Consider the following 56,261-nt stretch of genomic DNA (forward strand, 5'->3'; position numbering starts at 1 on the left):
ATGCTCGTAATCGAATGCAAGACGCGCTGTCAGATCGGGTGTAAGATGGGACTTCAGCTGGATGCGCAGTCCCTGGCTCTTATCATCCGAACTGCCGTCCCGATTGTATCCGTCGCGATTGTTCACAATCCCGGAGATCCGGATCGCACCGTTTTCGCCGATAGGTAAGTTAACCGCACCTTCTGTGGAAAATGCGTTGTAATTGCCGTACTGAATTGAGCCATAACCGGAGAACTCGCCGATTTTCGGCTGAGTCGGCAAAATGTTGATCGCACCCGCCGTTGCGTTTCGACCGTAAAGCGTGCCTTGGGGGCCCTTAAGGACCTCCACTCGATCGGTATCGAAAAACGTTGTCGACGTGGCGGTCAAACGCCCGATGTAGATGCCATCATAATTGAACGCGACGGCAGGATCACTTGTAATTTGAACCGAGAAATTGCCGACGCCGCGGATGAAGGAGGTTGCCGACGGGCCAACATTAGCAATCGTTAGCGCCGGCACCAGGCTGTTGAGCCGATCAGGCTGAGTGATGCCGTTGTTCACCAGATCTGCCCCGCTAACCACATTTATGGCTATTGCGGCACGCTGCGAGCTTTCCGACTGCCGCTGCGCCGTCACGATAATGTCGCCAAGGCCCGTGCCGTTCAGCGTTTGCGAATCCGCGCTCACATCCGAAGAGCTTTTCGGGCTTTCGTTAGGTTTCGACTGTGCCGTCCCCCCCGCATTCACTGGCGACTGGGACGATCTATCCTGAGCCAGCGCGACTCCTGAGACCGTGCTAAGAAGGACGGCCGTGCCGGACAATAAGAAACCTCGCATAATCATCCCCTATTATGCCTCATTCTAGGAGGCCTTTTTGTTCTGCATCTGCAACCCTGACCGACGTGATCGGATGACACCTAAATACGACTACTCGCAAAGCAGCGATGCTATCATCGCCGCGTTAGGTCTCCCAAAAGCGTATCGATAGATAGCGGAAACGCGGTATTGATATCAGGCGAGCATCGGCAATTGCGCTTCCCGATCGTTTTCCAGATTGCACTCGAGACTCTCGCCTGCTGACTAGACGGCGTTAGGTTGGATTCGCACCGCTCAAGAAATGCTTAAACGTTCGATGTCTTCGCTAGATTTTGCGCGACGATTGCCGACCCGCCTCTCGGGTTTGTCCGCAATCGCACTTTCCCCTCGGCCTCGCGCGGCTAGACAAGCCTGAGATCTGGCAATGCTCACATTGCTGTCTCGACGGAGAGCGATGCAACCCGCCCGCTCCTCGACGATACGATCCGAGGCGTCGCCATTACGCTATCAGCCGCCGTTTTTTGGCATCGTGCCACACCGTTGCAAGAGACGTAGTGCCACGCGGAACAAACTGTGTGACAGTACCTTTTTATCAAGCTGCGCAATATTATGGTCCGCCGGAACTCCCGAAATAGGGCATATCTTTTGGAAGTACCGCGGCCCACATCGTCCGCACAGCCGGTAAATACCTCGGGACACTTCGTCCTGACCCGAGCGCTTCCGAAAAATACCAGCAACCAAGCCTTCGGGCGAAGGCCTGACTGTGGTCGACGATCGGGAGGAACGAGCGGCCCAACACAATGTTCTTCGAATGGGAAACTTTTCCATGATTGATTTTCTTCTCAACGAACTGAAATCGCGTAACGCGCCGGCCTATGTATATCGGTTCGGCGGCGGCGTTTCGGACGGGGGCAAGGGCGATCGCAATCTGCTCGGCGGCAAGGGCGCGAACCTGGCGGAGATGGCGTCGATCGGCCTGCCGGTCCCGCCCGGTTTCACCATCTCGACCGATTTCTGCGCGGTCTATTATGACGAAGGCGGCCAGTTCCCCGCCGATCTGAAGGTCGAGGTCGCTACCGGCATCGCGCATATCGAAGGCATTACCGGCAAAAAATTCGGCGATGCGGCCGATCCGGTGCTCGTCTCGGTCCGCAGCGGCGCACGCGCCTCGATGCCGGGGATGATGGACACCGTCCTCAACCTCGGCCTCAACGACCGAACGGTCGAGGGCCTCGCCGCCACGTCGGGCGACGCGCGGTTCGCGTGGGATAGCTATCGCCGCTTCATCCAGATGTATGCCGACGTCGTGCTCGAACTCGACCATGACGCGTTCGAGGAAGCGCTCGAGATCGCCAAGGAAGACCGCGGCTACTTCCTCGATACCGATCTCAGCGCCGACGACCTGCGCGAGTTGGTGACCGAATATAAGGGCCTGGTCGAACAGCAATGGGGCAAGCCCTTCCCGCAGGACGTCCATGACCAATTGTGGGGCGCGGTCGGCGCGGTGTTCGGCTCGTGGCAGTCCGAGCGCGCGAAAGTGTATCGCCGCCTCAACGATATCCCCGCTAGCTGGGGCACCGCGGTCAACATCCAGGCGATGGTGTTCGGCAATATGGGCGAGACCTCGGCGACCGGCGTCGCGTTCACACGCGATCCGGCCAAGGGCGACCGCGCCTTACTATGGCGAGTTCCTGATCAATGCGCAGGGCGAGGACGTCGTCGCCGGCATCCGCACTCCGCAATATCTCACGACCGCGGCGCGCACCGCGGCCAATGCCAAGCCGCTGTCGATGGAAGAAGCGATGCCGGTGGTGTTCGCCGAACTCGCCAAGGTGTTCGACTTGCTCGAGACGCATTACCGCGACATGCAGGACATCGAATTCACCGTGCAGCAGGGCAAGCTCTGGATGCTCCAGACCCGCTCGGGCAAGCGCACCGCCAAGGCCGCGCTGAAGATCGCGGTCGATATGGCCGAGGAAGGCCTCATCACGCGCGAGGAAGCGGTCGCGCGGATCGACCCGATGGCGCTCGACCAGTTGCTCCATCCGACGCTCGACCCCAAGGCGCCGCGCGACGTGCTGACCAAGGGCTTGCCGGCATCACCCGGTGCTGCCTCGGGCTTTGCCGTGTTCGACAGCGACACCGCCGAGAAGCGCGCCACGGCGGGTGATTCGGTGATCCTGATCCGCACCGAGACCAGCCCCGAGGACATTCACGGCATGCACGCGGCGCGCGGTATCCTGACCGCGCGCGGCGGGATGACCAGCCACGCCGCGGTGGTGGCGCGCGGCATGGGGCGGCCGTGCGTCTCGGGCGCGGGGTCGATCTCGATCGACGCCAGGGCCGGCGTGATGCGCGTGGGCGATCGCGAGATCCGCGCGGGCGATCTCGTCACGATCGACGGCACCACCGGCGAAGTGATGGCCGGCGAAGTGCCGACCGTGCAGCCAGAATTGTCGGGCGATTTCGCGGCATTGATGGTGTGGGCCGACGGCGTGCGTCGCCTGAAGGTGCGCGCCAATGCCGAGACGCCGCTCGACGCCAAGGTCGCGCGCGAGTTCGGCGCCGAGGGCATCGGTCTCTGCCGTACCGAGCACATGTTCTTCGATGCCGAGCGCATCACCAACGTCCGCCAGATGATCCTCGCCGAGGACGAAGCCGGTCGCCGCACCGCGCTCGACAAACTCCTGCCCGAACAGCGCAGCGATTTCGTGCAATTGTTCGAGGTGATGGCCGGCCTGCCGGTGACGATCCGCTTGCTCGATCCGCCGCTGCACGAATTCCTGCCGCACGAGGAAGCCGAGTTTGCCGAGGTGGCGACCGCCGCGGGGGTCGATGTCGAGGTGTTCAAGCGCCGCGCAGCCGAGCTGCACGAGTTCAACCCGATGCTCGGCCATCGCGGTTGCCGGCTCGGCGTGACCTATCCCGAAATCTACGAGATGCAGGCGCGCGCGATCTTCGAGGCGGCGATCGAGGTCGCGGTCAAATCGGGCGCCGCACCGATCCCCGAGGTGATGATCCCGTTGGTCGGCACGGCACGCGAGCTCGAGCTGATGAAGATCGTGGTCGACAAAGCGGCGGAAGCGGTGTTCGCCGACAAGGGCAGCCGGATCGAATATCTCGTCGGGACGATGATCGAGCTGCCGCGTGCCTGCCTGATGGCGGGCGAAATCGCCGAGACGGCGGAGTTCTTCTCGTTCGGCACCAACGACCTCACGCAGACCACGCTCGGCGTCAGCCGCGACGATGCGGCACGCTTCCTAACGACGTATGTCGAGCGCGGCATTTACGCGCGAGACCCATTTGTGAGCCTCGACGTGGAAGGCGTCGGCCAACTGATCGGCCTCGCCGCCGAGCGGAGTCGCGCGACGCGACCGACGATTAAGCTCGGCATTTGCGGCGAGCATGGTGGCGATCCCGCGACCATTTCCTTCTGCGAGAGCATCGGGATCGACTATGTCTCTACAAGTCCTTTCAGAATCCCCGCCGCTCGCCTTGCTGCGGCGCAGGCCGTGCTCAGTCGTGGTGAATGAAAAGTCTGAAACCTGTTTTGCACAATTGTCGCACCGTCATTGACTGACTGGCGGAATTGAATCACGCGGCTAACGCACAAAGACAATCGTCGAGCGGTACGAGCCTGTGGTGGCGAAACGCCACAACCATGGCCTCCTCCCCCGCCGTGAGGACGGTGGAATGAAAGGCTTTCGGCCCCATCGCGGCATCGGCGGTATGCGCCCGCTTGCGCCACTTCTGCGCTGTCGTTGGACTGATCCTGGGACGCCGGGCGAGCGCCCTCACGCTCTCTTCACTCCGCTGTATTGCTCGACGGATTGTTTCAGTCGTCGTGGCGCTGCCGTGTAGAACCTGGCCATAGCTCCTCCCGTCGTCCGTGTTGGTCAATCGTACCACCACACTGCGAGATCAAACATCTAAGCACGACCGGCGCGACCGCTACCGACGTCGTGCAAGAACGGATTAGGCATCGCCCGATGCACGCTCTTCAACTATCTCGAGCGGTACGACCTCGACCGTCGGGTTGGCCGCGACAAGAAGGGAATAGACCGGCGTCTCGAGGACGGCGGCGATCACAGTGATGTCGCGGAAAGTGATTCCGACGAGGCGACCGTCTAAGATCCGATCGACGCGATCTGCGGGAAGCGCGCTGCGCTCCGCAAGCTCTTTGTTCGAAAGACCCTTGTCGCCGAGCAACGCGTTAACGCGATCTGCAAAACGGGATCGCAACTCTAATTGCACCGTCACACAATTCCTCGGTTCCCTCGCCAGGGGCGGTTCCGGTTGAGCGGGGAATGACATCCTGCTCATACCGCTAACGAAGAACGAACAAGCGACATGTCGAGGGGGCCGGGTTCATCCCAGCTGCCCTCCGGTCTGATCGCCATCATCGGGTCGATCCCGAATCGGATTTCCAGCGGATCCGCAGTCAGTTCCGCGACTATCTCGACATATTCAACATCGGAGAACCAGAAAGGCTGGCGTGCCGGGATGACATCAAAACCCAGCCGTTGCCAAAATCCCACGAGATCCGCTCGTGAATGTCCGTAAATCCGGCGAAAACCCTTACGCGCGCAGTGCGCCAGCGCCGCCTCGACCAACGGGCGCGAGAGGCGTCGGCTTCGGTATTCGCGGCGGATGGCAAGGCGCTCAAGCTTCGCAAAATCACCAAAATAGCGGATGCGGATGCACGCAGCCGGGTCATCACCGACATAAGCCAGAAGCTGCGTCGCACAAAAATCGTTGCCGTCGAACTCCTCTTCGTACGGGCATGCCTGTTCAGCTTGAAAAGTGGCGGAACGGACGGAGAAGACCTTGGCCATGTCCTCGATCGAGCGCGCGACCCGGACGCACACGCGCCCCCGACGTGCCCGTTCGATGTTTCGGGCGATGTCGATCGGTACTGCATTTTCCGGGCACGCCGCGACCAAGTGGGCGGAGGCGCCGGGGAACATCTCCCGGGCCGGCCGGAATCTGACCGCACGCTGGATGCTCGCTGAGGCATCTGTCGCTCCGTAAGAAAATACGGCGCATCCTTCCGGGCAAAGCTCACGGAAGAGCCGGGCGATGGGCTCGAACATACGGATTAGCAGCCCAGGCGCGACAATCAGCCAGATAGCGATAGCCGACGGCTTTTCGCCTGCCGAGCAGATCCAGGCCGGGTCGGGCTTACTGCCATCATATCGGCCGGTCGTCAGCGCCCACGCTCCGTACGCATTAAGGGGCAGGTAAGCGAATATGCCCGCGGTCCCGGCTTGGCCGGGCACGGTTACGGATCGGACGATCTCAGGGTTCTTCTCGAGCATCCGGGCGACTTGAACGCGGTCCGCCAGAGGAAGCAGCTCGCGCGCGTCATCGATCATTTTCATGGTGCTGCCCGCAGGGATGCGCTGCAGCCGGACTTGCCGACCATGATTACGCGCGATGAGCGTATCCATGCGCTCATTGAAGCAACTATCCCAGAAAGAGGTCGGTTGGGAGCCTATCGGATTGCCAACTTGCTGAAACATTATACCTCCCAGGTGCGTCACGCGAACGGCGTCGTTGCGGAGGTAATATTGCGAAGACACCCAGACGGCAGGCTCACAAAGGTTGAACCTCGTGTTCCAGGGGGGAACACCGACGATCGGGTCGATTTCGCCGATCTACAGTGGGACGACGTGAGGCTGTTCCGCGCCATCCAGCGCTTGGGCAGCATGCGGAAAGTGGCGTCAGATCAAGGGGTTGTGGTGAATACGATTCGTCGGAGGATAGAGCGCGTCGAGACAAGGCTTGGCCTGGATCTGGCACGTCGTAGCGCTAACGGGATCGTGCTAACCAAAGAGGGAGAAAAGCTTCTTCGAATCGGCCAGGCAATGAGCGACGCCGCGGAGTGGGATGCTTCGGATGGCACCAAAGACGTTCTCGTGAAGCCGGGACAGATCACGATAGCGTGCACGGAGGGTATCGGAACGCTGTGGCTGACACCGAGGATGTCGCGGCTCCGTGCGGTCCTCCCCGACATGACCATAGGCTTGGATATCGATTACAACCTTGCTCGTGATCGAACGCATGAAGCCGACATCTGGCTGACATACGAACAGCCAGCAGAAGCCGACCTCATTACAGCGAAATTGGCTACCATTCATTTCGCCGTATACGCGAGCAAGAGCTATATCCAGCGCTACGGCGTGCCTTCAAGCGTGGACTCGCTTAAGGACCATCGGATCGTTGAGCATGTCGGTCCTGGCGTACGCTCGGAGCAACTCGACTTTCTGATCGGCACGGAACGCCCTCAAGGCCTCGTTGCGATGCGTACCAACTCCTCGCTATCTCAGCTTTGGTCGATCGTGGAGGGTATCGGTATTGGCGCACTGCCTACTTTTGTTAGCGAAATCACAACCGCTGCGGTTCCAGTTCCGCCAGAGCTCAGGATACGACGAGAACTTCGTCTCGTGTATCGGTCCAAGGCAAAACCCTCTCCAGCCATCCTCGCGACAGTGCGCTGGATTCGCGAATGTTTCGATCGCGCGATCCACCCTTGCTTCGCCGATACCTTTATAGATCCAAGAGATTTCTCCCGGGATTCCAGCGACACGAACATCGTAAACCTCTTCCCGAATACGTTCGCCGAGATCAATTAGCCCGGATTATTCATCGGGAGCCCAAATCGGTGGTGGCGATCGTGGTCTAAGTCTCTGGTTTGGAGTAGAGAAAGGGTGCTTACGCCATCCCTCTGCTCCAGACAGAAAGTGCCACGACCGCCATGGCTGACGATAGCGGGTTCTCCTTTACCTTCCCAGCCATTCGTGGTCGAAAAATCACCGCCGCGTTCGACGGCGGTCGGCTGACGTCGGACGGCGGCGTGCTACTGCTCGCACAGGCCGAGCGGCGGTTGGGGATCGCGGATCGGCTCGCCGCCTGCATCGCTGATCCGCGCGATCAGGGTCGGGTGATCCACCGGGTCGCCGACATCTTGCGCGCCCGCATGCTGGCGATCTCGTGTGGGTATGAAGACGCCGACGATCTCGACACCCTGCGGCATGATCCAGGGTTCAAGCTGGCGCTCGGCAAACTGCCGGGTGATCCGTTCGGGCTGGCCAGCCAGCCGACGATGAGCCGGTGGGAGAACGCGCCGACTACGCGCGAGTTGATCCGTCTGACCGGCACGCTGGTCGACCTCTATTGCGCGAGCTACCCCGTGCCGCCTGCGGCGGTGACGCTCGACATCGACGATACCGTCGACGTCGTACACGGCGCGCAGCAGCTCTCCTTCTGGAACGGGCACTACGGCGAGCGTTGCTTCCTGCCGATCCATGTCTACGACACCGCTACCGGGCGGCCGGTTGCGATGCTGCTGCGCACCGGCAAAACGCCGTCGGGCAAGGAAGTCGCCGGCCATGTTCGCCGGCTCGTGCGACGTATCCGTCGCCACTGGCCCGATACCCGGATCACGCTGCGCGGCGATGGTCATTACGGTCGGCCAGAGCCGATGGCCTGGTGCGAGGCGAACGGCATCGACTACATCTTCGGGCTGCCCGGCAACCGCACGCTCCACGCCGATCCCGTCATCGTCCGGGAAGGCGATGCCTGCGCGACCGACCGGGCATTGCAGGGACTGGTCGAACTACGGCGTTACGCAGAGACGCGCTACGCTGCGAAAACCTGGGGGAATACCGAACGTCGCGTCGTTGCTCGCATCGAGGCGAGCAGCCTCGGCCTCGACATCCGCCTCGTTGTCACCTCGCTTGCCGAGGGCAGCGCTGAACGGATCTATGACACGCTCTACTGCGCTCGCGGCCAGGCGGAAAACCTGATCAAGCTGCATAAAACGCAGCTGAAGAGCGACCGAACCTCCTGCTGCTCGGCCAACGCCAATCAGATGCGGCTCATCCTTCACACCGCCGCCTACTGGCTGATGTGGGCCGTGCGGCACGCTATGCCCGCAACCGCCACGCTCCGCACCGCCGAGTTCGCGACCATCCGCCTGCGGCTGCTCAAGGTCGCCGCGCGCGTCGTCGAAACCGCCAGCCGCATCCGCATCGCCTTCGCCAGCGCATACCCCGATGCCGCACTGTTCCGATCCATCGCGCTCAATCTGCGCACCGCGGGCCCATGATCGATGCGGCAGTGGCCGCCTAACGAACCCCGCCCATCAACTCCGCCCCAACCTGTGAAACCGCGATGAGACAGGCGCTTCGGACCCATGCGCCCTGCCTGCGGCTATACGACGCCTGCGCTAACCCATCGGCTGAGAAACGCTGCCGGTGAATAGATCAGGTTAGCGACCGCCCAGGGAATGATTCCGCCGTCGAACTGGATTGGGCTTTCACTTTCGATTTATCAGGTCTTCGACTTACGCATCGTCAGGGCGGAACAGATCCCAAACCTCCATATCCACCGCAGCCGCCAGTTTAACGATCAGGTCCAGAGAGGGATTTGCGCGACCTCTCTCGATCGTCGACAGATACCCGATCGTAATTTCCGTGCGCTTGAAAATGTCGGTCTGTGTCAACCCGAGCGCTTTCCGACGTGCCTTCAGACGCGCGCCAAACCGCTGCGCGGCAGGCTGGATGATCTCCTCTAGGTGGAGCCTCGTCGTCATTTAGAAATGTCTCGCGCCGCTCGATCACGGCCACGGGTCCGTGTCCATTTTGTTACAGTATACCTCGGCGCGGCTAATTAATGAAAGCTCAGAATCGCCAAACGACGCTCGTGATGGACGACCGCCGGCGGTTCAATATTACGGCCACCGCTGCGCGCCTGCGAGACGACGTTGCACTATTTGTTGCCCGTGCGACCCAGCCTTTGCGGCTTCGACATCACGCCTACCTTCAGGCCGATCACCTAGGGTCGGAGATAGTACGGGAGGGGTGAGTGTGCGTCCCGACGCGACGAATTTCGAACTATCTGAGACGGATCCACGACGATCTGCCCGAAAGCACGAGTCCGGTCCAAATAGCAAAATGGACGCGGGGAACGATGTGCTCGAAAGCACGAGCATTTCCACGGCGATCTGCCCGATAGCACGAGCATAACAACACGCCACCTCCGTTCCCTGCCCGTAACAATCGTCAAGCGCGACATCTCTCGATCCGGCCCTCGGGGTGATGGGATGCGGCGCGCCGCCGGTTGGTAACGCACACCCAGCCGGTGCCATCGACGTGTGAGGGAGACGCCGTGCTGACATGAAAAACCCGGCGCAAGGCCGGGCTTTTCCGAGGTGCTCACTAGGAGCGAGGTGACAATCACTTCCTAGCGAAAACACCCAACCTCCACAAGCGGAACGCGCATTTTGCGCGGCGATGCTGTGTGTCCGCACGGGCTCCAAAAGGGGAGTTACCGACCGATGACCTATGCCTATCATCCAGGGGCGGGATTTCGCCGCTTCGACGGTGCGGCGGCGGAGGCCGAGCAGCTCGCACAGGCCTTTCAAGGCCTGCCCGAAGGCCATGGGCCCGGCCAGGCACTTGCCGCCTTCAAGCGGGCAGCCGCGTATCTCGCCATTCCTCCGAGCGTAGTGCAACTCGTTGACGTGCTTTTCGCCTGGACGAAGCCGGAGGACTGGCGGTCCGCCTCGACGCCAATCGTCTGGCCGCGCAACGATAAGCTCGCGCGCAAATTGGGGTTGAAGGTGAGGCAAGTGCAGAACCTACTCGACCGCGCTATCGCGCTCCGGCTCATAAGCCACAAGGACAGCCCCAACGGGCATCGCGGGGGCGCTAGAGCGGCGGATGGCACGATCAAGTGGGCTTACGGCATCGTATTGGCTCCGATTGGGACCCGACTTGAGGAGTTCAGGGCAATTGCGGCGCGCGGCGCGCGCGAAGACGAAGAGATCGATGGATTGAAGCGCCGGCTGACGGCCGCCCGTCGGCGTACGGCAAGCCTTGCCCAGGCCGCGCTGGATGACATGGTACTTAACACTGGCGCCGATGAGGAGCTTGCGTTGGCGCAGAGCGCGGCGCGGCAGATGCGAAATGTTCGCGATATAGCGTTATTAACTGGCTGCGTAGAGCAGATCGAGCAGCGCGGTCGGGCATTGGAGAGTAAGGTCGCTGCCATACTCCTCGAGCGCGAAGCGCTCAATCAGCTTGTTGAAATACCAAATAGTGCACCCACGGATGTGCATGATTGCACGCACTCTACAACTACAATTCAACCCCGAACTGCTAAAGCAGTTACAAGTAACGGCTCGGCGAAAAGCAGTAGCGGGGATTACGATGTGGGATCAGCGCTTCCGCAATCAGAGGTTGAGGAGGATCTGGAGAAGCACGGCGTCGATCCGGATTTTATCGAATCCGTGACGCCTGAACTGTGCAGTTCCCTTGGCCTTGGTCGCCGCGGCTGGGGAGAGCTAATCCACTTGGCTGAGCAACTCGCTGACCAGAACCATATCCATCGCCACGCCTGGCACGAAGCCTGCAGAATTATGGGGCACCGGGGCGCTGCCGCCTCGGTTATTGCGACCGTTCGCAAATATCAGGTCGGTGAGGTGCAGAGGCCCGGTGCCTATCTCCGCGGCATGACCGGGCGCGCCGCCAAGGGCGAGCTCAACCTCGGGCGCACCTTCCACGGCCTGAAGGATCTTCGCAAGGCGGGAGCCATGCGCACGATGCAGGCCGGGGGTGACCCAAGGCCTTTTGGTGATCTTGCTCGGCGCGCCATCAGTCAGTTCGTGCTTTCGGGCAGATCGTCATGATCGGCCAGTATCACGTGCCCCGCCGACGCGGCCGAGACGATCTGCCCGAAAGCACGAGCCCTTCCGTTCTGCCCTGCGGGCAGGCACGCTGAGGTGCGACGGATTAATGCGGCGAAGCCCCACATGACTCGTGCTTTCGGGCAGATCATCGTCGTTAGGCGATGCGCGGCATGCGAAACGAAGCTAGTATCGCGTGATAAGAATCAGGCGCCAAGGGATCGGCATGAGCAAGCAAGCCATCGTCACACGCCAGGGCAATTTGTTCGAGCCCGACAGCCCGCTTCACGGCAAGGTTCGCGGTGAGCGGAGCGTTATGGACTTTCCTTTCTTCGCGCTTTCCAAGGTGCCGGTTGAGAAAGAACTTGAGTTCAAGATCGGCAAGCTGAGCATCCAAATCAGACCGAGCGCGACCGGGATCGCCACGATGTACGACAAGGAGATCATCCTCTACGTCGCGTCGCTGATGGCCCAAGCGATCAGTCGGGGCGAGGAAGTTGACCAGAACTTTACCTTCACCGCGCATGATTTTTTCCGCATTACCGGGGTCCCCCGCCCCTCGAAGCGCGATTATGATCGTTTCACCGACGCCTTGGAACGCCTGCAGGGCACACAGATCAAGACCAACATCCAGACCGGCGCCAAGATTGAGAAGGGTTGGTTTTCATGGCTGTCGGAAGCGACGGCTGAATATGCAGTCCTTCCCAATGGAGAACAGCAACTGAGAGTCGTTAAGGTGCGGCTTTGTCCATGGCTGCATCGCGCCATCCAGCTCGACGGCCATATTTATCACTATCATCACGATTACTTCCGGCTCGGCACGATCGAGCGCCGTCTCTATGAGATTGCGCACTGCCACTGCGAAGGAGAAGAAATCGAGTTGCCAATTGAGCTTCTGTCGCGAAAGGTCGGTTCGACCGCGGAAGCTTCGAAATTCAAGCAGCATTTGAAAGCGGTGCAAGCCCGTGATGACCTCCCCGAGTATAAGCTATCGCTCAAGGAAGTCGCGCAAAGCGAACCTCGTCTCGACACGCGGGGACGCCGGGTGACCAAACTCGACACAGTTGTGGTGCTGACACCGCGTAATCGTGTACCGGTCTCTCACCTTGAGATCCAGGCGGCATGATACTGCGCGGGGACAGCCAATCTTCGCCTAGCGCTGGTTCCGCAGTTCGATAGCCAGCACTATCTGCGTCTGAAGAAAACCTGTTGGTGACGACCCGGCGTTCATTGAACGACCGAACCGCATAAATAGGCACGTCATACAAAGGTGCAACTGTCGGTCGACCCACGAGGTCCGGAGTGTCCCGGGGGCAGCATGCGGCTTTCGTCTTGCTCAGATGTCTCTCTTCATTCTCGTGTGTGCGCGATTTTCCGGTTCCCGCTTGATGACGCTGAGCGTCTTGACGCGGGATCAATCGAGCGTTCAAATTAATGCTGTCCATATTTGTCTAATAAGATAATAATGACGGAATGTGGGATCGACACCGCACGACACAGATTACGGCGCGCCCTTGCAGAGGCTGGCCCGCCCTACCCTGCCGATCTGCGATCCTCGCGTGAGGGGCCCCGCGCGATCCTGGGGGGCGCCGCAATTCTCGCAGCCATTGTCCTGTGGCACCGTTCTCCAAGCGATCACCGCACCTCAAACACGAACCCTTTCGGTTGCACTGCGCGCTGAGACGGTTCGATCTGCGATGCGGTCGCCGGCCTGTCTAAGGTTGCACACGACCCGATCTTGACGGGAAACCGCGCGAACCCTCTTCCCCCGGCCGAGACACCCGGCGCGATCGACCCCGCGATCACTCAGGCTAACATCGACGACACGATTTGCCGCCCAGGCTACGCCCGGGCGGCCCGTCCCAGCTATGCGGTCACCGGCCAACTGAAGCGGCGTATGATGGACGCGCAGCACCCCGGCGAGGCGACCGCCGATTTCGAGCTGGATCACTTGATCCCGATTTCGATTGGCGGCGCGCCGCTCGACATGCGCGACCTGTGGCTTCAACCGCGGCAAGCCCAGGCCAATGCCGGCGACAAGAACGTCCTCGCCTATGTGCTGTGGCGCTTAGTCTGCACGCATCAGGTGCCGCTCAAAATCGCCCAGCACGACATCAGCCACGACTGGACGAGGGCATATCAGCCCTACGCGACGCCTGAGAATATCCAGAAATATCACTTCCGACACACCGAACAGGACCGCGACTAGCGATCCCCGGCCGCGCGCATTCAGCATTTCACTTCAGCCAAGGAGACTATGATGCCCCAGAATATCGCAGAGTTCCGGATCATTGGCCGGATCGGCAAGATCACATCGCGCGAGAAGGTGAAATACGTCAGCGTGGCCGCCAATTATAACCGGCGTGACGGTGAGGAATGGAAAACCGACACCCACTGGAACAGCGTCGTGTGCTTCTCCAACGTCGCCTCCCAGGTCGATAGTGCCGCCAAAGGCGACCTGGTTCATATCACGGGCCGCGCCCGCGAAAGCCAGCATGGCGAAGCGAACGACACGTCATATCGGACGGAGCTGATAGCCGATACATTTCGGTCCTGACCAAAGCCGAGACCGAGGAGAGTTGATGGAACGCGGGGGCGGCCTTCGGCACAGCTCTATCGGTGCTACGCCCCGACCGAGCCCGCACGCGGTCTCGGCCCATTCGGGTCAGGATCCTCGCCTAGCCGGGAAGATGCGCATCGTGCGCGCCCTCCCGGCTCTCGCACGAAATTTATCCGCACCGTGACGCACGTTATGCGCCCCGAACTGCTTCTCGCCTCGCTGGTCGCCGTCGTCCTGGCCGCGATCGCCAAAGCAGTTTCACGCACGCCCCGCGTACGCGCCAAGGCCTTGCTCACCGAACGGGAGCGCGTTGCCCGAGGGATCAACGAGCGCGTCCTGCCCCATTCCCGCGTCCATGTGCAGGTCTCGATGGCCGCGCTCTTGCAGCCCAAGGGCGGCTTTGGTCGCAGCGAGGCGACGCGCACCCGTTGTACGTTCTCACAAAAGATCGTTGAGTTCGTGATCGAAGACCGTTCATCCGGCGCCATCCTTGCGCTGGTAGAGCTGGACGATCGCAGCCACGACGCCTCCCGCGATCGGCAGCGTGACCCGATGATCGCTTCGGCCGGCGATCGCACAATCCGCATGTCCGCTGGAAGGCTCAGCATGGACGATATGGCCGCACGGCTTCAGTCGCTCCACCCAACCGCAGCGAGACCGAGGATTAGGGCATGACAGCACAGATCGAAGCTGAATGGCTCGCCCATCGTCTCTCGACGATGCGGCGACTCAAAAAGCCGACGCTCCCGCAGTCGATCATTCTAGAGCTTGCCGAGTTGGCAGAGCTGATGCCGACCGACAGGAGGCGTCTGTGGGGAGAACTGCTCATTCGTGTCGCGGCAGTATGACATGGGTGCGGCGATCGCCTCAAGGATGCGCGGTTCCCCCAATTTGGCTCACGCAAATCGGCTCCCCCACGCCCCGCTGGCGCGGCCGCTTACGCGGTCCCTGACCCGATCGCCCGGAGCCCATGTCTCGGCACTCCCGCACAAATTCGTGCGACTAACGGGAGAACGCTATGCAGGTTGATCTGTATCAAACACTCAAATCCATCAACGTTCCAGACGATCAGGCAAAGCTGGTGGTAGCCAGCATCGAGGAGTATATCGACGACATGGTTGGAGACGCGACAAAGCCGCTTCAAGAGAAGATCGACGGCCTGCAACGGTCGCTCGAGACGCACATGAAGACCCAGACCTGGGTCATCAGCATCGTCGGCTTCACCATCGTGGCCCTGACCGCGATCGGAACGCTGGTGTAGATCCTGCGACACTGACGCAAAGGGGGGCTTTACGCCCCCTTTTTTTGCTCACAGTCCGATGTTGGTGGCACCATGCCTGCCCACCCCCTACCGCGGGTCGCGGCCGTCAGCCTGACGGTCGCAAGGAGGTGATTCATATAGACACTGCAACTGTAATAGCACTGGTACTCGGCACCGCGACGCTCGTCGTCGCGATCATCAGCCTGATGGTGAAAATCATCGATCTGACGCGCCACTAGGCCGAGTTGGGGACTCCCGGCGCTGGAACGCCGGGCGTCCTTAAACAATTTGAGCCCCGAACGCTGGAACGTCCGGAGCTCAGGATGTGATTTATAGACTCAGACTGTAGTAGCCCGACCCATATACGCTGCAATCCTTACCGCTTCAAGAACCCGATCGATCAGCCCCGCGCAGTCCGCACAGGCGGCAGCTCCTCGAACGCCGTCACCAGTTCCGGATCACGCAGCAGCGTCGTCCACTTACCCCCATAGGTCCGCGAGGCCAGATAGAAGGTCGCGCTGACGCATTCGACCATCCGGCACCGCTCCAGTTTGTCGATCAGCGAGTAGCCAGGGCCATGCCGCGCCACGATGTCGTGGAGGTCAGCCCGCATCAACGTCCCGCAGCCACAGCAGCGCGTCCGGACCAGGGCGTTCATGCGCAGCATCTCGCCGGCGCTCTCCATCCAGCGGGGCCACAGGGCAACAATGTTGGCAGCCGTATCCATAACCTAACGATACGCCGCGATCGGCGCGGTCGTCCAGCATAAGCCTTGCGGAAATGATCTCACCCATGGTCGCCAATCAGAGGGTGTTCAGGCTCTCAGTCCTCGCCGGGGCGTCCGCCCGCGCAAGCCCGCAAGCGGGCTTCTCCACTCCGTTTCGACCCTACGGGTGCGCTTAACCGCAACGCTCCGCACCGCCGAGTTCGCGACCATCCGCCTGCGGCTGCTCAAGGTCGCCGCGCGCGTCGTCGAAACCACCAGCCGCATCCGCATCGCCTTCGCAAGCGCCTGTTTCGATGCCGCGCTGTTCCGATCCATCGCGCTCAATCTGCGCACCGCGGGCCCATGATCGATGCGGCAGTGGCCGCCAAACGAACCCCGCCCATCAACTCCGCCCCAAACTGTAAACCCGCGATGAGACAGGCGCTTCGGACCCATGCGCCTTGCCCGCGGCTACCCGACCCCTGCGCTGACCCATCGGTTGAGAAACGCTGCTGGTGAATAGATCAGGCTAGGGTGCGAAACTCACCAAAGGAAATGTCTTCGTTTGCTGCCCGCCCAGGCCAATCGCCGGGATCGCCGATCAGCAACAGCGGCGACACGGAGGCTATGCGTCCTTTGAGCGCTAGCTCCATCCCTTGCTGGATCAGGCTGTAGGCGTTCGCGGGCGCCGGCTGCGCACGTGCCCAGTATTCCGCTCTATTCGTCGCGTCGTCGTCGACCCCATACTACAAGGCCTCGTCATAATCGGCGAGCGACTGCAGGGCGATTTGCCACGCAAGGTAGATCTGGTTGAGGCCAGCAGCCTGGAAATTGGCCGGGTTGGGAATGACCACGATCATCGCTGGCAGCTTATCGGAGCGGCCCCTAATCCACCACCATCATTCTAGCGAGAATGACAATTATCATTAGAATGATTTGCCAGTCTACGTCCGTTTTGCCGTTCTTGACGATTATCCGGATCTTCCCTATTTACCGGATCATCGGACCCGCGAGGGTTCGTGTGCTCCGAAAGCGTGAAACCGCAGAAACTCGCAAACGCATCAGATCCTGAACCATCCGATCCCAACGACACGCAGATATCGAAACGCTCGAAACCGCTCACGCATCAGATCCTGAAACCGATCCTCACACTGAACCTAAAACCGCATTGGAGCATCAGCTCATGTCGAAAAGCATGGAAGTCGTCCCCTCGGGCGAACTGCAGAAGCAGTTCGGCCGCTACTCCGATGAGGCGATGATCCGCCCGGTGGGAGTTAGCCGGAACGGCCGCGTGCGCTTCGTCATGGTTCCCGTCGATGAATATGAGCGCCTGCGCCGTCGTGAGCGTGTTGCAGGTCGCGTGGAGGATCTTGATGACGAAACCCTCGAAGCCATCCGTGCCGTCGAACCAGGGCGCGGGTCTGAAGCGGCCGAAGAAAGGCTCAACGCTTCCTGAGCCTGGCGAGGTTCTGAACTACAGCTACCTGTGGGAATACGAGTTCGCCAACGGTCGTGATGAAGGCGTCAAGGATCGGCCGGTTGCAGTTGTGTTGGTGACGCAGGCGAAGGATGGGATCGATCAGGTTCACGTCGTGCCGATGACTAGCAAGGCCCCTGCCCGCAACCAGTTGGCGATTGAAGTGCCTGAAGCCATCCGGCGTGATCTCGGACTGTCGGGAGACCGATCGTGGATCGTCATCACTGAATGGAACCGGTTCTCCTGGCCCGGGTACGACATTCGCCCCGTTCCGGGACGAGAGCCATCGGTGAACTACGGCTATCTGCCAGCGAGCTTCTTTCGTAAAGTGCGCGACGCCATCGTTGCCGCAGGGATCGGGCGACCGGTCGACCGAGACGGCCCAGGGTGACTGGCGGGGGGCACCGCTACCTTCGCCTTGCCTTCGACCACTCCCAAACGTCGGCAGAAGCCCCTACCCTTGCGAGGTGGCACTGCAGCGGCCTCCGCAAACCGTAGGCCCCGCGGTCTTATGTCGCAGGTTCCGCCAAGATCTTCCGTAATGGATGGGTTCCGGACACGACAAACAGCCGATCCAACAGCCGTGCCCTGTCGTGTCCGTATGTCTAGTCCGGAAGGCGCCGTAACCGAGCCCTTCGGTCAGTGGCCTCGCTCCTCAGCGAGATCGAGAAACTTTTCGAGAGCCTCCCAATACGCGATCCGTTCCCGGTCGCAGTAATCGATCAACCGCTCCATCACGCGAACGGGGCCTTTAATGCTGATTTGGTGCTGGGGCTCGCCTTGCATTGCGGTGCGTCGACGTCGCGGCAACGTGGCGGGCACCGATGGCTTGATGAAGCCATGATCTCGGCCGATCGTGTCGATAGTAGCGCTCTCCGACCGATCTTGCGACGCCGTCTGCGGCCGAGGCGCGTTTGGCTTTATATCCGACAAGTCACCAAGGCCGAGGTCAATCTTGCTCATGCTGCGTGCTCCTGAGCCTGCTGCTGATTTCTAATTTCTTGAGTAACTTCAGCCACGAAAGCTGCGGCGTTGTGCCGCGCCTTATCTGTGCCAGCGGCCTCGTCGGTAAGTTCCCAAAGAGAGCGATAGTGGGTGAACATTGCCCTGAACGCAGCCCTGTCATTCAAGGCAATGCGAAACGTGGGGATGTCTGCGTCGCGGAATTGCGTCCGGATTTCCCGTTCGTCGCGCGTGGCTATCGCCGGGTTCACTCGAGTGAAAAGCATCCGATAGGGTATCGTACGGCGAAGCGCCCTGCCCTCGTCGATGACAAGTTTGATCGCCCGACTAGCCTGACGGGCGTCGACGGGGGACGCTTGAAGGGGAATGATGACGAGGTCGGTTCTCGAAATGGCGCGAGACATCGCTAAATTCGCCGTGCCTTCGAGATCGACGATAACGAACTGGCTTCGTGTCGCGGTGTCCTCGATCGCATCCAATATTTCGTTGTCCGAAGGCAGCTCACGACATGAGAACGCTCCGGACCCGGCATTTTTGGACCAGTTATAAAGCGTTCGGTTTGGATCGCCGTCGATGACGGTCACGCTGGCGCCGGCTTGAGTGAGTCCGCTCGCGAGGATCAGTGCCGACGTGCTTTTGCCGACACCGCCTTTTGGGCTCGCGAAGCTTATGATGGGCATAAAGAACCTCTCAGATTTGTCATTCGCTGGCCGCCTGAGCCAGCTTCCTAAAATGCATGGGTTGCCTTCGGTACCCACCGCCGCACTTGCAATTAGTAGCATCGGCTTCGGTCGGCAAGACAACGCTACGGTTCTCTATGGTACCAAACCTCTTGCGTCCCATCAGTATACTACCAACACCATTGGACCGCATTGGTACCAACGCCACCGGACCGCACTGGTACCCACGCCACCGGACCGCATTGGTACCAACGCCACCGGACCGCATTGGGACCAACGCCATTGGACCGCATTGGTACCATCGCCAACCAATGTCAACGCAGTCAAAGTGTATGGCTGGGTAGCAATTCCATGGCTTGCCAACCGAGTGGTACCATCATGTACTAAGTTAGCGCTTAAAAGAATCTAGGTGAATCAACGAGATAGGCGCAAGACAGGATGATAATTTTGCACCGATAGACGCCGGCAGGCCAGTCTAGGTCGGTCTTTCGGACGAAAATCGGGTGTCAAATTCCGCCATCTCACGATCGAAGTTCTGCAAGATCGAGTTGATGTCTGCGGGTGGGATATCCAGTGTGGGACGGGATCGTGGTCGTCCTTTAGGCGGAGCGATAAAGCCGAGCGCGATCGCCAAATCAGGAACGACATATGTCCGCCAGGAGCGTCGGCCACTTACCTCCAGTATCAGTGCTAGCGATGCAGCTCGGTTAAGAAGTTTCCCTGCGCCAGAGAGTGAAAGTTTGAGGTGTCGCGCCACACTCTCCGGCGATTGGACAGGCGCCTGCATCAGTAACGCGACCAGTCGCTTTAAGGCAGTCGGGCGAGCCTCATTAGCCAGAGCCGTTATGGCGAGCACGTGCCCATCTTCGATGGCGATTAGTGCCTTTCGGCCTTTCAGCGCTGCGGCTTCCAAGCCGCGCAAAATACGACGTGAAGATGGCCCGTGGTCCCGGGGAGCGAAGAGGAGTCGACGATCACCCTCAACCAGGCAGGGTAGGGGGCGCTCCGTCAGGCCGAGCCGATGAAGAAAGACCGGCAACGATAGCCAGGCATCGATCGAGCGCTCGGCCTTCAGATAACCTGCTTGAAGAGCAAGCGCGCGTACCAGCATCGGCACAGGCCGGCCCGACTGCTCCGAGGTAGGGCTAAAGGGGAGGTCCTCCGCCCAATGCCGGCCAACGGCAACAAGCCGAGCGTGCCACGGAGCGAAGTGCGCAAAGCTATCATCAAGCGTGTGACGGCGGGGTCGATGGGGAATGGAAACACCCGATCCCCAAGAAAATACATCAACTTCGTCAATCTCGGTGCCGGCTAGCTGCAGTGCCCGCGTATAGCCCACCCAAGCCGCACGGAGGCCCCATGCTTTTGCGGCGGAACTGGCGGAAACATGAGCATCCAACCGCCCAATTGCCACGCTCGCTCGCTCGATCAAAACGGCAATCGGCTCAACGTCGTCCCCGGGATCAGATGATTTTTGATCTAGCATATGACCCCGATAGTAGCCCAAACTTCGACCTTCCGTCTATGTTGCCCAGGTGATCGGACGTGATAATAAAAGGTTATCGCGACCCTAGCGTTTTCGGGCTGGCTGAGGTATCCGTAAACGATGGCTGCAAATCCGTCGTTCCAGGTCCGCAAAAGCTCTGATCACCCCTTGGACGTCATCGTGGATGAGGTGACCGCGCTCGCGCCGCAACGCCGATTGGTCGATCCGCAAATCGTAGAGGCCGCAGCCCGCGCTTGGTCGAGGAATACAATCCGAGCCTTCCTGTCCGACCTACGCCTGTGGGACCTCTGGTGCCGACGGTCCCATGTGCAGACCGGAACTGCGACCGCGCAGACTGTCGCTGGCTACGTCCGGGCTCTCTCTGGCGAAGATGTCAGCACCGAGGCGGCACGCGCTACTGAAGCGCGCTCGGCCGCGACGATCGCGCGCTACCTGGTCCATATCGGCTGGGCCTACCGCATGGCGGGACGCGAGGACCCGACCGCGGCGCCCCTGGTTCGCCTCGAGCTTAAAGCCGCGCGCAAGGCCGTAGGGGTACGGCAGACCCAGGCGCGGGCAATCCGCTTCAAGGGTGACGTGACAGATCTCGATGGGCCTGCGGCCGGCGTGTCACTCACCGCGCTGATCAAAGCCTGTCGGAAGGATATGCTCGGTGCGCGGGATGAGGCGCTTCTCCGGGTCGCTTACGATACTGGCTGTCGCCGCTCCGAGCTGGTTGCGATCGACCTCACCCATATCGACGGGCCCGATGGGGAGGGGGCGGGCACCCTGCTAATCTCGAAGAGCAAGACCGACCGAGAAGGGCAGGGGGCCCACGCCTATCTATCGCCCGCAACAATGCGAGCGATCGATCGCTGGCGCGACAAGGGCGGGATCGACAAGGGTCCGCTGTTCCGGCGGGTGGAAACCTATTTTGACGGTGCTGTGCGGTCGGTAGGTCAAAGTGCGCTGCACCCCGGCACGATCGGAATCATCTACAAACGTCTTGTCCGCCAGGCGTTCGAAAAGAAGCTGCTCGGTGCCATGGGCGAAAAAGAGGTTGAACGCTGGGTCGCAGCGGTCTCCAGCCACTCGATCCGGGTCGGCGTCGCGCAGGACAATTTTGCGGCCGGTGAAAGCCTGCCGGCGATAATGCAGGCCTATCGCTGGCGTGATCCGAATACCGTAATGCGCTACGGCGCCAAGCTTGCGGCCAAGAGCGGCTCCAGCGCCAGATTGGCCAAGCGGTTCGCAGCCGACTGAGTTGAATGCGCACGGTCGCCTCCCGTATCGATCCGACCGCAGGCGACCCCTTTGGGTGACGGCAAGGTGAGACTTTCTTGTCGTTCGCGTCAGCGGGCGCGGTGGACGTTCCAGCCAGGAGCCGATCCAACCCGCATTTCTAAGACGCCGCGGTACCTTATCTGGACATATCTAGACGGTAGCAGCCTACCGGCTGGAAAAGCCCAGGTCGAGACATCGGGGCTCGCAGCCAGCGTCGCTAGCGGAACAACGTCAAAAGAGGTAAATCGGCGCGATGGCTGACGAACCAAAATTGTACCGAGCGCGTGCAGACGCCGCGCGTGCAGAGGCGGAGATCGCCACTTTACCTAACGTTCGCATCCGGGCGCTTGGATCGGCCGCGCGGTGGGACGAAATGGCCCAGCGTGCTGAACGTGTTCAAAGCCTCGCTGCGGAACGATATACGCACTCAGGAACTGAGCGAGCGCGATAGATCCGTCTGTCCTATTTCTGCCTTTGAGCGCGGCTTAGCTGTCTGATAATAGCGAACGGGCTGACCCACGTACCTGTGACGTTAAGGGTGATCTTTACTGAGGTCTCGCTACATCCGCGCTTGGAAGGAAATTCGCATTGACTGACGAAACTACAAACACCGTTGAACTGGCTACCGAATTGACGATGGCATGGCTGTCGAATCCAAACACGCGCACCTCGGCAGAGGACGTCCCGGCATTCTTGAAGTCAATGCACGATGCCGTGATCGGCCTCTCGACTGCATCGGTCGAAGCTCCGACCGAAGACGCCGCTCCTGAATTTACCGCCGCGGTTACTGCGCGGAAGTCGTTGGCCAATCCCGATGTCATTATCTCGATGATCGACGGCAAGCCCTACAAGACGCTGACGCGGCATCTCTCGTCCAACGGTTTGACGCCTGCTGAATATCGCGCGCGTTATGGTTTGAAGGGCGATTATCCGATGACAGCGCCGTCCTACTCGGCAATGCGTCGGGAGATGGCGAAAAAGATCGGTCTCGGCCGAAAGCCAGGACAGAAATATCCTGCAAAAACCGGGACTACCGCTTCGGAACCGAAGCGCGGCCGGCCGGCGAAGGTGGTCGAGTCCGCTTGAAACGACAGGCGGTGAGTATGCTTGCCATGTTCACCGCCGTTCGATCCAGCACACCGAACGGACGACGGTTCGTCATTGGTCGGAAAAGAGGTCGTCATCGATGTTGCAAAAGGGGTCCCTTTCGCAACGCCAATTAACGGCTCGATCTGGTGGTACGGTCAGACTGCTTTACCTTTAGCCGCCTTGCGCAGGACACGAAGAAATCCTGGCAAATCCGACAAGAATCTGGCTTTGTCGAAACAGGCGGATGCGCCGTGTTTCAGTGCCTCGCCGGCTTCTACGCTATCGATCTTGGTAGCGGACGAGACTACGACGATCGGTGCGTGCGATTGGCTTGCAAGCTCGTCGAGAAACGCAAGACCGCCGGTTCCTGGCATTGCCAGATCAAGCGTGACGACGTCGTGGGATATGTGATGCATCATCGTCCGTGCTTCATCCACAGACGATGCGATACCGGCCACATCGAACTCTGGGTTTTTAAGCAAGACCTGCTCCATCATCGCTCGAATGGTAACAGAGTCATCAATTATCAGGACTGCCGTTTTTGACATATCACTCTCATTAAGCCGGTGCCGGACCGGCCTTGCCGGTAATCCAATCTCTAGCGAGCACCATAGAAGTGAAAACTTTGGCGCTTTTATCAGCTTCCTGTTTAGCCTCCAGTTTGGCCAACCCAGTCGCTGTTACTACAGCCGTTCGATCGGCATGAAGGTGACCTAGTCCCAATACCATCGATCGCAAAGCCTCCGCTACTTTAGGAGGTTGCGGTCCGCTTGATCGGACATCGATGATGAATAATGTCGGCGAACCGCAGAGATGGAGCTTAACCAACTCGCGGCGAAGATCAGCCTCGTAAGAAATTACTGTGCTCAACGACCAAACCCCCGTCCGGGTAGCTGTCAGCAAAGAAATATTGGTTTCAAGTCTAAACTCGAACACGCGCACTCTCCTGTAACCGGACCGTTTTTTGGTTTCTCTGTCGCCACGCCGTCATGACCGGTTGTGGTGCTGGTGGAAAATACGCTAACCCAAGCCATTGTAAAGCGCTGGGAGCACGAGGAGGTGATCGACCCCATGCAGGCTCGCCTCGACTGCCGGCCCGATGCCATGCGGGTCACTGCGTACCCTAATGTCCGATCTCCCAAGGTCTCTATTCCCCGATTTCGGCTGCAAAGCTGCCAGACCGCTGTCCACCAAACCCGGTCGTTCCGTATCCATCCGGCGAAGGCCGCGCAGCCAAGCTATCTTACATAAGCTGCGAGCGTCGTTCATCGAGCATTTCGTTGAGGCGATCGAGGCCCCAACGAGTGAACGCGGTGACGGACTCGGCTGTTTCGTCGAGGCTGTCGATGATGCTGAGGCAGCCGTCCTCGGGTGACATTTGTTCGGCCAGTTCCTCAATGAGATCGAGATCAACACAGAGTCGGAGTGCGGCGTAGCGACTGGTGAACACCATGGACGGGGCGGCCATCAGGCGGCTTTTGCGACCTGGTTCGAGGGTGACCAGTTCCAGGGAAGGAGTTCGTCGAGCCGGGCGGCGGGATGATCGGCGATACGGGCGAGGACGTCGGCGAGCCATGCCTGCGGATCGACGTTGCTGAGCCGCGCGGTCTGGATGAGGGTGTAGAGGATCGCGGCACGCTGCCCGCCACGATCGGAACCGCAGAACAGCCACGCTTTGCGGCCGAGCGGGATGCAGCGAAGCGTACGCTCGGCGGCGTTGTTGGAGAGGCAGACCCGGCCATCGTCGAGGAACCGGGTGAACGCACCCCAGCGCCGCAGCATGTAGTTGATCGCCTTGGCGAGGTCGTGGTTGCGCGACAACGTCGCGTGTTGGGCGGTGAGCCAGGCCTGAAGCTCGTTCATTGCCGGCGCGCTGCGCTGCTGCCGCGCGGCCAGGCGATCGGCGGGAGGCTTGCCGTTGATCTCACGCTCGATGTCGAACAGGGTATCGAGCCGTCGCACCGCCTCAAGCGCGATCGGGTAGATCATGCCGGCGTGTTCGCCGCGGCTCTTCTTGCGAGCGGCACCCGCGACATCGGCGAGCTCGAAGAACTTGCGCCGGGCGTGCGCGAAGCAACCAGCCTCGCGCACTGAACCGGGCAAGCGCCCGTCTCGATACAGCGCACCATAGCCACCATAAGCGTCGGCTTGCAGGATCCCGGACCAGGTCGCGAGATGCGCCTGGGGATGTTCGCCGCGTCGGTCGCGTGAGTAATGGAACAGTGCTGCCGGCGGATCGGCACCGGCGAACGGCCGATCATCGCGGACGTACACCCACAATCGACCGACATCGGTCTTGACCTTGGCCATGACCGGCACGGTCGTATCGTCGCCGTGCAGCCGCTCGGCGGCGAGGACATGCGCCTCGATCCGCTTGTAAAGCGGCGTGAGCGCAAAGGCGGCCGCGCCGACCTGATCGGCGAGCGTGGAGACGCTGAGCGGCACGCCTTCGCGGGCGAACCGTTCGGCCTGGCGGTTCAGCGGCTGGTGCTGCCCGTACTTCTCGAACAAGAGCATCGCGAGAAAGCTGGGTCCGGCCCACCCGCGCGGCACGACATGGAACGGTGCCGGCGGTTGGGTGATCTTCTCACAGTCCCGACAGGCGACCTTCTCGCGCACGGTCTGAATGACCTTCCACGCGCGCGGGATCACCTCGAGCGTCTCGGTCACATCTTCGCCGAGCTTCGACAGGCGCGTGCCACCGCAGGCCGCGCACGCGCACGGCGCTGCGATGACCACGCGCTCGCGCGGCAGATGGGAGGGGAATGGCTGGCGCGCCGGTCGCTTGCGCTCGAACGAGGCGACGCTGGTCGCCTTGGCGGCGGCGACTTCGGCGACGAGGCCGTCCGTGCCGGCGTCCGCTTCAAGGTCCTCGAGTTGCAGCTCCATCTGCTCGAGCAGACGGCGGCTGCGCTCGGCGCTTGGGCCGTACTGTTCACGCCTGAGCCTGGCGATCTGCAGCTTGAGGTGCGCGATCATCGCCTGGGTCGCGCTCTCGCGCGCCGCGGCGGTGGCAAGGCGCGCCTCGGCCTCGTCGGCGCGCTGGATCGTTGCAGCAAGCAGCGCCTTGAGCGCTGCGATATCATCCGGAAGAGGCGAAATGACGGCTTCCACGACGGAGAGTGAATCATCCTCCACGCCCTCATGCAAGCCGCAAAATGCGCTATCCCGCGCTCGCCGGGCGCCAGCTATGCTGCGGATTACGCCAGTCTATCCCGTCGAGCAGGCAGGCCAGCTGCGAGCGCGTCAAGGACACCACGCCATCCTTCGCCGAGGGCCAGATGAAGCGGCCGCGCTCGATCCGCTTGGAGTAGAGCGATGCGCCGATCCCGGTAGCCATCCGGCGGGGGCCGCCTTGCTGATTGTGAGCTGGAGCTAGAGGACGTCCTTACAGTCGCACGTAAGGACGTCGGTTTCGATCATGGTGCAGGTAACGATACTGGCGGGACCGGAGCGTCGCCGTCGCTGGAGCGATGAGCAGCGCGAGCAGATTGTCGCAGAGGCGTTTCAGTCGGGCGCGCGGGTCTGCGACGTGGCGCGGCGCCATGACGTTGCCCGCAGCCAGATCTACGAGTGGCGGCAAGTGATGCGGCGCCAGGCGGACCCGGCCTTCGTGCCGGCGGTGCTGGTGGATGAGCGACCCCAGCAAGTGTGCGAGCCCGTTGTCGCTGCCGTTTTCGATCTGCCCGATGGCGGGCGGCTGAAGATCTTTGCTTCAGCGTCACCGGCTCTGGCGGCGGCGGCCTTGAAGGCGATGCGATGATCCCGTCGGATGCACGGGTGTGGATCGCGATGGGCCACACCGATATGCGCAAGGGGATGCAGGGTCTGGCGCTGCTCGTGCAGCAAGGTCTGGGCCGCGATCCGCATGGCGGCGACCTGTACGTGTTCCGAGGCCGTGCCGGATCGTTGGTGAAGATCATCTGGCACGACGGGATCGGCGCATCGCTCTACTCCAAGCGGATCGAGCGCGGCCGCTTCATCTGGCCCTCGGCGAAGGATGGCGTGGTGTCCTTGACGCGCTCGCAGCTGGCCTGCCTGCTCGACGGGATAGACTGGCGTAATCCGCAGCATAGCTGGCGCCCGGCGAGCGCGGGATAGCGCATTTTGCGGCTTGCATGAGGGCGTGGAGGATGATTCACTCTCCGTCGTGGAAGCCGTCATTTCGCCTCTTCCGGATGATATCGCAGCGCTCAAGGCGCTGCTTGCTGCAACGATCCAGCGCGCCGACGAGGCCGAGGCGCGCCTTGCCACCGCCGCGGCGCGCGAGAGCGCGACCCAGGCGATGATCGCGCACCTCAAGCTGCAGATCGCCAGGCTCAGGCGTGAACAGTACGGCCCAAGCGCCGAGCGCAGCCGCCGTCTGCTCGAGCAGATGGAGCTGCAACTCGAGGACCTTGAAGCGGACGCCGGCACGGACGGCCTCGTCGCCGAAGTCGCCGCCGCCAAGGCGACCAGCGTCGCCTCGTTCGAGCGCAAGCGACCGGCGCGCCAGCCATTCCCCTCCCATCTGCCGCGCGAGCGCGTGGTCATCGCAGCGCCGTGCGCGTGCGCGGCCTGCGGTGGCACGCGCCTGTCGAAGCTCGGCGAAGATGTGACCGAGACGCTCGAGGTGATCCCGCGCGCGTGGAAGGTCATTCAGACCGTGCGCGAGAAGGTCGCCTGTCGGGACTGTGAGAAGATCACCCAACCGCCGGCACCGTTCCATGTCGTGCCGCGCGGGTGGGCCGGACCCAGCTTTCTCGCGATGCTCTTGTTCGAGAAGTACGGGCAGCACCAGCCGCTGAACCGCCAGGCCGAACGGTTCGCCCGCGAAGGCGTGCCGCTCAGCGTCTCCACGCTCGCCGATCAGGTCGGCGCGGCCGCCTTTGCGCTCACGCCGCTTTACAAGCGGATCGAGGCGCATGTCCTCGCCGCCGAGCGGCTGCACGGCGACGATACGACCGTGCCGGTCATGGCCAAGGTCAAGACCGATGTCGGTCGATTGTGGGTGTACGTCCGCGATGATCGGCCGTTCGCCGGTGCCGATCCGCCGGCAGCACTGTTCCATTACTCACGCGACCGACGCGGCGAACATCCCCAGGCGCATCTCGCGACCTGGTCCGGGATCCTGCAAGCCGACGCTTATGGTGGCTATGGTGCGCTGTATCGAGACGGGCGCTTGCCCGGTTCAGTGCGCGAGGCTGGTTGCTTCGCGCACGCCCGGCGCAAGTTCTTCGAGCTCGCCGATGTCGCGGGTGCCGCTCGCAAGAAGAGCCGCGGCGAACACGCCGGCATGATCTACCCGATCGCGCTTGAGGCGGTGCGACGGCTCGATACCCTGTTCGACATCGAGCGTGAGATCAACGGCAAGCCTCCCGCCGATCGCCTGGCCGCGCGGCAGCAGCGCAGCGCGCCGGTAATGAACGAGCTTCAGGCCTGGCTCACCGCCCAACACGCGACGTTGTCGCGCAACCACGACCTCGCCAAGGCGATCAACTACATGCTGCGGCGCTGGGGTGCGTTCACCCGGTTCCTCGACGATGGCCGGGTCTGCCTCTCCAACAACGCTGCCGAGCGTGCGCTTCGCTGCATCCCGCTCGGCCGCAAGGCGTGGCTGTTCTGCGGTTCCGATCGTGGCGGGCAGCGTGCCGCGATCCTCTACACCCTCATCCAGACCGCGCGGCTCAGCAACGTCGATCCGCAGGCATGGCTCGCCGACGTCCTCGCCCGTATCGCCGATCATCCCGCCGCCCGGCTCGACGAACTCCTTCCCTGGAACTGGTCACCCTCGAACCAGGTCGCAAAAGCCGCCTGATGGCCGCCCCGTCCATGGTGTTCACCAGTCGCTACGCCGCACTCCGACTCTGTGTTGATCTCGATCTCATTGAGGAACTGGCCGAACAAATGTCACCCGAGGACGGCTGCCTCAGCATCATCGACAGCCTCGACGAAACAGCCGAGTCCGTCACCGCGTTCACTCGTTGGGGCCTCGATCGCCTCAACGAAATGCTCGATGAACGACGCTCGCAGCTTATGTAAGATAGCTTGGCTGCGCGGCCTTCGCCGGATGGATACCGATCCCGTCGTGCCAGATGATCTTCACCAACGATCCGGCACGGCCTCGGAACACGTACAGGTCGCCGCCATGCGGATCGCGGCCCAGACCTTGCTGCACGAGCAGCGCCAGACCCTGCATCCCCTTGCGCATATCGGTGTGGCCCATCGCGATCCACACCCGTGCATCCGACGGGATCATCGCATCGCCTTCAAGGCCGCCGCCGCCAGAGCCGGTGACGCTGAAGCAAAGATCTTCAGCCGCCCGCCATCGGGCAGATCGAAAACGGCAGCGACAACGGGCTCGCACACTTGCTGGGGTCGCTCATCCACCAGCACCGCCGGCACGAAGGCCGGGTCCGCCTGGCGCCGCATCACTTGCCGCCACTCGTAGATCTGGCTGCGGGCAACGTCATGGCGCCGCGCCACGTCGCAGACCCGCGCGCCCGACTGAAACGCCTCTGCGACAATCTGCTCGCGCTGCTCATCGCTCCAGCGACGGCGGCGCTCCGGTCCCGCCAGTATCGTTACCTGCACCATGATCGAAACCGACGTCCTTACGTGCGACTGTAAGGACGTCCTCTAGCTCCAGCTCACAATCAGCAAGGCGGCCCCCGCCGGATGGCTACCCTGAAACAGAACCTAGATTGTCAGAACCCCGTTATTGTCCGACAACCTAGGAAGGCAGGGCGACCACAGTTCTATGAGCGTCCGCCCGCGCGACTATGTCGGCGGTGCGGGCCGCTACCGTTATCGGACCAATATTTGAACTCGCACGATGTTCGCAGTCGTCGCTCGGCAAGTCGCAAACCCTGTTCGCGGACCGCGGGCGCGACAACGATCACGCCATGGCAGGCGAAACGGCAATTCTACCCTGCCCACTGGCAAGCGCCAACGCGCCGTGCTCCCACTGGTCGCCCCGCCAGGCAACGATTTGGTCGGGCCGCACCAACGTCAGTCTGAAAGAATAGTGGTCATTGGTCTCATCCATCGTCAGGCGCACTATCCTCAACGGAATGTCACCTGCCTCCACCTTGGCTGCGGCGATGTCGGCGGCCGCCGCTTCGGGCCGCGCGATTAGGCAGAAGCCGTCGCCGAAAGCATCGTACAGCGACGTCCCGTCCCCGCGCCAAAGATGTGGTGCTAAACATCCGGGATAACTGGTCGGCACGTAGGTCCTGCTGTCTGCCGTCCGGGGACGCTCGCCATTGCCCTCCGCGATTATCGGCGAGTCGGCGTAGCATCCACCGAGCACGGTGCCGATTGTGTGAAACTCTCGTTCCTTCGCCGCCACGATCCTCTCGCCGGCTTCCGCCCGGATGAGGTCTCCGGCCGCTCCCGGTTCGGCTATGCCGTCCCGCCAGAGGTCGTTGGACAGTACGGAGTGATTGGCCGCGGCTTCGGCCATAACGTGCTCGTGGGTCGATCTGCGCTCGGGCTCGTAGCTGTCGAGCAGCGCGGGGCCGCCCCAGCCAAGCGAGACCGCAGCCAGCTTCCATCCCAGATCCACGCCGTCCGCGAGCCCCATGTTCATACCGTAACCGCCGAATGGCGGGTGCAAATGACAGGCATCTCCGATCAGGAATATGCGACGGTCCCGGTAGCTGTCCGCGATAAGGCTGCTCGCGACCCACTCGTCGCTGCTAAGGATCTCGTAGGGAAGATCGATTCCAGTCGCTTCGCGTATCATCGCGATCGCGGCTTCCTTGGTGACAGTAATGCCTTCCGGCAGTCGGGTGGGCATAAAGAACCAGATGTCGCCTTCGTCCATGGGACCGATCAGGCCAGGCATGGCGGGATTAAGCTGCCAGTACATGGAGGCGGGACCATGATCATGGGCCTGCGCCATCCCTGGCGCCCGAAACACGATGTTGTAATTGCGGGACAGCCCGTAGGTTCCGGACATAGCGACGCCGATCGCCTCGCGCACCGCACTGCGTGCACCGTCGGCTCCGACGAGAAAGCGTGCTGAGACCGTCGATTCGCCACCACCGGCGACATCGCGCAGAATAATTTGGACGCCTTCGTCATCCTGCACGGCACTTACGAAGACGGTACTGAACTGGATGCGTACTGACGGCAGGCTCTCTGCATGCTCCCGCAACACCTGTTCCAGCTTGTACTGGGGTATCCATTGTCCGTGCTCGGGGTAGCGATCATCCCGATTCGGCGCGCAGTTGGACGCGTTGGGTATCCGCGCCACCATCGGTCCTGCGAGCTTGGTGACGAACAATACGTTGGTCGGATAATCGATGCCGAACGGGGAGGCTGCGGCCAGCCGATCGGCGATCCCCCAGCGACGCAGGTGCGTGCGTGTGCGGACGTTGGTCGTCTTCGCGCGTGGGGCATATCCCACGCGGTCGTTGCGTTCGACAACGACGCATTCGACGCCGCGCATACCAAGTTCGATCGCGAGAGCGAGGCCGCTCGGGCCCGCCCCTACGATCACCACAGACGTATCCTGAATGCCCACCATTGCCCGCTCCCGATCCGTTGTCCGGCGGTCGCACGACTTTCCAGCCGTCATGCGCCAAGACGTCTAGGACTAAGTTGCGCAGAGAGTCTCGACACGATGGCAAAACGCGTCGAGCGAGAGCGTATCGGTTATCGTCGGTAAAGTCGCCGCGGACTTCGCGGTTAGAGTGGTCCGCTACTCGGGTTGGCCAATTCCTGATCGCGACGATGCAGATAGCTGGAGGCGGCGCGTCGCATCAGGTCACAAAACAATTCGGCTACTGGTGTGAGCGGCATGTCCCGCCGACGGACGATGCAGATGGGTACGCCCGGCAGCGGCTCGTCAAGGCGCACGGCCTCGATCACGTTGGCGATCAAGGGGAGGTCGATCCATTGCTGCGGGAGCACGGTCATCAGGTCAGAGGTTATTATCGACAGGAGGGTCACCATCGCCGAGCGAGCATGAAGTGCGACTTTGGGCGGAGCGAGTCCCTGCTCCTTGAAGAGCAGATCGAAGTCCACCTCCGTATTGCCGCCGGACAGGACAGGACGGATCCATTCGGCGCCGGCGAGTTCTCGAAGCGTGAGTGCGCCCGCGAGCGGATGGCCTTTGCGCGCCAACACGATCCTGCGGTTGTCGAACAGCTTCTCCACTGCAAACTGCTGCGACGCCGCGCTGATGTCGACCGGGCCCACGTAAAAGTCGACAGCGCCGGAAAGAACCTCAGGCTCCACGGCCTGAAAGAAGTTCTCGGCGATTTTTAGGACAACGTCAGGATACTGCTTGCGGAATGCGGCTACCGCCGATGGCATCAGGCTGAGACTGGACGCCGTCGAAAGCGATACGGAAACTTCCCCAACGTTGCGGCCCTTAAGCTGCTCGACTTCCTCGCGTGCGCGACGAAGCTCCGAATGGACAGCGCTCGCCCGGCGCACGAACGCCTGTCCGATCTCGGTAAGGCGTACGCCTTTCGCATGACGCTCGAAGAGCGTCGCGCCGAGTTCGTGCTCCATCTCTCTAATGCTACGGGTGATCGCGGGTTGGGCCACGCCGAGGTGACGCCCGGCAGCCCGCAGGCTTCCATGCTCGGCCACGGCGATCACGTCACGCAGATGATTCAATTTCACGCTTGTACCAACCTCTCCGGTCTATCGGGAAGAGGACATAGGACCGCCATGCCAAGCGGGCAACGCGATAGTAGAAGCGGTCAGTCCGGGGGATCTACCGCATCGCTCGAATGAATTTGTTATCTCCGGACCAGCGCCGAGGTGTAGTAGCATTGACGAAGCGCAGATTGAATGGCGCATTTCTGGAGGGATCAATCGATGAACGTTTCATTGCCGCGGAGAGGGCAAATTTCAGTTGCAAGCCGCGCGGGCTTGAACCGCTGATGCGCCTGATCGCCACGGAAGAAGCGTTTGCGCCTGTCGAGTACATCGACGAGTATATCAAACTGACGAAGCACCTCGACTCCGCGCCGGCGCGGTACCTGTCGATCTACTACAGTCGACCCGAAGCGGTGCGGCAATTGACCGACCTCGATTTCCGTCTTGGCGAAATGGACGAGTTCGGCGTGGACATGCACCTGCTTAGTATTACGTCGCCAGGTGTGCAGGCATTCGACGCCGGCCTCGGCTCCGAACTCGCAACGCTTGCCAACGACCGGTTGGCGGAAGCGATCGCGCGGCATCCGACGCGGTTCGCCGGTCTGGCGGCGGTGGCGCCGCAGGACCCGGCGCGCGCTGCGCGTGAAGTTTATCGCAGCAACCGCGACCTCAAGCTCGGCGGGATCATCATCAACTCGCACACTCATGGTGAGTATCTCGACGATCCGAAATTCTGGCCAATCTTCGAAGCGGCGGTGGCGTGCGATGCTCCGGTCTATATCCATCCCGCTTTCCCATCAGAGGCGATGATCAAGCCTTATTCGGACTATGGCATGATGGGCGCGCTTTGGGGCTTCGGCGCCGACGCCTCGGTGCACGTGGTGCGTATGATCCTCGGCGGCGTGTTCGAGACTTTCCCAACGCTGCAGATCGTGTTGGGCCACCTGGGTGAAGGGCTGCCGTTCTGGCTGGGGCGGCTCGATAACCGCTACCAGAACATCCTGCGGCGCGGCGGCCTAGAGCCATTGGGCATGAAGCGGCTTTCGCGCCTGCCGTCGGAATATTTTCGGACCAATTTTCACATCACTACTAGCGGGATGATGAGCAATCCACCGCTGCAATTCTGCCTCGACATGTTCGGGAGTGATCGCATCCTCTTCGCGGTCGATTACCCCTACGAGCAGACTGCCGAGGCGGTGCCGTTTATTCGCGCCGCGCCGCTCGACGACCACGCGATGCGGAAGATAACCCACCAAAATGCCGAGAGTCTGTTCGGGATCGCTCCGTTGTAACGAATGGCGAATATCATGGAACACGGCATCGAAGCATACGAAAGGATGAGACGTGAAGTTAGTCAGGTATCGGCAGGGCAGTGAAGTTCAGGTCGGCGCGGTCAAGGACGATGGCGTCGTGCCGTTGGCCGCGCTTGGTTTTTACACGATGAAGGCGGTTATTGACGGCGGCTTTGAAGCGCTCGAGAAGATACGATCGCACATCGAGACCGCTTGTACGGTTGTCGCGCTGGCCGACGTGGAACTGCTTGCCCCGATCGAGCGGCCGGGGAAATATCTGGCGATCGGTATGAACTACGCCAAGCACCTTGAAGAGGCGGACAAGCTTGGGGTCGCGCGCGCCAAGCATCAGACTTGGTTTAACAAGCAGACGACCTGTCTAGCCGGTCCTTATGATCATATCGAACCCGGTGTGACGGAGAAGCTGGACTACGAAGTGGAGCTGGCGGTGGTGATTGGCGCCCCGGCGAAGCACGTGAGTGAGGCGGACGCGAAGGACCACGTGTTCGGCTATACGGTCGCCAACGACGTTTCGGCTCGGGACTGGCAATTCCACACCCCCACCTTCACGATGGGTAAGTCTTTCGACACGCATGGGCCAATCGGTCCCTGGATCGTCACCGCCGACGAACTGCCAGATCCCCACAATCTGGACCTGCGTGCCTATGTGAATGGCGAGCTTAGGCAATCGAGCAATACCGGCCTGATGGTCAATGACCTTTGGAAGCAGATTGCGTACCTTTCGACGGCTTTCACGCTCGAGGCAGGCGATCTGATCGCAACAGGTACCCCGGAGGGCGTCGGCATAGGGATGGATCCGCAACAGTTCCTGCAGCCGGGCGATATCGTCCGTTGCGAAATCGACGGGATCGGGGCCATCGAAAACCGGGTCGCCGATCCAGCCTGAGGAGATAGAGATGGCCGTTCTTGGCGCATTGTCGATGACGCTGGAAGTTCCGGACGTGACGCCGGGTGTGCGGTTTTATACCGATGCGGGGCTCGTCGCCGACGTCGATGGCGACGTTGCCCGCATCCGGTGCGAGGGCCAAGATCGCGACTCGATCGTTCTCCTGGGTGGATATGCACGCAAGCGCCTGCATCACATCTCCCTGCGCGCCGAGGATTTGGATGGCATCGCCGCCGCCGTGCCGGTGCATGGCGGCAAGCTGGTCGCCGCCCCGGCGGGCTTCGAGGACAACGGGCTCTGGATTGAAGATCCGCATGACATGCTGATCCACCTTTCCGAGCAGCGGGCCGACGCGGAGCTCGTTGCGGCCGAGACGTCGTTCGAGGTAAACGCGCCTGGACGGATCGTACGCAAGCGCCGCTCAGCCGTCCTCCCTCATAGCGCCTACCCTCCGGCCAAACCGCTTCGGCTCGGCCACATCCTGGTGTTCAGTCCGAACGTGCCGGAAAGCGTCGAATTTGTGACCAAAGCATTGGGGATGGGGCTTGCTGACCAAGCACAGGACATCATCGCCTTTACCTGCGCGACGAAGGACTCGGACCACCATGTCGTCGCCTTTGCCAAGTCGCCCGGGGTCGGCTTCCACCATGCTAGCTTCCAAGTACAGGATCCCGACGAGGTCGGTCGTGGCGGCCAGGCGTTGCTGGCTAAGAGCCGGCGCGGCGACTGGGGCTTCGGTCGACATACGATCGGGTCCAACTTCTTTCACTACATCCAGGATCCGTGGGGATCGTGGTTCGAGTATTTCTCTGACATGGATCACATCGACGACCACGCTTTGTGGACGCCGACCAACTACGCTATGGAGGACAGTCTCGCGAGCTGGGGGCCAGAAGTGCCACACGATTTCGTCCACAATTACGAGGTGGACGATCAGCCGTTCGCGGTCGAGCCAGCAGTGGTGAAGGTTTGATCCGACCGGTCGATGGCGCCAGCCATAGAACGGACTGCTGTTCGCGCTGAAACGAGCTCTGGCCGACATTGCGAGTAAGACAGTCAGAGATGCGCTGGGTTTCCCGACCGGCATGCCCTGCAGCCCTCATGAGCGACGGTCGCCGAAAGCTCGATCAACCTAATGTAACGATCCGCGAACGGTTCCGAAACCGTGAAAGTGTTGCCGGACCGAGGCAGGTGCAACAGTCCGTTCCCGCCGCGTCCGTGGAGGGTGATGGCTCAATTGGCGGACGGCCGCTCGCTTGCAAAGGAGATCGATGAGCCCCTCGCTGCGCCTGATGACGATGCTGAGCGTATCGACCGCCCTGCTGGGCACGGTCGTCGCCGCAGCGATCACGACGCAGGATCGCCACGCCCGCGAACAATTGATGCGGGTCGATCCCGAGACGATCCTCGACCGCCCGGCGCTCGCTCGCACGGCTCTGACGCTGGGGAAGGCGGGGTTCAAGCGGCATTGCGCATCATGTCACCGCGACGGAAGCCCGGATCAGGGGCGAGGCGTACCGGATCTGACCGACCAAGACTTCCTCTACGGCACCGGAAAGGTGGCCGAGATCGAGCAGATCGTCCTCCACGGCATCCGCTCCGGCGATCCACGGGGATGGCAGCTCGCCTCCATGCCGGCCTATGCGCACGCCAAACCCTATGCGCTCGAGCCGATCCCGCCGATGACGCCCGGCCAGATACGCGACGTCATCCAATTTCTACAGCTTAAGCATGGCGCGGAGACCGATGCGGCAGCGGCAGCGCGCGGTGCGAAGCTGTATGCCGGGAGCGGGGGATGCTACGACTGTCATGGCGACGATGCGGCCGGCGACGAGGCCGTCGGGGCACCCAATCTGCTCGACGACGCTTGGCTGTACGGCGGCACGCCGGCAGCGCTCGAGCTTACGATCCGCGAGGGGCGGGGAGGGAAAAGCCCCGCCTATTCCCGGATCCTGACGGCGGTGGAGGCGCGCACGATCGCCGTATACACCGCGTCGCTGTCCCGGCCCGGCCAGCGGGAGCCCACCGACCGTGACTGATTCAGCGCAACCTGCACCTACTTCCGATCCGACTCATGGGGCGGGTCAGAAACGCGACATGTGGTCGCTCGCTCGACCCGGCGCGCGCCGCTCGCTGCTGCTGTGTGCGTTCGGCGCGCTGCTCGGCCTGGCGATCGCGGGACTTGGTCTGTTTACGGCCAAAGGCACTCGGACGTCGTACGTACCGGCGGAGGATGTTGCACTCGTCAACCAGGTCCCGATCCTCATGAGCGATTACATCGGGCAGCTCCGGGCGTTGTACGACGTGTCTCTCGATCAGGCGACCCCAGCGCAGAAGCACAAGACTCTGGACGACATGATCCGCGAGGAGCTCTACGTGCAACGCGGCGTCGAACTCGGTCTCCAGTCCGACACGATCGAGGTCCGGCAGGCTCTCGTCGGCGCCGTTGAGGCGCAGAGCGCGGCGGACGCCGTTATAGCGCAGCCCAGCGAGCAGGATCTGCAGAATTTCTACAATCACAACCGGGGGGTGTTCGAGAGCGAAGGGGTAATTGAGGTCGCGGATCACGTCCTGCATCGCGATGCCACAACCCGCGAAATCGACGCGGCAGTCGCTGGTCTGCGTAGTGCCGGACTGGACGATGTCGCGGCGAATCGGGCTGCTCCACATTCAGGGCGTATGGCGGGCGGAGACGAATTCTACTTTGCCGCGCGAATTCATCTCGGTAATCGGCTGTTCGCCGTCGCGCGGGCACTGAAGGCGGGTGACGTCTCAGTACCGGTCAGGTTACCTGACGGCGTTCACCTTCTGGTGATCCGAAAGAACATCGTCCCCGTTGCGGAGCCCTTCGCGGACGCACGTGACAAGGTCCTTGCGGCTTTCATCGACGTACAGACCAAGCAGCTCACCGGCGCCAATGAGCGCTTCCTGCGCAAGCGTGCGGACGTGCAGACGGCCGAGGGCTATCAGTGAAATGGATGATCGCCTTTCTGCTTACATATAGCCTATTCTTCGCGATGCCTGCGGCGGCACATACGCGCAGCGAGTCGCATGGCGCATGGACTATCGACGGGTCAGTCGTGCACCTCAACTTCAGCGTCGCCGACGTCGAGGCAAAGAGGATCATGCGCGACGGAAGTCGGCCTGATGACCGGGCGCTGCTCACGTACTTGCGCGCGCGGCTGGGTGTCGATGCCGGGGGACAGGCGTGCAAGCTGGCCGCGCCGCCGCGCATGCTGATCGCGGCACCCGGGTTTCGCCGCGCCGAGTTCGAGTATGCCTGCTTATCCGTCGACAAGATGCGGCTGCGTGATGCTGCCTTCTTCGATCTGGTGCCGACCCACGTCAACTTCGCGCAGATCCAGCGGCCTGACGGGGATTTCATCGAGCAGCTCATCACGGCCGACGACCCGGGCATCGACTTGGGAAGCGCCAATGGGGCGGGACTGGAGAGCGCCAGTCTGCTTCGCTTCATCGGCATGGGTATCATGCACATCTTCACGGGGATCGATCACATGTCGTTCCTTCTGGGGCTGGTGCTGATCTCGCGACGGCTACGCGACCTCGTGTTCGTGGTCACCGGCTTCACTATCGGGCACAGTCTGACGTTGGCGCTAGCAGTGACGGGCGTCATTCGCCCGCATGCGGAATTCATCGACGCGCTGGTGGCGCTCACTATCGCCCTGATCGGCGCGGAGAATGTTTCCGTAGCGTCCGGCCGCCCGGGTACCGTTGCGTTGTGGACGGGGGGAAGCCTGGCGCTGATGGCGGCGTTACGCCTGTTCGGGATCGGGCTACTTCCACCGCTGCTGCTGGTCGGTTCGGCGATTTTCTCGGCCAATTACATTATGGTTTCTGGGCACTTGCGCGATGCGGGCCGCATTCGGCTGGTGGTGACGCTCGTCTTCGGACTGATCCACGGGTTCGGGTTCGCGGCGGATCTGCTGGAAAGCCGACTGCCGCCGCAGAAGCTCGCCGAGATCCTGGTCGGCTTCAACCTGGGTGTCGAGATCGGGCAGTTGACGATCGTGCTATTGCTCACGGGTTTCGTGATAGCGCTGCGGCGAGTCCACTTGACGATTCCCCGGTCTATCACCGTGGACGTCTGCGCCGCAGGACTTGTCGCGGTGGGGACGTACTGGTTCCTGGGGAGGAGTTTCGCCTGAACGCGTTGACTTCCCTAGGCCGCAAGGACGCCACCTCCAATGGTTGCGGGGGCTGGATCGAGAGAACCGTAACTCCTGCGGGCGACCCACCTTTTTAAGTGGGTTTGACGAGCTGACAGCAAGATTTGGGGTCGCGGCCCCAATACGGCATAAAAGAAAAGGAAATGAGAGATGTTGGTGAATAATGGAGTCCGACTAACGCTGGCGCTGATCGCACTGGCGTCCGCCCCCGCTGCCGCGCAGCAGGGTCCCGGCCCCGTCACGCTCGCGGTCCATCACCTCAAGGGAGGCGCGTACTGGGTCAGCGGCGGCCGATCCAACTCGGGATTCGTGGTCGGGGACACGGGAGTCGTTGTGATCGACGCGCAGTACACGGCCGACGACGCGCGCAAAGAGCTGGCGCAGATCGCGACCGTGACGCCGAAGGCGGTCAACACCGCCATCCTGACGCACGCCGATCCCGATCATATCGGCGGGGTCCCCGGCCTTCCGGCCGGCACGGCCGTCATCGCGCAGGAAAACGCTCGCGCGGAGATCCAGGCCAGTGCCGCCGCGCAGGACGGCGGACCGGTCAACGGGCCGCTATACCGCAATCTCGCGGCCGGCTACCTGCCCGCGCGCACGATCGGGGCGACGGAGGCTATGACGCTGGACGGAGTGCGGATGGTGCTCATGTACGTTGCGCCCGCGCACACTAGCGGCGATCTAATCGTGTATCTTCCGGCGCAGAAGGTCGTCTACGGCGGCGATATCGTCACCACCAACATCGGCCGGTTCCCTGTCGTGCACATCGGCGGGTCGTCTCTTGGCTGGATGGAAGCGGTTCGCGCGATCTTGGCGCTCAAGGCCGAAACGATCGTCTCAGGCCACGGCGAAATCGAGAGCCGAGCGCAGCTTGAGGCGCGGTTGCGCGATGCGGAGCAGCGGCGCGAGCAGGTGAAGGCGATGGTCTACGCCGGCAAGTCTGAGGCTGAGGTTGTCCAAGCGCTGCCCGAGGTTGGCTCGAGCCCGATGTTTCCGAGCTACACACAGACGGTTTATCGTGAGATCGCCAGCGGCTATCCGCCCGCCAGCCCCCCGTGGCAGAACCTAGTTCGTCGCTGAGGCTTCGTGAAATCCCCTGGCGCCAAGTCAGAACGTCTTGCTCAGCGAGAATCGCGCGGAGCGCGGCTCCAGGGGATGCACTTGATAGCCGGCCACCCCCTCGGCCGGTTCGCCGGGAAGGCGCGTGGTGTAGTAGTAGTCGGCGGCATCGTCGTGGCTCTGGAAGAGGTTGAAGATGCTGATCGCGACACTGAAACCGCCAGGCAGGGCGTAGTGGACGTCGAGGTTCCACTCGCTGTAGCCCCCGTCGGTCGGATCGCGGGGGCCATCGGTCAGCGAGTGGGTGCCGAGCCGTCGCCACTGCAGCCCGCCCGACCACCGGCCCAGACCGTTCACCAAGACGCCAGCCGAATAGATGAAGTCGGGTGCATCGGCGATGTACGGACCTCTCAGATTGAAGTCGGCGAGGTTGGCGCCGCGGTAGCGCGGCTGTGAGAAGGCGAGGTCGGTGTTGAGTTCCAGCCAGCGCACGGGATGGTATTGCGCCGATACCTCCACTCCGCGGCGCCGGCTGGGGGCACCCGCTTCGTCCTGGCCGATGTCGGCATTGTAGGCCAGCTCGGATCCGAAATCCTGCTGGAACGCCGCGAGCTGGAACTGCAGCCGCGGCATGATGTCACTGCGAAGTCCGACCTCGTAACCGTTGGTAGTGGCGAGCAGCGGGGTGGGTCCGCTTGCGAGCGGGGCACCCTGCTGCGGCACCGTGCCGAACACGCCGCGCACGTCATTCGAATGAAAGCCTCGACCGTAGCTGAGATAGAGCTCGGTCTTGGCCCACGGCCCTAGTATCAGGCTCGCCTTCGGCTGGGTCAGCCATTCGTGCCCGCGCCCCCCAGTTCCGGTGGTGATGCTCGTGTCGGTTGCGGCATAATATTCCTCGCGCAGCCCCAGCACCGCGCGGAGCCACGGCGTCGGGCGGAAGGTGGCCTGGGCGTATGGCGCGAGGTCAAGGAGGTGCGCCCGGTCCGCGGTGCAGTAGCCGCCCACCGTTGGGAAAACGAGCGCCGACCCGTCCGCTTGTTCGAATTCGCAATAGGGTAGGGTGGTCGTTCGGCCGACGGTGTGGCGGCGGTCGGCGAACACGGTGTCGTACCGCGCTTGCAGTCCGAGCGTCAGATCGGCGCCGATGGCACCCAACTTCCCCTTCAGCGTGTAGGCGAGCGCACCGCCCACGGTGGTGCGGGTCTCGTTTTGCTCCTCCTGATCGCCATTCACGGGATCGTCGAGATAGTGCGTGAAGTTGTTCCAGAGCGTCATCGTGCTATGGATGCCGTACAGGCTTGCCGCAAACCGGCCGGAGCCGAGCGACTTGTCGATATGCGCGGATAGGCTGTAGCGCATCGATCGGCTCGCGTCGCTTGGATCCAGCGTGCCGAACGGGCTTATCAGCCCGCTCTGGATGGCGCGCAGAGGCTGATCTGTCGTAAGTAGGCCTGTGCTCTGGTAGAACATGCCCGTTATGCTGAGGCCATCGCTTTTCCCGCCTCGGCTGTAACGCAACACTGCGTTCACTTTGCGGAAGTCCTGCCCTGGTTCCCACGGGCCACTATAGTGACTGACCTCCGCGGCACCGAGCAGCCGCTGGCCGCCCGAGAAACGAAGCGTTTGCGTGGCCACGGCCGACTGGTAGCCCTCCGTACCGATCGTCACTGTCGCCTGGGTCTGGAGTTCGTTCTCCAGCCCGGCATGCGAGGAGGCGACCGACCCAAAGTCTCCGATGCCGGCGTAATATGGACCCTTGGTGTAGTCGATTCCGGCGACGGTGACAGGCATCAGGAAGGCTAGGTCGGTATAGCCCTGGCCGTGGGTGTTGGTCGGGCGGTTCACCGGCATGTCGTCGACGAACACCGCGAAGTCGGTGCCGTGGTCGAGATTGTATCCGCGGATAAGATACTGGTTTGCCTTGCCCTCGCCCGAGTGGACCGTGACCACGAGGCCGGGAATGCTTTCGAACAGTTGGCCAGGCCGGTAGACGGGCCGTAGCGAGACCTCCTCACGCGTGATCGTCCCTTGGCTGGCAGTCGTCGCCTGTCCGAGGAGGTCTGTGCGCGACGCAGTGACGATTATGTCTTGATTCGCGTCGGACGCCTGCGGGGAGGGGACCTCCTGCGCCTGAGCGCAGAGCGGGATATGCGCGGCGAGGAGCGCTGCGCCAGCGAGCGATAGATGCATTGTACTCTCCTGACGCGCGACATTGCTCGCCCCGTCGAAGAGGTATCCCGGGTCCCAGCTCGGCGGCAGGTTGCGAACCGTTTTTCAACGTTCACCGGTCGATGCGCGAGGTTCGGTGGTGATCCGCAGGCGCCTGGCTATCATCGTGTCGATGACGTTTCGAGCGCATCTGGAAAACGTTGGCTCCGCCGTCCCGACCAGTCGATCTCGCCCCGTCTCGGAGAAAGTACGATCAGCCGCGCACGCAGCCCCACGTTGCGCAGGCTCTCCACGGCCACCAGCGCCTCGAACGCCGTGCCCGGCGTTATCGACTGGGTTGCAGCCGCCAGACCGTCCGGTCTGGTCGCGTAGTCCGCCGCTTGCATCAGCGCGGCATCGCGCGTGCCCGCGATCACCGTGATCCAATTGCCCGACACCCCTGTAAAGCACGTGATTAGCGCATAGTCCTGAGTTGAGTTCGAAGCGGTTTCGTCAAGATGGGAACCCGCCATGTAGCTTTTCCCGGTCCGGCGATCGACGATCTCGTCGTATGAGCCTCCAATTTTGAAACGCGAGTTGCTGAATACCGGGTCGCGCAAGGGGCCGAGCGCACTGAGATAGCCGAGATAGACTAAGTTGGTGAGCTTGAGCATCTCCGGGGAGAGCTGAGACGCAGGGACGACGAAGTCCCGGCTCGTGGTTCGGTCGTCGCTCCTGACGACTGGTACGACCGCGCGCAGTGCGCCGCCGGTCCCGAGCGGCAGATAGTCGAGCCCCAGATCGACGTCGCTAGGTGCCCGTTCGGGGTTTTGGGATAGAAACTGTCGAAGGTCCTGCGGCGAATTGACATCGAATCGGCGAACGAGCTGCGCGATGTCTCCGTCGGCATCACGCTCGCCAAAGATGTAAAAGTCACCGAGCACGATCGCGAGCTTTCGCCCGTTGGTGAGCGCCGGTTGCCAGGCGGCGCTGGCCCGCACCACCCGGAGGGAGGCGTCCGGACGCCGGGCCAGCCACCACGTGGTGGAAGCGACGAGCAGCAGAAGCAGCAACAGACCGGCCGAAGCCAGAAGCACCTGCGAGAAGGGACGAATCGTGCCACCGGCGCTAAGATTATCGACATGTCCTGTCGTTTCGACCGAACTTGCGCTCTTGCGCATCGGCTCGAGCGCCAGCCGGTACCCGCCTTTGGGCAGTATGACCCGTTCATCTGCATCCGCGCCCAGACCCGCGTAGTATTCGTCGAGCTTGCGGCGCAATCGGTGGATGTGGACGCGTACGGGCGAATCCTGGTCGTTCCCGACCGCCTTGCCGAAGACCTGATCTGCGATCTCGACGCCTTTCGGGATTCGTCCCTCGACGGAGCAGTCGAACAGGAACTGGAGCAGCCGGTCCAACGCCAGCGAACGGCCGAGAGCCTCGTGCGAGCGGATCGCGGATATCTGCAGGGCGAGCCGGTCGTGCTCGCACTCGATCTCGGCTGTCATGCCAGCCGTTCCCCGTCGATGATCTTCCGCGCTGATGCTACCAACTCCATTGGGCAGCTTCTAGCCGCCAACGGCACAGAAGACGAGATGGGGCCCGTCACCGGCCGGAACCGGGACGGGCCCCATCGCTGTTACGCGTCAGAACGGATAGAAGGATTTCCCGTTCGTCATCGTCACCAGTCGGGCTTCTGTGAAGTCTTCCATCGAGTAGTGGCCGGACCGGCCCCAGCCCGAGTCCTTGACGCCGCCGACCGGGAGCGACGCCTCGCTGGCCATGGTCGGCGCGTTAATGTGCACGATGCCGGTGTCGAAGCGCTGCGCCATGTCGAACGCGCGGGCATGGTCGCGCGTCATGATCGAGGCGCTGAGGCCGTACGGCGTGTCCTGAGCCGCCGCTAGAGCTTCTTCTGCGTCGTCGAATGCCTCGACCACCAGCATCGGGCCAAATGTCTCGTCGCAGCCGGTCGTGCAGACGGCGTCCTTGGGAACGTTGGCGAGGATCGTCGGTTCGAACAGTAACCCTTCGGACTTACCTCCAAGGACCAGCGTCGCGCCGCGATCTAGCGCGTCCTTTATACGGGCCGCCGTCTGGTCCACTGCAGCTTGGTTGATGAGGGGCCCGACTATCACGCTCGGGTCGGCGGGATCGCCCACTTTGAGGCAGCCTACCTTGGCTGCCAGCTTGCTCAGGAATTCGTCATGAATCGAACGGTCGACATAGATCTTGCGCGTGTTCATGCACACCTGACCCTGATGTAAAAAGGCGCCGAACGTCGCGGCCCGCACCGTCTCGTCGATGTCGGCATCCCCCATGACGATCATCGGGTTGAAGCCGCCCAGTTCCAGCACCATCCGTTTGAGCGCGCGACCGGCGCGTTCCCCCAGCATCCGTGCGGTCTTGTCGGAGCCGGTGAAGTTGATGCACCGCACCGCCTTACTTTCGAAGAACACGTCGGCGACCGCCGCAGCCTCGCCTGGCGCGTGGGTGACGAGGTTGAAGCTACCCGCCGGAAAGCCGGCTTCCTCGAGGATCTCGGCGTGGATCAGGCCTGCGGAGATCGGAGCCAGCTCGGAAGGCTTGATGACCGTCGTGTTTCCCCATGCCATCGGCAGCAGGAAGGCGCGCCACGCGAGGTAGAAGGCCCCGTTCCAGGGCGTGAACCCTGCGACAACGCCCAAAGGCTTCCTGGTCACCATCGCGACCCGGCCGGGATTGTCGGAGCGCATGACGTCGCCGCAAGGGAGGTAGCCGTAGTTCGCTGCCTGTCGCAACATGGCTGCGGACAGCCGGATCTGGAACGCGGCAAACACCCTGCTCGACCCGTTCTCGATCGCCATGATCTTGACGATCTCCTCCAGTCGTCTCTCGGTGATGTCGGCCGCCTTGAGGAACAGCCGTTGACGCTCGGCCGGCGGCATTGCCGCCCATGCCGGGAACGCCGCAGCTGCCGCGGCGACTGCCGCCTCGGCTTCCTTTCGTCCGCCCGCGGCAATGTCCGCGATGACTTCGCCGTTGAACGGGTTGATGTCGGGGAATGTGCGGCCGCCGGGCTCGGACCACTGTCCGTCAATGAAATGTGTTGTGCGGCGCCCTAACGGCTGGATCGACGTCATCTCGTTCACCACGCTCTCCTGATCGTTCGTGCCACTTCGCATGGCGGTTAATCGTCGGGTTGCCTGGCCGCTAACGGACTAGACACCGTTCGGCTTCCTTACTATTCTTGATCGCGCGTTGCAATAAGCCGGACGCGCACCGGCCGGAGGGGAAAAATGGGTCTTGCATTATCGTTGCCGAGGCTGGTGTTCGGATCCGGATCCCTTGCTGCGCTGCCGGCAGAGTTAGCGCAATTGGGCGCGCAACGTCCTCTCTTGCTAAGCGATCGTGGGCTTGAGCGAGCAGGGTCGGTGAAAGCGGTGCAGGCGGCCGCCCCCGGAATCGTCGCTACTTTCCTCGATGTGCCGGAAAACCCGACGGCGGCGGGCGCCGATGGCGCTTTGCAGGCCTATCAGGATGCGGATTGTGATTGCGTGGTGGCGCTCGGAGGCGGTTCGGTGCTGGACACCGCAAAGATCGTGGTTGCGGTAATTGGGAGCGGCCTGACCGACGCCGCAGCGCTGGTCGGCAAACCCGAACTTATCCGAGCGGTAGTCCCGCTGATCGCGATACCAACGACTGTTGGTACAGGGAGCGACAGCTCGCCGGTGGCAGGATTGCATCTCGTAACGGGCAGCCCTGTCATAGGTACCCGACACTCGCTACTGGTGCCGCGGGTGGCGCTGTGCGACCCCGACCTGGCTCGCACTCTGCCTCGCCGGCTCATCGCGGCCACTGCGATCGATGCCTTGTCGCATTGCGTGGAAGGCTTTTTCGCCGATCCACCGAATCCGGTCGCCGACGCGCTTGCGCTTGACGGTGCCGGACGGATCGTCGCCAGCATCCATGCCGCACTGGAGCCGGAAGGCGAAGCGGCGCGTGCTTCGCTGATGGCTGCAGCTTTCGCCGGTGGTGCGGCGATCCACAAGGGCCTCGGCCCAGCGCATGCCATCGCCGTGGTATGCGCCGACCAGCACGTTCATCACGGCACTTTGATCGGCATCGCATTGCCGCACACCGTCCGTCTACTCGCGCCACATCTGCCCGAGAAGTCCGCACGTCTAGCCGCCGCGCTCGGCCTCTCCGAAAGCGATGACATCGCGGACGCGCTGGCCGCGCTTGTAGTGTCGCTCGGTCTGCCCTCCACGCTGATCGACGCAGGCTATAAAATCGGCTCCCTTGACGAGATGGTCGAAGCTATCGGGCGAAGTCATTTTAACCGCACTAGCCCCTACGTGCCCACCAGCGCGGAATACCGCAGCATAATGGATCGCATAGGGTCGGCGGACTGAGGCAACGGATATTACCTGATCAATCCTCCCGCTGGTATGCTGTGGGGGAAGACTTTATGCGACCTATGTGACGATCGTATCTGCCCTCTTGACGGACGTACCTGGAACAACGCCTTTTCCGGATACGACATGGCGCGCTAGCAACCTCGGAGCGCTGCTGTTCCATGCCTCGGACCGCTGCGTCCGCGAAAAGCTCCGTGTGACGCAGGAGGGAGGATTTCTAGCCGTTTCAGCGGCTCAGCTCACGCTGTTCCATCATCTTGATTGCGCGGGCGTGCGACTCACAGTGCTCGCATCGCAGGCAAATGTGACGAAGCAGAGCATGATCGAACTCGTTGATCGAGCGGAGGCGATGGGTCTGGTTAAGCGTCGGCCCGACCCCCATGACCGACGCGCAAAGGTCGTTTACCCGACCCTCGCCGGGTCGCGGCTGCTCGCTTGTTTACGCGATGGGATTAAAGTGGCGGACCAGGACGTCCTCACCACGTTCGGCCGGCAGTTCTTGCTGGAAACGCAGAGCCGTCTTAGAGAATACACGCAAGCCGCAACGGCAGGTCCGCAACCAAAGGCTGACGATAAGGAAAGTCTGTTCGATAACCTTGGCCGGCTTTTCGGGACATCCGCTCGCCGCTTCTCACGCGAGGCGTTGAGCGTAGCGCACGGCCGCGGCTGGCACTCGGTCAATGAGGTTTCGCTCGGCCTCTACCGTAATCTTGATCTCGCGGGCGCTCGCCTGACCGACATTGCAGCGCTCGCGCGCGTTACCAAGCAGACGATGCGTGAGATGGTCGATCGGGCGGAGGGCCTTGGCTTCGTCGTGCGCCGCCAGGACCCTGCGGACGGGCGAGCCAAGACGATTGACTTTACGCAGGATGGCCTTTCGATGCTCGCCGATGTTCGTTACGGCCTTGAAGTAGCTGAAGCCCGCCTTCGCGAGCGCACCGGAGATGCTTTCGCCACACGCCTGAGGGACCGGTTGCAGGAGTTTGCGGCCCGTTGAGACTGAGAGTAGTCAGGCGATCCCGCCAACGGGATCCAGCGGCGGCTCGGCCGCGCCTTCCGCAATCGAGAATTCGGCAACGCGAAAGCTGCCGAATTGCCGACGGCAGGCCCATGTCAGCACCGCGCATCCGATACCACCGACCAGCAGGAGCGCGGCCGGGGCGATCGGCAGGCGGCTGATTGGAATGTGAAGGCCGAGAAGAACATAGCCGACGACTGGCGCGGCGAGCGCCCCGAGCCGCCCAGCCGCCTGGGTCCAGCCGGTCCCCATCGAGCGGATCGCAGTCGGATAGAGTAGACCGAGAAGCGCGGTGAGGCCCAACTGCACGCCAGTCACGCAGAATCCAGCGCCCGCGATCACCAGATTATGCATGGCAGGCGAAAGATCGGTCATCGCGATGCCGGCGACCAGCGGCGTGCCAATCATGAACATAGCTACAAGCGGAACCACGCCAAGCCTGTCGATAATAAGCAGCAGTAGGAGACCTGCAGCCAGTCCTCCGATGGAGAACAGTGACGCGCTCGCTCCTGCAGAGGCGGTGCTCGCGCCGGCCGCCTGCAGCAAAGTCGGCAGCCAGGTCAACGAGAAGAAGTTTGCCATCTGATTAGCGGCTTGGCAGATCCAAAGCATTGGCGTTACCAGCACGAGCGCCCCCGCGAACAATGGTCTCATGGAGCCCTGCGCAGAGCCGGAAGGACCGCGGTCGGCCGCAAGAAGCAGGGTACTCTCGCCGATGGCGAGATCCGGCCGCAGCCTTCGGGCTAGTCGGCGCGCCTGTGCGCCGCGATCCCCGCGCTCGACCATGAATTTGATGCTCTCCGGCATCAGCAGTGCAACCGCCAAAGCTACCGCGATCAGCGCCGACCCGCCGACTAGCGAAATTGCTTTCCAGCCATACGAAGGCACCAGAGTAGCCGCCACTCGCCCAGGCAACGCGATACCTAGCGGCACGCCGAGGCTGATGAGAATTAGCATTCGTCCCCTGATGCGCCTCGGCGTCATCTCGGCGATCAGTGATCCGACGTTGGGGAAAACGCCTCCGACCATCAGGCCGGTCAGGAAGCGCAGCACGACAAGTTCTCCAGTCGTCTGCACTCCCGTGATGATAAAGTTCAAAACGCCAATCAGACCCAAACCAACGATGATCATTGGCTTTCGGCCGAAGCGATCGCCAAGCCGGCCCATCGCAGGTCCCCCAATCATCATTCCGATGATCCCGGCAGAGAATGCTGGGACCAGGGCCGTCGGAGGTAGGTGCCACTGTTTCAAAAGCTCTGGTGCAATGTACCCCATGGAGGCGAGATCATAGCCGTCGCTTGCCATAGCGAGGATCGCGATGCCGATAATTAAAATGGTGACCGGTCCAAACCGCTGACCGTCCACAATGTTGTCTATTTGAATTTCGGCCACCCCCTGTGAGCGTTCTTTCGACATTCGATCTCTCCCTGCGACTGTTCGTCGACGACCGCCCGAACACGGGCCGGAGCAGGAGGCCGACGGGCGCTTTTCGTTGTTTGTCTAGCTCTAGCAGCCGACGCCGAAGTAGACGCACAACTGTCTTTCAGATGAAAGTGACCGCCCCGCGAACGCTATCTTTTCAGTCGCAGCATGAATCGATCGGTAACGAAGTGACCGACCTCGCTGTTCGACCCTCCCCGATTATCTTGAGGATTCCGTAATATGTCGCTTTCAGCAATCAACTTAAACCCAGCGTCTGCCAGTTCGCGCTTCGCCACGTCCTCGTCCATGCGGTGTAACGTTGAGGTAGTGCCCAGGCCCGCCCCTGGCACGGCGCTATGATCTTCTACGTAAAAAAGACCGCCGGTTTTCAAATTTCGGAAAACTGCTCTATCGAGGCCGGCGATATCGGCCGTCGGACCATTGTGAAAGTCGTGATAATTCTCAGTCGTCCAGAACATATCCGCACTTTGGGGAAGTTCCATGTGCGCATAGTCCTCGACGTTGAGGATAGTGACATTGGGATAGTTTCCGCTGATAGCCCTGAGGACGTCCATGCCGCTGGAACGCGCCCGTTGAGCTGCCGTAACGACTGCCAACACTCTTCCGTGCGGACCGACCGCCTTGGCAAGAAGGCGGGTGTAATAGCCACCCCCCGAGGCCAGTTCGGCGACCGTCATGCCAGGACGCACACCGGCGAAGAAGAGAACTTCGGCTGGCTTACGGACGCCATCCCGCACTCGATCCTGCTCCGGTCGACCAACGTCAGCGACTGCGGCAGTCATCACCGGCCGAAGTGTCTGTGCCGAAGCGAGACTTGAAAGCGCGATGGCCAGCGAAATGGCGAGGAGACAGCGAACAGGTATCATTTGCGAACCTTCTTGATCGCCTGCACCATTCTAGAGCGCCGGTGCGGCTATTGTTTTTAATAAGGATTCCAGCGGGACACGTGAGGACACGATGGCCGCCCATGTAGTCGCCGACGGGCCGGTTCATCGGGTTTAAGAAGTCGCGACCTTCGGCCTTGCTACTCAGACTACTTCAATCATCTAGTGACATGCCCACACTCTCTCCTATGCGGGAAACGCTCACGAGATACCAAAATCAAGGATGCGGTGCCATTTTGGCATCGCTCTGGCGTTATGGCGCACTTGCCAGAAGCGGACTCCGGTATCGCAACGATCGACTTAGTGAACCGCCCCGTGTTTGCCGGAGGCTCCAACTCCTGAGAAGGTGGAGCCTGTATGAGCAAGACAACGAACAAGTTTGCGCCGGAAGTCCGCGAGCGAGCGGTGCGGATGGTTTTCGATTACGAGCGGGATCACCCGTCCAGATGGGCGACCGTGGTGTCGATCGCGGAGAAGATCGGCTGCGTTCCGCAGACGCTGCATGAGTGGGTGAAGAAGGCGGAGGTCAACAGCGGCAAGCGCGCCGGTGTCCCGACCGAAGTTGCCGACAAGGTGAAGGCGCTGGAACGCGAGGTCCGTGAGTTGCGGCAAGCCAACGAGATTCTGCGCAAGGCGTCAGCATATTTTGCTCAGGCGGAGCTCGACCGCCCGTTCCGGCGATGATCGCGTTTATTGACGATCACCGCGATGCCTATGGGGTCGAGCCGATCTGCCGCGTCCTGCCGATCGCCCCATCCACCTACCACGAGCGCGTCGCGCAGCGACAGGATCCGACACGCCTGTCGGCGCGGGCGCGGCAGGATGTGGCCCTCAAGCCGGAGATCGCACGCGTGTTCGCCGAGAACTTCGCGGTCTACGGCGTGCGCAAGGTCTGGCGGCAGATGATAAGGGAGGGCGTGCCCGTCGCCCGCTGTACCGTCGCACGGCTGATGCGCGAGATGGGCTTGGCAGGAGTGATCCGGGGCAAGCCAGTGCGCACCACGATCAGCGACAAGGCAGCGCCGTGCCCGCTCGATCACGTCAACCGCCAGTTCTATGCGCCAGCGCCGAACATGCTGTGGGTGTCGGACTTTACCTACGTCGCGACCTGGGCGGGGTTCGTCTACGTTGCCTTCGTTATCGACACCTATGCTCGGCGGATCGTCGGCTGGCGTGCCAGCCGGACGGCGCACGCCAGCTTCGTGCTGGATGCGCTCGAGCAGGCGCTGCATGATCGCCGACCGGCGCATCGCGGCGGCCTGGTCCACCACAGCGACCGCGGGTCGCAATACGTGTCTATCAAGTACACCGAGCGCCTAGCCGAAGCCGGGATCGAGCCGTCGGTCGGCAGCGTCGGTGACAGCTACGACAACGCTTTAGCCGAGACGATCAACGGCCTCTACAAGGCCGAGGTCATCCATCGCCTTGGACCCTGGCGGTCCTTCGAAGCGGTGGAATATGCGACCCTCGAATGGGTCGACTGGTTCAACCATCGACGGCTGCTGGAGCCCATCGGCAATATCCCGCCTGCCGAAGCCGAAGATCAATATTATGCTGCCGCAAACAACATCGATATGGCAGCGTGACTCACAACCCCCCGCCTCCGGTAGATCCGGCGCGGTTCAATCCGGCCATGCCCAGAGATCAAAGCGGCTACGCCGCTGAAGCTACACCACGCTGAGGGACAAGATCCTTTCGTGGCGTCACCAGATGCTTCTCGACGGCCTCGGCGGAGATCCAGCACTAGAACAGCAGATGCGTCTGTGGTTTTCGCCGGCCCGTACGCGCTGGGTGACAACGATCGTGATTTCGCCGTCATCGGACGTCATCATTTTAGTTTGCCTCCCGCGCGGCGCGTTCGATCACTGACGCAACAGCCTGCGGATGAGACATGTAGACGACATGGCTGGACTTGATTTCCGTCACGGCGGATCCAGCTCGCTTGTACATCCAAAGCTCTAATGCAGGACTGATGGCGCGGTCGTCGGTCGCCACGATCGCGTAGCTCTTTTTCGCCCGCCACGCGGCGGTGGTGATTTTCTGAGTAAATACGCTGGCGTTGGTTTGAACTTGCGACGCCGCCATGAATGCTGCCTCTGCCTTGGGCACATCTCCTGCAACATCTCGGGAGAAAGCTATCGGGTCGATCGTAACATAACCGTCGCGCCATGCTTTCACGGCGGTCGGCGGGAGCAGAGCCGGCATCGACGCGCCAAGTTGCGCCACGGTCTCTCCGACATCTGGCTGGAAGGCAGCAACGTAGACAAGCGACCGGACTTTTGGATCGCCGCCGGCCTCGGTGATCAGGGCGCCGCCATAACTGTGGCCGACAAGGATGACCGGTCCATCCTGCTGATCAATGACGCGCCGGGTGGCCTGCACATCGGCGTCCAGACTCGTTAGCGGCTCCTGAACGATCGTAACCTTGAAGCCATCGCGAACCAGGATGTCGTGGACCGCGCGCCAACCCGATCCGTCAATCAGCGAACCATGGACAAGGACGATGTTGCGGGCCGGGGCTGCCAAAGCGGCAGCCGGGGATAAAAGAGCCGAACCCACAAGGAAGCTCGCAAGGATGCAATGACGATGCCGCATGATATTCCCCTGATGATCAACTACTACCGGTCTAATCGAAATGTCATTTCTACAATACCGAAAATTTTGGCGATCCTTAGCCCGGATTGTTCATCGGGAGCCCAAATCGGTGGTGGCGATCGTGGTCTAAGTCTTTGATTTGGAGTAGAGAACCATCCCTTTGCTCCCGACAGAAAGTGCCACGACCGCCATGGCCGACGATAGTGGGTTCTCCTTCACCTTCCCAGCCATTCGTGGTCGGAAAATCACCGCCGCGTTCGACGGCGGTCGGCTGACGTCGGACGGCGGCGTACTGCTGCTCGCACAGGCCGAGCGGCGGTTGGGGATCGCGGATCGGCTCGCCGCCTGCATCGCTGATCCGCGCGATCAGGGTAGGGTGATCCACCGGGTTGCCGACATCTTGCGCGCCCGCATGCTGGCGATCTCGTGTGGGTATGAGGACGCCGACGATCTTGACACCCTGCGGCATGATCCAGGATTCAAGCTGGCGCTCGGCAAACTGCCGGGTGATCCGTTCGGGCTGGCCAGCCAGCCGACGATGAGCCGGTGGGAGAATGCGCCGACTACGCGCGAGTTGATCTGTCTGACCGGTACGCTGGTCGACCTCTATTGCGCGAGCTACCCCGTGCCGCCTGCGGCGGTGACGCTCGACATCGACGATACCGTCGACGTCGTACACGGCGCGCAGCAGGTCTCCTTCTGGAACGGGCACTATGGCGAGCGCTGCTTCCTGCCGATCCATGTCTACGACACCGCTACCGGGCGGCCGGTTGCGATGCTGCTGCGCACCGGCAAAACGCCGTCGGGCAAGGAAGTCGCCGGCCATGTTCGCCGGCTCGTGCGACGTATCCGTCGCCACTGGCCCGATACCCGGATCACGCTGCGCGGCGATGGTCATTACGGTCGGCCAGAGCCGATGGCCTGGTGCGAGGCGAACGGCATCGACTACATCTTCGGGCTGCCCGGCAACCGCACGCTCCACGCCGATCCCGTCATCGTTCGGGAAGGCGATGCCTGCGCGACCGACCGGGCATTGCAGGGACTGGTCGAACTACGGCGTTACGCCGAGACGCGCTACGCTGCGAAAACCTGGGGGAATACCGAACGTCGCGTCGTTGCTCGCATCGAGGCGAGCAGCCTCGGCCTCGACATCCGCCTCGTTGTCACCTCGCTTGCCGAGGGCAGCGCTGAACGGATCTATGACACGCTTTACTGCGCCCGCGGCCAGGCGGAAAACTTGATCAAGCTGCATAAAACGCAGCTGAAGAGCGACCGAACCTCCTGCTGCTCGGCCAACGCCAATCAGATGCGGCTCATCCTTCACACCGCCGCCTACTGGCTGATGTGGGCCGTGCGGCACGCTATGCCCGCAACCGCCCCGCTTCGCACCGCCGAGTTCGCGACCATTCACCTGCGGCTGCTCAAGGTCGCCGCGCGCGTCGTCGAAGAGGTGGCTCGGCAAATCTGGACAGGCTGCTAAGTGGAGTTTCTGCCTGAAGGCGGCCAGCATGGCTGCCGAACAGGAGATCAGATGACGAAGCGAACACGCCGGAACCACAGTCCGGCCTTCAAGGCGAAGGTGGCCCTGGCTGCCGTGAAGGGCGAGAAGACGTTGGCCGAGTTGGCGCAGCAGTTCGACGTTCACCCGAACCAGATCACGACGTGGCGGGGCCAACTGCTGGAAGGGGCCGCGGGGGTTTTCGGATCGGAAGGCCATAGCGAGCCGGCCGAGCCGGCGATCGACGTGAAGACGTTGCACGCCAAGATCGGCGAACTGACGCTGGTGAACGATTTTTTGTCCGGGGCACTCGGGAAGGCGGGACTGTTGCCGAGCGCAAAACGATGATCGACCGTTCGCACGCGTTGCCGGTGACACGGCAGGCACGGGAGTTGGGGATCAGGCCCGCCGCATGATAGGCTTTCGTGGGCTGGATCTTCCAATGTCTGGGACGCAATTTGCGTGAATGGGCAACTGCAACCTGGTTACGGAATGATCCTGTCCGCGCCCCGACAGGGACGACTCGGCGCGCTCAAAGTCTGAACGCAAAGGGTAAAAGAGTTCCAGCTCGGCGCGTCACGAGTCCTTTCTGGTTTGCTGGGTCTTTCAGGCCACGGCAGGGACCGAACGGTCAAACAATTCGCCTAACATGAGCATGGTGTGCATGATCACGGCGAGCTTGCGCGCTACGGCCACGGCCGCCCGCTTGAAGCCGATTTTTGCCTTGAGCTTTAGCCCCCAGGTACGCAGCGCGCTGTCCGCCATCGTGCGTGTCAGAATCACCGTCGCCGCTTCGTACAAAAGTCCGCGCAGATGGTTGTCGCCGCGCCGGGAGATATGGCCGTCGTAGGGCTTTGTTGCATAATTACGCGAGAGCATGACCGACGTTTTACTTGAAGATGTTATTGGATGCGGACGGTCACCGGCGTTCCTATTTCGGAGAACCGATTGAGAATTGCAGCACGGACTTTGAGCTCGGTAATCTGACGATCGAAGGTGCGGGCGACAACGCGCTGGCCCAGGAGTTTGAAGCAGTGCATTTTGGTCTCGACCAGACTGCGGCGATGATAGCCGCTCCACTTTTTCCAGATTGCGCGACCAAGCCGCTTTGTCGCGCGTAGCGCTCCATTGCGTGCATCGACGCCGGGACCGCCTTCTGCCCATGGTTGCCCGTTGCGGCGGACCGGGATGACCGCATCGGCACCGCGCCCGGCAATAGCGGCATGGCAGTCCCTGGTATCATAAGCGCCATCTCCGCCGACGCTGAGTATCCGCTCGTCTCCGGGAATTTGCGCCAGGAGAACGGGCAGCGTCGGTGCGTCACCAATGGCATTCGTCGTGACCTCAATGGCCCGGATATCCAGCGTCCCAGCATCAATCCCGAGATGCACCTTGCGCCACTGGCGACGGTAGGACGGTCCGTGTTTGCGCGTCTTCCACTCGCCTTCTCCCGTCATTTTGATCCCGGTGCTGTCGACCAGCAGGTGCAGTCCGCCCGAGCTGATCCGCCCGCCGAGGTTGACCTTCAACGTCTTCTGCCGTCGGCACAGCGTCGTATAATCCGGCACCGACCAATCCAGCCCCGCCATTTTGATCAGGCTCGAAACCAACCCCGTCACTTGCCGCAAAGGCAGGTTGAACAGCGTCTTCAGCGTCAGGCACAGCTCTATCGCGCTGTCTGAAAACCGCATCGGGCGACCAGGGCGACCACACGGCTTCGAAAGCCAGTGCATCTCCGGATCAAACCATATTTCCAGCGACCCACGCCGCTTCAGCGCCGCATTATACTCAGGCCAGTTCGTCGTACGATACACAGGTGCGGCAGGTTTGGGCATTACGCCTATCTATACCGCTCGATTCCCTGCGTGAATCCCCGCCATCAGTTTTGCAACAAAGCCCCGTCGTAGTCGACTTCGCCCGACTGGTAACGCCTAGTGGTCAAACCCAGCCATGCCCCGACAGAGCGCGACTTGGCGAAGTTAGCTGGATCCTCGATCGCCGCCACAAATAATGAGGCTGTCACCGCGCCAACGCCCGGGATCGACGTGAGCAACTGACATTTCACTCGCGCGCGCCGAGGCGACGAGCTGTTTGCTCAACTCAGCGGTATGGGCGCGCATGCTCCGTCAGGCCTCGAGCACCGGCAGGAGTATCCGCGCGAGCTCTGCATTGCTTCCCAGCAGGCGGCGGACATGGCCCTCGAACACGCGGCCCGTGCCTTTTGGAACGACCAACC

51 protein-coding genes, 7 pseudogenes and 1 other annotated feature (2 of these 59 cut by a window edge) are annotated in these 56,261 nt (G+C 61.9%); of the genes and pseudogenes, 31 read left to right on the forward strand and 27 right to left on the reverse strand.

What is annotated here, in order from left to right; translation table 11 throughout:
* On the reverse strand, window positions 1-669 hold the 5' end (the start) of the coding sequence (locus ACVWYO_RS23520) for a TonB-dependent receptor (protein WP_457355340.1). The gene continues 1,677 nt to the left of window position 1, outside the view; the window shows 669 of its 2,346 coding nt (coding positions 1-669); it begins with the start codon at window positions 667-669; its stop codon lies beyond the left edge, outside the window.
* A 955-nt stretch (window positions 670-1,624) separates the two neighbouring features.
* Between ACVWYO_RS23520 and ppdK the strand changes: the two are divergent.
* A pseudogene (gene ppdK / locus ACVWYO_RS23525) lies at window positions 1,625-4,331 on the forward strand (pyruvate, phosphate dikinase).
* A 70-nt stretch (window positions 4,332-4,401) separates the two neighbouring features.
* Here ppdK and ACVWYO_RS23530 read toward each other — a convergent pair.
* From ACVWYO_RS23530 to ACVWYO_RS23540, 3 genes and pseudogenes are all read right to left on the reverse strand, one after another.
* A pseudogene (locus ACVWYO_RS23530) lies at window positions 4,402-4,698 on the reverse strand (hypothetical protein); the annotation flags it as partial.
* A gap of 75 nt (window positions 4,699-4,773) precedes the next feature.
* The gene (locus ACVWYO_RS23535) at window positions 4,774-5,007 is read right to left on the reverse strand and encodes a helix-turn-helix domain-containing protein (protein ID WP_457355342.1); all 234 of its coding nucleotides are present in this window, start codon (window positions 5,005-5,007) and stop codon (window positions 4,774-4,776) included.
* Window positions 5,008-5,117: 110 nt separating this feature from the next.
* A complete protein-coding gene (locus ACVWYO_RS23540) occupies window positions 5,118-6,248 on the reverse strand; it encodes a GNAT family N-acetyltransferase (protein ID WP_457355344.1) in 1,131 nt (376 codons plus the stop codon).
* Here ACVWYO_RS23540 and ACVWYO_RS23545 point away from each other — a divergent pair.
* Window positions 6,222-7,433, forward strand: coding sequence for a LysR family transcriptional regulator (locus ACVWYO_RS23545; protein WP_457355346.1), 1,212 nt, complete (start codon window positions 6,222-6,224; stop codon window positions 7,431-7,433). The genes ACVWYO_RS23540 and ACVWYO_RS23545 overlap by 27 nt on opposite strands.
* 122 nt (window positions 7,434-7,555) lie before the next feature.
* Complete coding sequence (locus tag ACVWYO_RS23550) at window positions 7,556-8,908, forward strand: IS1380 family transposase (protein ID WP_457348490.1); 1,353 nt, start codon at window positions 7,556-7,558, stop codon at window positions 8,906-8,908.
* A 237-nt stretch (window positions 8,909-9,145) separates the two neighbouring features.
* Here ACVWYO_RS23550 and ACVWYO_RS23555 read toward each other — a convergent pair whose 3' ends face one another.
* Entirely contained in the window at window positions 9,146-9,394 is a 249-nt protein-coding gene (locus ACVWYO_RS23555) for a helix-turn-helix domain-containing protein (RefSeq protein WP_457355348.1), read from the reverse strand.
* Between the two features lie 744 nt (window positions 9,395-10,138).
* Here ACVWYO_RS23555 and repC point away from each other — a divergent pair.
* The 7 genes from repC (at window position 10,139) to ACVWYO_RS23590 (ending at window position 15,309) form a co-directional block, all read left to right on the forward strand.
* The gene (gene repC, locus ACVWYO_RS23560) at window positions 10,139-11,491 is read left to right on the forward strand and encodes a plasmid replication protein RepC (RefSeq protein ID WP_457355350.1); all 1,353 of its coding nucleotides are present in this window, start codon (window positions 10,139-10,141) and stop codon (window positions 11,489-11,491) included.
* A 223-nt stretch (window positions 11,492-11,714) separates the two neighbouring features.
* Complete coding sequence (locus tag ACVWYO_RS23565; protein WP_457355352.1) at window positions 11,715-12,614, forward strand: replication initiator protein A; 900 nt, start codon at window positions 11,715-11,717, stop codon at window positions 12,612-12,614.
* A gap of 774 nt (window positions 12,615-13,388) precedes the next feature.
* Window positions 13,389-13,697: a hypothetical protein gene (locus ACVWYO_RS23570; RefSeq protein WP_457355354.1), complete on the forward strand. Its 309-nt coding sequence runs from the start codon at window positions 13,389-13,391 to the stop codon at window positions 13,695-13,697.
* A gap of 51 nt (window positions 13,698-13,748) precedes the next feature.
* Window positions 13,749-14,045: a single-stranded DNA-binding protein gene (locus ACVWYO_RS23575; RefSeq protein WP_457355356.1), complete on the forward strand. Its 297-nt coding sequence runs from the start codon at window positions 13,749-13,751 to the stop codon at window positions 14,043-14,045.
* A 195-nt stretch (window positions 14,046-14,240) separates the two neighbouring features.
* Window positions 14,241-14,723 carry a DUF2726 domain-containing protein gene (locus ACVWYO_RS23580; protein WP_457355358.1) on the forward strand — a complete coding sequence of 161 codons (483 nt, stop codon included), beginning with the start codon at window positions 14,241-14,243 and terminating at the stop codon, window positions 14,721-14,723.
* Window positions 14,720-14,896, forward strand: coding sequence for a hypothetical protein (locus ACVWYO_RS23585; RefSeq protein ID WP_457355360.1), 177 nt, complete (start codon window positions 14,720-14,722; stop codon window positions 14,894-14,896). The genes ACVWYO_RS23580 and ACVWYO_RS23585 overlap by 4 nt, the downstream gene beginning before the upstream one ends.
* Before the next feature lie 170 nt (window positions 14,897-15,066).
* Window positions 15,067-15,309, forward strand: a complete 243-nt coding sequence (locus ACVWYO_RS23590) for a hypothetical protein (protein ID WP_457355362.1) — start codon at window positions 15,067-15,069, stop codon at window positions 15,307-15,309.
* 400 nt (window positions 15,310-15,709) lie between these two features.
* Here the strand turns inward: ACVWYO_RS23590 and ACVWYO_RS23595 are convergent, their stop codons facing one another.
* Window positions 15,710-15,967, reverse strand: a complete 258-nt coding sequence (locus ACVWYO_RS23595; protein WP_457355364.1) for a hypothetical protein — start codon at window positions 15,965-15,967, stop codon at window positions 15,710-15,712.
* A gap of 244 nt (window positions 15,968-16,211) precedes the next feature.
* On the opposite strand from ACVWYO_RS23595, the pseudogene ACVWYO_RS23600 reads away from it, so the two are divergent.
* The 3 genes and pseudogenes from ACVWYO_RS23600 to ACVWYO_RS23610 all read left to right on the forward strand — a co-directional run.
* Window positions 16,212-16,382: pseudogene (locus ACVWYO_RS23600) on the forward strand (transposase); the annotation flags it as partial.
* Between the two features lie 816 nt (window positions 16,383-17,198).
* On the forward strand, window positions 17,199-17,471 hold the full coding sequence (locus ACVWYO_RS23605; protein ID WP_457355366.1) for a type II toxin-antitoxin system Phd/YefM family antitoxin: 273 nt from the start codon (window positions 17,199-17,201) through the stop codon (window positions 17,469-17,471).
* Window positions 17,389-17,883, forward strand: coding sequence for a hypothetical protein (locus ACVWYO_RS23610; RefSeq protein ID WP_457355368.1), 495 nt, complete (start codon window positions 17,389-17,391; stop codon window positions 17,881-17,883). Before ACVWYO_RS23605 ends, ACVWYO_RS23610 begins: the two co-directional genes overlap by 83 nt.
* Window positions 17,884-18,131: 248 nt before the next feature.
* Here ACVWYO_RS23610 and ACVWYO_RS23615 read toward each other — a convergent pair whose 3' ends face one another.
* The 3 genes from ACVWYO_RS23615 to ACVWYO_RS23625 all read right to left on the reverse strand — a co-directional run bounded on the left by ACVWYO_RS23615 (window position 18,132) and on the right by ACVWYO_RS23625 (window position 20,621).
* Complete coding sequence (locus tag ACVWYO_RS23615; RefSeq protein WP_457355370.1) at window positions 18,132-18,455, reverse strand: hypothetical protein; 324 nt, start codon at window positions 18,453-18,455, stop codon at window positions 18,132-18,134.
* Entirely contained in the window at window positions 18,452-19,135 is a 684-nt protein-coding gene (locus tag ACVWYO_RS23620; protein WP_457355372.1) for a ParA family protein, read from the reverse strand. The genes ACVWYO_RS23615 and ACVWYO_RS23620 overlap by 4 nt, the downstream gene beginning before the upstream one ends.
* A gap of 475 nt (window positions 19,136-19,610) precedes the next feature.
* Window positions 19,611-20,621, reverse strand: coding sequence for a hypothetical protein (locus ACVWYO_RS23625; RefSeq protein WP_457355374.1), 1,011 nt, complete (start codon window positions 20,619-20,621; stop codon window positions 19,611-19,613).
* 120 nt (window positions 20,622-20,741) lie between these two features.
* On the opposite strand from ACVWYO_RS23625, the gene ACVWYO_RS23630 reads away from it, so the two are divergent.
* Window positions 20,742-21,884, forward strand: a complete 1,143-nt coding sequence (locus tag ACVWYO_RS23630) for a tyrosine-type recombinase/integrase (RefSeq protein WP_457355376.1) — start codon at window positions 20,742-20,744, stop codon at window positions 21,882-21,884.
* 609 nt (window positions 21,885-22,493) lie between these two features.
* The gene (locus tag ACVWYO_RS23635) at window positions 22,494-22,991 is read left to right on the forward strand and encodes a MucR family transcriptional regulator (protein WP_457355378.1); all 498 of its coding nucleotides are present in this window, start codon (window positions 22,494-22,496) and stop codon (window positions 22,989-22,991) included.
* Window positions 22,992-23,149: 158 nt separating this feature from the next.
* Here the strand turns inward: ACVWYO_RS23635 and ACVWYO_RS23640 are convergent, their stop codons facing one another.
* The 5 genes from ACVWYO_RS23640 to tnpB (ACVWYO_RS23660) form a co-directional block, all read right to left on the reverse strand.
* The gene (locus tag ACVWYO_RS23640; protein WP_457355380.1) at window positions 23,150-23,542 is read right to left on the reverse strand and encodes a response regulator; all 393 of its coding nucleotides are present in this window, start codon (window positions 23,540-23,542) and stop codon (window positions 23,150-23,152) included.
* A gap of 10 nt (window positions 23,543-23,552) precedes the next feature.
* Window positions 23,553-23,930 carry a hypothetical protein gene (locus ACVWYO_RS23645; RefSeq protein WP_457355382.1) on the reverse strand — a complete coding sequence of 126 codons (378 nt, stop codon included), beginning with the start codon at window positions 23,928-23,930 and terminating at the stop codon, window positions 23,553-23,555.
* Window positions 23,931-24,237: 307 nt separating this feature from the next.
* On the reverse strand, window positions 24,238-24,462 hold the full coding sequence (locus tag ACVWYO_RS23650; RefSeq protein ID WP_457349023.1) for a hypothetical protein: 225 nt from the start codon (window positions 24,460-24,462) through the stop codon (window positions 24,238-24,240).
* Window positions 24,462-26,108 carry an IS66 family transposase gene (gene tnpC / locus ACVWYO_RS23655; RefSeq protein WP_457355585.1) on the reverse strand — a complete coding sequence of 549 codons (1,647 nt, stop codon included), beginning with the start codon at window positions 26,106-26,108 and terminating at the stop codon, window positions 24,462-24,464. Before tnpC (ACVWYO_RS23655) ends, ACVWYO_RS23650 begins: the two co-directional genes overlap by 1 nt.
* A gap of 49 nt (window positions 26,109-26,157) precedes the next feature.
* Entirely contained in the window at window positions 26,158-26,334 is a 177-nt protein-coding gene (tnpB, locus tag ACVWYO_RS23660) for an IS66 family insertion sequence element accessory protein TnpB (protein ID WP_457355384.1), read from the reverse strand.
* 81 nt (window positions 26,335-26,415) lie between these two features.
* Here tnpB (ACVWYO_RS23660) and tnpA (ACVWYO_RS23665) point away from each other — a divergent pair, with 81 nt between their 5' ends.
* The 4 genes from tnpA (ACVWYO_RS23665) to ACVWYO_RS23680 are packed head-to-tail and all read left to right on the forward strand — an operon-like array spanning window position 26,416 to window position 29,015.
* Complete coding sequence (gene tnpA, locus ACVWYO_RS23665; RefSeq protein ID WP_457349615.1) at window positions 26,416-26,757, forward strand: IS66-like element accessory protein TnpA; 342 nt, start codon at window positions 26,416-26,418, stop codon at window positions 26,755-26,757.
* Window positions 26,754-27,095, forward strand: coding sequence for an IS66 family insertion sequence element accessory protein TnpB (tnpB, locus tag ACVWYO_RS23670; protein WP_457349022.1), 342 nt, complete (start codon window positions 26,754-26,756; stop codon window positions 27,093-27,095). The genes tnpA (ACVWYO_RS23665) and tnpB (ACVWYO_RS23670) overlap by 4 nt, the downstream gene beginning before the upstream one ends.
* Window positions 27,096-27,144: 49 nt before the next feature.
* Window positions 27,145-28,791, forward strand: coding sequence for an IS66 family transposase (tnpC, locus tag ACVWYO_RS23675; protein WP_457355587.1), 1,647 nt, complete (start codon window positions 27,145-27,147; stop codon window positions 28,789-28,791).
* Window positions 28,791-29,015, forward strand: coding sequence for a hypothetical protein (locus ACVWYO_RS23680; RefSeq protein WP_457349023.1), 225 nt, complete (start codon window positions 28,791-28,793; stop codon window positions 29,013-29,015). Before tnpC (ACVWYO_RS23675) ends, ACVWYO_RS23680 begins: the two co-directional genes overlap by 1 nt.
* Here the strand turns inward: ACVWYO_RS23680 and tnpB (ACVWYO_RS23685) are convergent.
* The 4 genes from tnpB (ACVWYO_RS23685) to ACVWYO_RS23700 all read right to left on the reverse strand — a co-directional run bounded on the left by tnpB (ACVWYO_RS23685) (window position 29,008) and on the right by ACVWYO_RS23700 (window position 32,612).
* The gene (gene tnpB, locus ACVWYO_RS23685; RefSeq protein ID WP_457355386.1) at window positions 29,008-29,232 is read right to left on the reverse strand and encodes an IS66 family insertion sequence element accessory protein TnpB; all 225 of its coding nucleotides are present in this window, start codon (window positions 29,230-29,232) and stop codon (window positions 29,008-29,010) included. The two genes, ACVWYO_RS23680 and tnpB (ACVWYO_RS23685), sit on opposite strands and share 8 nt — an antisense overlap.
* Window positions 29,229-29,570 carry an IS66-like element accessory protein TnpA gene (gene tnpA, locus ACVWYO_RS23690; RefSeq protein ID WP_457349615.1) on the reverse strand — a complete coding sequence of 114 codons (342 nt, stop codon included), beginning with the start codon at window positions 29,568-29,570 and terminating at the stop codon, window positions 29,229-29,231. Before tnpA (ACVWYO_RS23690) ends, tnpB (ACVWYO_RS23685) begins: the two co-directional genes overlap by 4 nt.
* A 301-nt stretch (window positions 29,571-29,871) precedes the next feature.
* The gene (locus ACVWYO_RS23695; RefSeq protein WP_457355388.1) at window positions 29,872-31,506 is read right to left on the reverse strand and encodes an FAD-dependent monooxygenase; all 1,635 of its coding nucleotides are present in this window, start codon (window positions 31,504-31,506) and stop codon (window positions 29,872-29,874) included.
* A 161-nt stretch (window positions 31,507-31,667) separates the two neighbouring features.
* On the reverse strand, window positions 31,668-32,612 hold the full coding sequence (locus ACVWYO_RS23700; RefSeq protein WP_457355390.1) for a LysR substrate-binding domain-containing protein: 945 nt from the start codon (window positions 32,610-32,612) through the stop codon (window positions 31,668-31,670).
* Window positions 32,613-32,764: 152 nt separating this feature from the next.
* Between ACVWYO_RS23700 and ACVWYO_RS23705 the strand changes: the two genes are divergently transcribed.
* From ACVWYO_RS23705 to ACVWYO_RS23735, 7 genes are all read left to right on the forward strand, one after another.
* Window positions 32,765-33,883, forward strand: a complete 1,119-nt coding sequence (locus ACVWYO_RS23705) for an amidohydrolase family protein (RefSeq protein WP_457355392.1) — start codon at window positions 32,765-32,767, stop codon at window positions 33,881-33,883.
* A gap of 52 nt (window positions 33,884-33,935) precedes the next feature.
* Window positions 33,936-34,790, forward strand: a complete 855-nt coding sequence (locus ACVWYO_RS23710) for a fumarylacetoacetate hydrolase family protein (RefSeq protein WP_457355394.1) — start codon at window positions 33,936-33,938, stop codon at window positions 34,788-34,790.
* 10 nt (window positions 34,791-34,800) lie between these two features.
* Complete coding sequence (locus ACVWYO_RS23715; protein ID WP_457355396.1) at window positions 34,801-35,763, forward strand: VOC family protein; 963 nt, start codon at window positions 34,801-34,803, stop codon at window positions 35,761-35,763.
* Window positions 35,764-36,061: 298 nt separating this feature from the next.
* Window positions 36,062-36,829, forward strand: a complete 768-nt coding sequence (locus tag ACVWYO_RS23720) for a c-type cytochrome (RefSeq protein ID WP_457355398.1) — start codon at window positions 36,062-36,064, stop codon at window positions 36,827-36,829.
* A gap of 58 nt (window positions 36,830-36,887) precedes the next feature.
* Entirely contained in the window at window positions 36,888-37,763 is an 876-nt protein-coding gene (locus ACVWYO_RS23725; RefSeq protein WP_457355400.1) for a peptidylprolyl isomerase, read from the forward strand.
* Between the two features lie 5 nt (window positions 37,764-37,768).
* Entirely contained in the window at window positions 37,769-38,956 is a 1,188-nt protein-coding gene (locus ACVWYO_RS23730) for a HupE/UreJ family protein (RefSeq protein ID WP_457355402.1), read from the forward strand.
* A 171-nt stretch (window positions 38,957-39,127) separates the two neighbouring features.
* Window positions 39,128-40,060, forward strand: a complete 933-nt coding sequence (locus tag ACVWYO_RS23735; protein WP_457355404.1) for an MBL fold metallo-hydrolase — start codon at window positions 39,128-39,130, stop codon at window positions 40,058-40,060.
* A 27-nt stretch (window positions 40,061-40,087) separates the two neighbouring features.
* Here the strand turns inward: ACVWYO_RS23735 and ACVWYO_RS23740 are convergent, their stop codons facing one another.
* The 3 genes from ACVWYO_RS23740 to ACVWYO_RS23750 all read right to left on the reverse strand — a co-directional run bounded on the left by ACVWYO_RS23740 (window position 40,088) and on the right by ACVWYO_RS23750 (window position 45,312).
* On the reverse strand, window positions 40,088-42,232 hold the full coding sequence (locus ACVWYO_RS23740; protein WP_457355406.1) for a TonB-dependent receptor: 2,145 nt from the start codon (window positions 42,230-42,232) through the stop codon (window positions 40,088-40,090).
* A 140-nt stretch (window positions 42,233-42,372) separates the two neighbouring features.
* On the reverse strand, window positions 42,373-43,698 hold the full coding sequence (locus ACVWYO_RS23745; RefSeq protein ID WP_457355408.1) for a helix-turn-helix domain-containing protein: 1,326 nt from the start codon (window positions 43,696-43,698) through the stop codon (window positions 42,373-42,375).
* A 138-nt stretch (window positions 43,699-43,836) separates the two neighbouring features.
* Window positions 43,837-45,312: an aldehyde dehydrogenase family protein gene (locus ACVWYO_RS23750; protein ID WP_457355589.1), complete on the reverse strand. Its 1,476-nt coding sequence runs from the start codon at window positions 45,310-45,312 to the stop codon at window positions 43,837-43,839.
* Between the two features lie 156 nt (window positions 45,313-45,468).
* Here ACVWYO_RS23750 and ACVWYO_RS23755 point away from each other — a divergent pair, with 156 nt between their 5' ends.
* Both ACVWYO_RS23755 and ACVWYO_RS23760 read left to right on the forward strand, forming a co-directional pair.
* Window positions 45,469-46,584 carry an iron-containing alcohol dehydrogenase gene (locus ACVWYO_RS23755; RefSeq protein WP_457355410.1) on the forward strand — a complete coding sequence of 372 codons (1,116 nt, stop codon included), beginning with the start codon at window positions 45,469-45,471 and terminating at the stop codon, window positions 46,582-46,584.
* Between the two features lie 88 nt (window positions 46,585-46,672).
* Window positions 46,673-47,584: a MarR family winged helix-turn-helix transcriptional regulator gene (locus ACVWYO_RS23760; RefSeq protein ID WP_457355412.1), complete on the forward strand. Its 912-nt coding sequence runs from the start codon at window positions 46,673-46,675 to the stop codon at window positions 47,582-47,584.
* A gap of 12 nt (window positions 47,585-47,596) precedes the next feature.
* On the opposite strand, the gene ACVWYO_RS23765 is transcribed toward ACVWYO_RS23760, so the two are convergent.
* Together ACVWYO_RS23765 and ACVWYO_RS23770 are read right to left on the reverse strand one after the other, a co-directional pair.
* A complete protein-coding gene (locus tag ACVWYO_RS23765; protein ID WP_457355414.1) occupies window positions 47,597-49,021 on the reverse strand; it encodes an MFS transporter in 1,425 nt (474 codons plus the stop codon).
* 155 nt (window positions 49,022-49,176) lie between these two features.
* Window positions 49,177-49,914 carry a class I SAM-dependent methyltransferase gene (locus ACVWYO_RS23770; protein WP_457355416.1) on the reverse strand — a complete coding sequence of 246 codons (738 nt, stop codon included), beginning with the start codon at window positions 49,912-49,914 and terminating at the stop codon, window positions 49,177-49,179.
* Between the two features lie 375 nt (window positions 49,915-50,289).
* On the opposite strand from ACVWYO_RS23770, the gene ACVWYO_RS23775 reads away from it, so the two are divergent.
* Window positions 50,290-51,518, forward strand: a protein-coding gene (locus ACVWYO_RS23775) for an IS3 family transposase (RefSeq protein WP_457355418.1) whose coding sequence is annotated in 2 segments (ribosomal slippage) — window positions 50,290-50,578 and window positions 50,578-51,518 — 1,230 coding nt in all. Because the reading frame shifts where the segments join, the coding sequence is not laid out codon by codon here.
* Window positions 50,571-50,687: a sequence feature (AL1L pseudoknot), on the forward strand. (Overlaps the previous gene by 117 nt.)
* Window positions 51,519-51,765: 247 nt before the next feature.
* Here ACVWYO_RS23775 and ACVWYO_RS23780 read toward each other — a convergent pair.
* Window positions 51,766-52,527 (reverse strand): alpha/beta hydrolase, encoded by a 762-nt coding sequence (locus ACVWYO_RS23780; RefSeq protein WP_457355420.1) that lies wholly within the window; start codon window positions 52,525-52,527, stop codon window positions 51,766-51,768.
* Window positions 52,528-52,717: 190 nt separating this feature from the next.
* On the opposite strand from ACVWYO_RS23780, the pseudogene ACVWYO_RS23785 reads away from it, so the two are divergent.
* Both ACVWYO_RS23785 and ACVWYO_RS23790 read left to right on the forward strand, forming a co-directional pair.
* Window positions 52,718-53,986 (forward strand): annotated as a pseudogene (locus tag ACVWYO_RS23785) (IS1380 family transposase); the annotation flags it as partial.
* A 72-nt stretch (window positions 53,987-54,058) separates the two neighbouring features.
* A pseudogene (locus ACVWYO_RS23790) lies at window positions 54,059-54,426 on the forward strand (transposase); the annotation flags it as partial.
* A gap of 205 nt (window positions 54,427-54,631) precedes the next feature.
* Here ACVWYO_RS23790 and ACVWYO_RS23795 read toward each other — a convergent pair.
* From ACVWYO_RS23795 to ACVWYO_RS23805, 3 genes and pseudogenes are all read right to left on the reverse strand, one after another.
* A pseudogene (locus tag ACVWYO_RS23795) lies at window positions 54,632-54,874 on the reverse strand (IS110 family transposase); the annotation flags it as partial.
* Window positions 54,875-54,927: 53 nt separating this feature from the next.
* Window positions 54,928-55,860, reverse strand: a complete 933-nt coding sequence (locus tag ACVWYO_RS23800; protein WP_457348219.1) for an IS5 family transposase — start codon at window positions 55,858-55,860, stop codon at window positions 54,928-54,930.
* A 62-nt stretch (window positions 55,861-55,922) separates the two neighbouring features.
* Window positions 55,923-56,261 (reverse strand): annotated as a pseudogene (locus tag ACVWYO_RS23805) (transposase) (its annotated part continues 94 nt past the right edge of the window); the annotation flags it as partial.

The organism is Sphingomonas sp. UYP23 (assembly GCF_054059235.1).

Coding starts and splice junctions, on each gene's coding strand:
- ACVWYO_RS23750 (WP_457355589.1), bottom strand. CDS start 45,312: ATGACGTCGATCCAGCCGTTAGGGCGCCGCACAACACATTTCATTGAC.
- ACVWYO_RS23740 (WP_457355406.1), bottom strand. CDS start 42,232: ATGCATCTATCGCTCGCTGGCGCAGCGCTCCTCGCCGCGCATATCCCG.
- ACVWYO_RS23580 (WP_457355358.1), top strand. CDS start 14,241: ATGCGCCCCGAACTGCTTCTCGCCTCGCTGGTCGCCGTCGTCCTGGCC.
- ACVWYO_RS23720 (WP_457355398.1), top strand. CDS start 36,062: ATGAGCCCCTCGCTGCGCCTGATGACGATGCTGAGCGTATCGACCGCC.
- ACVWYO_RS23730 (WP_457355402.1), top strand. CDS start 37,769: ATGATCGCCTTTCTGCTTACATATAGCCTATTCTTCGCGATGCCTGCG.
- ACVWYO_RS23780 (WP_457355420.1), bottom strand. CDS start 52,527: ATGCGGCATCGTCATTGCATCCTTGCGAGCTTCCTTGTGGGTTCGGCT.
- tnpB (WP_457349022.1), top strand. CDS start 26,754: ATGATCCCGTCGGATGCACGGGTGTGGATCGCGATGGGCCACACCGAT.
- repC (WP_457355350.1), top strand. CDS start 10,139: ATGACCTATGCCTATCATCCAGGGGCGGGATTTCGCCGCTTCGACGGT.
- ACVWYO_RS23545 (WP_457355346.1), top strand. CDS start 6,222: ATGATTACGCGCGATGAGCGTATCCATGCGCTCATTGAAGCAACTATC.
- ACVWYO_RS23575 (WP_457355356.1), top strand. CDS start 13,749: ATGCCCCAGAATATCGCAGAGTTCCGGATCATTGGCCGGATCGGCAAG.
- tnpA (WP_457349615.1), bottom strand. CDS start 29,570: ATGGTGCAGGTAACGATACTGGCGGGACCGGAGCGCCGCCGTCGCTGG.
- ACVWYO_RS23625 (WP_457355374.1), bottom strand. CDS start 20,621: ATGCTAGATCAAAAATCATCTGATCCCGGGGACGACGTTGAGCCGATT.
- ACVWYO_RS23620 (WP_457355372.1), bottom strand. CDS start 19,135: ATGCCCATCATAAGCTTCGCGAGCCCAAAAGGCGGTGTCGGCAAAAGC.
- ACVWYO_RS23615 (WP_457355370.1), bottom strand. CDS start 18,455: ATGAGCAAGATTGACCTCGGCCTTGGTGACTTGTCGGATATAAAGCCA.
- ACVWYO_RS23800 (WP_457348219.1), bottom strand. CDS start 55,860: ATGCCCAAACCTGCCGCACCTGTGTATCGTACGACGAACTGGCCTGAG.
- ACVWYO_RS23650 (WP_457349023.1), bottom strand. CDS start 24,462: ATGGCCGCCCCGTCCATGGTGTTCACCAGTCGCTACGCCGCACTCCGA.
- tnpB (WP_457355386.1), bottom strand. CDS start 29,232: ATGATCCCGTCGGATGCACGGGTGTGGATCGCGATGGGCCACACCGAT.
- ACVWYO_RS23695 (WP_457355388.1), bottom strand. CDS start 31,506: ATGGTGGGCATTCAGGATACGTCTGTGGTGATCGTAGGGGCGGGCCCG.
- ACVWYO_RS23745 (WP_457355408.1), bottom strand. CDS start 43,698: ATGACAGCCGAGATCGAGTGCGAGCACGACCGGCTCGCCCTGCAGATA.
- ACVWYO_RS23755 (WP_457355410.1), top strand. CDS start 45,469: ATGGGTCTTGCATTATCGTTGCCGAGGCTGGTGTTCGGATCCGGATCC.
- ACVWYO_RS23585 (WP_457355360.1), top strand. CDS start 14,720: ATGACAGCACAGATCGAAGCTGAATGGCTCGCCCATCGTCTCTCGACG.
- ACVWYO_RS23570 (WP_457355354.1), top strand. CDS start 13,389: ATGGACGCGCAGCACCCCGGCGAGGCGACCGCCGATTTCGAGCTGGAT.
- ACVWYO_RS23610 (WP_457355368.1), top strand. CDS start 17,389: ATGACGAAACCCTCGAAGCCATCCGTGCCGTCGAACCAGGGCGCGGGT.
- ACVWYO_RS23595 (WP_457355364.1), bottom strand. CDS start 15,967: ATGAACGCCCTGGTCCGGACGCGCTGCTGTGGCTGCGGGACGTTGATG.
- ACVWYO_RS23555 (WP_457355348.1), bottom strand. CDS start 9,394: ATGACGACGAGGCTCCACCTAGAGGAGATCATCCAGCCTGCCGCGCAG.
- ACVWYO_RS23565 (WP_457355352.1), top strand. CDS start 11,715: ATGAGCAAGCAAGCCATCGTCACACGCCAGGGCAATTTGTTCGAGCCC.
- tnpA (WP_457349615.1), top strand. CDS start 26,416: ATGGTGCAGGTAACGATACTGGCGGGACCGGAGCGTCGCCGTCGCTGG.
- ACVWYO_RS23765 (WP_457355414.1), bottom strand. CDS start 49,021: ATGTCGAAAGAACGCTCACAGGGGGTGGCCGAAATTCAAATAGACAAC.
- ACVWYO_RS23605 (WP_457355366.1), top strand. CDS start 17,199: ATGTCGAAAAGCATGGAAGTCGTCCCCTCGGGCGAACTGCAGAAGCAG.
- tnpB (WP_457355384.1), bottom strand. CDS start 26,334: ATGGCTACCGGGATCGGCGCATCGCTCTACTCCAAGCGGATCGAGCGC.
- ACVWYO_RS23540 (WP_457355344.1), bottom strand. CDS start 6,248: ATGGATACGCTCATCGCGCGTAATCATGGTCGGCAAGTCCGGCTGCAG.
- ACVWYO_RS23715 (WP_457355396.1), top strand. CDS start 34,801: ATGGCCGTTCTTGGCGCATTGTCGATGACGCTGGAAGTTCCGGACGTG.
- ACVWYO_RS23640 (WP_457355380.1), bottom strand. CDS start 23,542: ATGTCAAAAACGGCAGTCCTGATAATTGATGACTCTGTTACCATTCGA.
- ACVWYO_RS23725 (WP_457355400.1), top strand. CDS start 36,888: ATGTGGTCGCTCGCTCGACCCGGCGCGCGCCGCTCGCTGCTGCTGTGT.
- ACVWYO_RS23630 (WP_457355376.1), top strand. CDS start 20,742: ATGGCTGCAAATCCGTCGTTCCAGGTCCGCAAAAGCTCTGATCACCCC.
- ACVWYO_RS23680 (WP_457349023.1), top strand. CDS start 28,791: ATGGCCGCCCCGTCCATGGTGTTCACCAGTCGCTACGCCGCACTCCGA.
- ACVWYO_RS23735 (WP_457355404.1), top strand. CDS start 39,128: ATGTTGGTGAATAATGGAGTCCGACTAACGCTGGCGCTGATCGCACTG.
- ACVWYO_RS23770 (WP_457355416.1), bottom strand. CDS start 49,914: ATGATACCTGTTCGCTGTCTCCTCGCCATTTCGCTGGCCATCGCGCTT.
- ACVWYO_RS23550 (WP_457348490.1), top strand. CDS start 7,556: ATGGCTGACGATAGCGGGTTCTCCTTTACCTTCCCAGCCATTCGTGGT.
- ACVWYO_RS23590 (WP_457355362.1), top strand. CDS start 15,067: ATGCAGGTTGATCTGTATCAAACACTCAAATCCATCAACGTTCCAGAC.